Genomic DNA, 57,671 nt, shown 5'->3' with positions numbered 1-57,671 from the left:
GGTCAAGCTCTGCCATGTCCTCGAAGGTGCGTACGAAACGCCCGTCCTTGAACACCGTCACGGCATCGCAGATACGGAAAATTTCTTCCATGCGGTGGGACACGTAAAGAATCACCCTGCCCTCGTCGCGCAATTTGGCGATGATCGCCATCAAGCGGTCGATCTCACGCGCCGACAGGCTGCTGGTGGGTTCATCGAAGGCAATCACATGGGCATTGCGCGACATGGCCTTGGCGATTTCCACCAATTGCCGCAGCCCCAGCGACAAATCCCCGAGACGCATTCCCGGATCGATTTCGTCGGCAAGCCCCTTGAGCAGTTCCGTGGCCTGACGCAGCATGAGCCGGCGATTGATCATCCCGAAGCGATTGGGCATATGCCCCAGCAGCAGGTTTTCTGCCACGGTCATTTCCGGCACCAGATGCAGTTCCTGGTGAATCACTGCGACACCCGCCGCGATGCTGTCTGCGGTAGACCTGAACTGATGGGTGAGCTCACCGATCTGCAAGGTCCCGCTGTTGGGCGTATAGGAGCCACCCAGTATTTTCAGCAATGTGGACTTGCCAGCCCCGTTCTCGCCCATCAAGGCATGTACGCTGCCAGGATTGGCCTGGAAGCTGATGTCCGACAGCGCCTTGACGCCGGGAAAGACCTTGCCGATGCCGCTGAAGCGCAAGGCGCCACCGGCCGCTTGCTGTTGTTCGATTGCCTGCTGCATGAACTGTCCTCCTCACTCGCGAAGGGGCCTGAGATCAGGCCCCCTTGAACTCACTTCCACAGACCGATCTTGGTCAGGACTTCCTGGAAGTTGGCCCGCGTAATGAGCGTCACGTCGTCCATGGCGGTGTACTTGGGAGGTTCTTCGCCGGTCGTGACCCATTTGAACATCTGGTAGGCGGTGTCATAGCCTTCCTTGTCCGGGCTCGGCAGCATCGAACCGAAGAAACCGCTTTCTTTCTTTTTCAGTTCATCGATTGCGTCAGTACCATTGATGCCGATACCGATCACGTTGGCTGGCTTGAAGCCGTTGGTGGCTGTGGCACGCACGCCGCCGAGCACGGTGTTGTCGTTCATGCCACCGATGATCAGGTTCTTGGCATTACCCGGCAGTTTCGGCAGCGCCGAGTTGGTCGCATCCATACTGCCCGGCACATCGAGGGTCTTCTGGGCAGTGAAGAGGATATGGCTTTCCGGCAGACCGGCTTTTTTCAGCGCATCCACAGAGCCGTCGGTGCGCTTCTTGCCGGTATCCAGTTCGTTGTAGGTGTTGATGATGGCGTAGGTTTCTTTCCAGTCCCAATTGCGGTTTTTCGCCTCGGCCGCCATGGCCTCGCCCTGTTTCTGACCCACCTCGAAAGCGGCCATGCCCAGGTACGGCACGTCTTCCATGAAGTTGCCCTTGGCATCGACGAAACGATCATCCACCGCCATCACCTTCAAGCCCAACGCCTTGGCCTTGGCGACGATGGCCGGGCCGAGGGAAACATCGGGTGGGCAGATGACAAAACCCTTGGCGCCGTTGGCTGCCAGGCTGTCGATGGCTGCCAGGGTTTTCTCGCCATCGGGTACGGCAATCTTGAGCACCGTGAAGCCGTGCTCCTTGCCCGCCTTGTCGGCAAAGGCCCATTCGGTCTGGAACCAGGGTTCTTCGGGTTGCTTGACCAGGAAGCCGATTTTCACTTCTTCGGCAGCGTGGAGGATGCCACTCATGCCCAGGATGGCAGTGGTGACAGCGGCGCAGCATAGGGAACGAATCCCGTGACGACTCAACATAGCTAACTCCTTATTTTTATTGAATAGCTACAGCGTCCAACAAGGTGAGGCTCCAGGTTCTGTACACCCGAAACCCGTTAAATAGTCATACCATATCGCCAGGAACAGCAATGTAACCGAGTGTCACTCGTGATAAAGCACCGAGCGGCCGCCATCGATCATGATGCAACTGGCGTTGATGAACGGCGCCTCATCAGTGGCCAGGAACAGCGCAGTCATCGCAACTTCGATGGGCTGGCCGATACGTTTGGGCGGATGCAGATCGAAGGCGCGTTGCCGCTCGGCCTGTGGATCATCGAAGCCGTTCCAGTAATCGACGTTGAGCTGGGTTTCGATATAGCCCGGCGCGATGGCGTTGACCCGAATACCCTTGGGCGCGTATTCGATACCCAGGGCGCGGGTCAGGCCCAACAGGCCATGCTTGGCGACCGGATAGGGAAAGCATCCGGGAATGATGTTGCTCGAATGGGTCGAGGCGATATTGATGATGTTGCCCGCGCCCTGTTCCAGCATTTTCGGCAAGACACTGCGGCAGCCATACCAGGCGCCATCCAGATCGATGGCGAAGCAGCGCTTCCAGTCTTCGTCGCTCATTTCCAGCGGGTCGCGGAACACATTGACCCCGGCGCAGTTGATCAGCACATCGACCCGGCCAAAATGCTCGATGGCCAGGTCCACCATGCTGCGCCACTGGTCCTGTTGCGTGACATCGACCTTGAGTGCGTGAATCTCGGCCCCCTGCCCGCGCCATTTCGCCGCCACCTGCTCGACCTTTTCGCCCTGCACATCGCTGATGATCAGCCTGGCCTGCTGCGCCTGGAAACACGCCACGATGGCTTCGCCAATCCCCTGGGCAGCGCCGGTCACCAGCACCACCTTGCCTTTGAGGCGTTCACCGCGAACCGGCTCGGGAACCGGGGGTAACGACAAAGGTATCGCCATGTTCAACTCTCCTTGAATGCAATGAAAATTCAGCCTGCGAAGCGCGGGCAAAGCTGCCCGGCAACACCCACGTCGGCCTTGAGTAGCGCGCCATCGAACTGGCCATGGGCATCGGCCGGTGCAGCGCTGGTGACATAGAGCGTAGACAGGCCGGGGCCGCCAAAAACACAACTGGTGGGATGACTGACAGGCAGGTCGATCACCCGATCAACGCTGCCATCGGGGGCAAAGCGGATCAGGCAGCTCCCCCCCCAGCGGGCATTCCAGACATAGCCTTCGGCATCCATGGCCGAACCGTCCGGTACGCCGCGGGGGTGTTCGTGCGCCCACACCTGACGCTCGCCCAAGCTGTCGTCAGTCAGAATCGGGTATTGGTAGATAACGCCATCAAGGGTATCGGCGCTGTAGAGCACTGTGCCCTGGGCATTCCACAAAAGGGTGTTGACGATGCCCTGCCTGTCCAGCAAGTGCGTGACCCTTGCATCCGGGTCTACGCGAAACAGGCCACCGGAGCGGCGTACCAACGGCAAGTCGCCACCTTCGTCATCCAGATTGTTCTGCATGCTGCCCAGCCACAGGCGGCCCTGAGCGTCGCAACGGGATTCGTTGGCGCGGTTGCCCGCGACAGGATCGGCCACGCACAGCAATGAAATGGAGGTTTTAGGCGATTCGAGGCTCAGGCGGTATACGCCGCTGGCCAGAGTCACCAGGGCATCGCCCTTGTCGGTGGGAATGAATGCGGAAACCGCCTCAGGCAGACGCCATTGGCTGTATTGACCCTGGACCAGCCTGCAGGCCAGACGCCCGGCAATGTCGACCCAGTACAAGGCTTGCTGATCAAGGTCCCAGAAAGGGGCTTCAGCCAGTTTGAAACGGTGCTCGGATAGCGGCTGCCATTGCATGGACGGTGTCCTTTTTTATTTTTCTTAGGAACTGCCTCTACTAAATAGTATTACGATTTATTTTTCAAGCGGCTTTTTATCGTCTATAAATCCTTGCATCGGATTAAAACCGATCAAATAGTCTTACCAATTTGCTGTCTGACAGCAAAACCCAGAGATGCGTTGCGTCACCTTCTCCTTTCACAACAACAATAAAAGTGAGTAGAACAGATGAAAAATCACGCTCTTCTCAGCAGCCTTGGACTGTCACTGATGATCGCCACCCTGACCGCACAAGCCGCCGCACTGTCCAGCGAACATGGCCTCTTCGGCAAACTGCCCGATGGTACGCCCATCGAGAAGTACACCCTGCAAAACAGTCACGGCCTGCAGGCCAGCATCATTACCTATGGCGCAACCCTGCAATCGCTCAAGGTTCCGGACAGGAACGGCAAGGTCGAAGACGTCGTTCTGGGCTTCGATGATGTGCAGGGCTATCAGGCCAACGGCACCGTGTATTTCGGTGCAACCATCGGTCGTTTCGGCAACCGACTGGCGGGCGGCACCTTCAAGCTGGACGACAAGACCTACCGCGTCCCGCTCAACGACAAGACCAATGCGCTGCATGGCGGCAATCAGGGTTTCGACAAGCGTATCTGGAAAGCCGAAAGCATCAAGGCCAATGGCTCGGTCGGGGTGAAGCTTAGCTACCTGTCGCCCGATGGCGAGATGGGTTTTCCCGGCGCGTTGCTGACAGAAGTCACCTATAGCCTCAACGACCAGAACGAGCTGAAGATCGACTACCGCGCCACCACCGACAAGCCCACGGTGCTGAACCTGACCAACCACAGCTATTTCAATCTGGCGGGCGCGGGCAACGGCGATATTCTCCAGCAGGTGGCCACCCTGCACGCTTCCCGTTACACGCCGGTCAACGACAAGCTGATCCCTACCGGTGAGCTGGCCCCGGTGGCTGGCACGTCCATGGACTTCCTCAAGCCAACGGCCATCGGCAAGAACATCAAGGCCGACCATCAACAGCTCAAGTACGCTGAGCCCAAACAAGGCGGCTTTGACTTCAACTGGGTGCTGGACACCAAGGGTGACATCAGCAAACTTGCGGCAGAAGTCAGTGACCCGCAGTCAGGCCGTCACCTGCAACTGTTCACCACCGAGCCCGGCGTGCAGTTGTATACCGGCAATTTCCTGGATGGCAGCATTCATGGCAAGGCCGGCAAGGTCTATCCGCATTGGGGTGCCTTCACCCTGGAAACCCAGCACTACCCCGATGCGCCCAACCAGCCCGCCTTCCCCAGTACGCGACTGGACCCTGGCAAGGCTTACACCCAGACCACCATCTTCAAGTTTCTGACTCATTGAGAAGTGTGCAGACTGTGGGAGCTCCCGCAGTCTGCACACCATCATTTACCCTTCATTGCCGCCGTCAGCTTGTCGACGTTATAGCGAAACATCTGCGCATAGCTGGCCGCCGGGCCATCCGCGGGTGACAAGGCCTCGACGTATAGCTCACCCCCCGGCTGCGCGCCACTGGCATCGGCGATCTGCTTGACCAGCCGAGGATCACCGGAGTTTTCGAAGAAATAGGCCGTCACGTGCTCGCTCTTGATCTGGCGGATCAGTTTTGCGACATCTGCCGCCGACGCTTCCGACTCGGTAGAGAAACCCAAGGGTGACAGGAAGGTCACGCCATAGGCGTCACCGAAATAACCGAACGCATCGTGGGACGTGAGAATCTTGCGTTTCGACTCGGGCACCGACTGGACCTGATCACGGGCATAGAGGTCAAGCTCCTGCAATTGCACGATATAGCGTTGACCATTGGCCTCGTAGACGCTGGCACCTTCAGGGTCCGCCTTCTTGAGCGCGGTCATGATATTGCGCACATAGATCACCCCGTTGGCGGCGCTGTTCCAGGCATGGGGATCGGTGATGAGCTTGCCGTCTTCCTGCATGTAACGGGTCTTGATGCCCTCGGACAACACAACCGGCTGGCCCTTGTAGCCGGACGCCTTGATCAGGCGGTCCATCCAGCCTTCCAGATGCAGGCCGCTGACAAAGGTAAGGTCAGCGCTCTTCAGTGCCTGGGCATCACGCGGGGTGGGTTCGTAAACATGGGGGTCGCCATTGGGGCCGATCAGCGAGGTCACGTGAACCCGATCGCCGCCGACATTGCTGACCATATCGGCAATCACCGTGAACGAAGCCACCGCCTCAAGAGGCTTGGCCTGGGCAAGACTTGCAAACGCCGACAGCGCAATCGCCGCCATCGAGCTCAACATCATCAATCGTTTCATGACATGCCCTTTTCAGTTGGCCAGGTGGGGTTTTGGAAACAGTCGACGCAAGATGCCCGTGCGGCCGAACAGCAGCGAAAAGCCATAAAAGACGCTGGCGGTCAGAACGATGGCCGGCCCGGACGCCACGCCAAGGTGATAGGAAACGATCAGGCCGATCAGCCCCGAAACGGTCGCCAATACCGTCGAGATCAGCATCAGGGCACTCAATGAGCTGGCCCAGAACCGGGCAGCCGTGGCGGGCAGCATCATCATGCCCACCGCCATCAGCGTGCCGAGCGCCTGAAAACCCGCCACCAGGTTCAAAACGACCAGCAGCAGAAACAGCACGTGGTACAGCGAACCCATGCCGCCAACGGCACGCAGGAATCCCGGATCGAAACATTCGAGCACCAGCGGGCGATAGATCACGGCCAGCAGGATAAGGGTGAATGACGCAATGCCGCCGACCATATAGATCGCGCTGTCATCGATGGCCAGGATGGTGCCGAACAGCACGTGCAGCAGATCGACACTGGAGCCGTGCATGGAGACGATCAATACTCCGGCAGCCAGTGAGGTCAGGTAGAAACTGGCGAAGCTGGCGTCTTCGCGCAAGGCGGTCAGGCGGCTGACCAGCCCAGACAGCAAAGCCACGGCAAGCCCGGCGATCAGACCGCCAATGCCCATGGCCGGCAGCGACAGGCCTGCCACCATGAAACCCAGTGCCGCGCCCGGCAGGACCGCATGGCTCATGGCATCCCCCACCAGGCTCATGCGCCGCAACATCAGCAACACACCCACCGGACCGGAACCGACTCCCAACGCGAGGCAGGCCACCAAAGCCCGGCGCATGAAACCGAACTCGACAAAAGGCTCGATCAGCGTGGCATAGAGCATCATGAATGCTCACCTTCGGTATCGCAGACCTGAGCATCCGCACTCCAGAACTCGGCCATATTGCGGGCGCGCCGCAGATTGGCATCGCTCAATACTTCGGCTGTCGCTCCCCAGGCAATGGTTTCGCGGGCCATCAACAGGGTTTGCGGAAAGTGCTGACGGACCTGATCGATATCGTGCAACACCGCAATGACGGTGCGTCCCTGCCCATGCCAGACCCGGACCAGCTCCAGCAGATCGCGGGTGGTGCGGGCATCGATGGCGGTAAAAGGCTCGTCCAGCAGAATCACCGAGGCGTCCTGCAATAGCAGCCGTGCGAACAGCACCCGCTGGAACTGCCCGGAGGACAGAGATCCGATGCTGCGCGCCTCAAAGCCCTCAAGCCCGACGGTTTTCAGCGCATCCCGGGTGAGCCTGGCGTGATTGCGAGTCAGGCCGCGAAACGGGCCGATGCTGTGCCAAGCACCCATGGCCACGGTATCGGCCACGCTCAAGGGAAAACTACGATCGATCTCCGCCGCCTGTGGCAGATAACCCAACGTGCGGGTCGCCAACCGGCCTCGATCCACACGCCCCGCCGCTGGCTTCATGGTCCCGGCAATGGTCTTGATCAGCGTGGACTTGCCCGCACCATTGGGGCCGACGATGGCAGTCAGGCTACCCGCCTCGAAACGACCACTGATGTGATGCACCGCCGGACGGCGTTCGTAAGCGACGGTCAGATTGTCCAGAGCAATGGCGGCACTCATGGAATAGCCACCGACCAGACAATGGCCAGCCATAACAACAGCAAAATACCGAGAGCCAGCAGGACCCGCTTCAAAGCCGATTGAGCCAGAACGGAACCTGCAACAGAGGGAGCGCGGGGAGCTTTCACGGGAGAGTAGCCTGCAACGATTCGTTACAGTATTACACGACCATTCGGCATTTTGTTATGAAATAACATTTAGTTGAGCTGCAAGTTTTAAACTACACGCTTTTGACTTGAGGCTTGCAGCTTTCATCCTCGCCCAAACCCCCTCTGCAAATCCTCGATCAACGCTGCCACATCCTCCAGCCCGATATGCAAGCGCAACACCGGGTTGAGCAGTCGATCGGCTTCATTGTCGCGATCACTGACGTTGGCCACGGTGATCAGGCTTTCGTAGCCGCCCCATGAAGCACCGAGCCCGAACAGTTGCAACGCGCCGATAAAGCGCTCCAGCTGACCCGGGTCCGAGGACTCGAACTCGAAGGACAGCAAGCCGTTGCTGCCGGTGAAGTCGCGCTTCCACAGGGCGTGGCCGGGGTGGTCCGGCAAGGCTGGATGGAAAACACGGCGGACTTGCGGTTGTTCGTTCAGCCAGTACGCGACTTCAAGGGCCTGGCGCTCGTGGGTTTCCATGCGTGAAGCCAGGGTGCGGGCACCGCGCAGGACCAGATAGGCGTCATCGGGGCTGACCGCATTGCCGAAGGTGTCGCTCATCCTTCCCAGCGGCTGCCAGACGTCTTCACGGGTGCAGACGCTGCCCATCACCACATCGCTATGACCGCACAGGTACTTGGTCAGGGCCATGATGGAAATGTCCGCGCCCAGCTCCAGTGGCCGATAGAGGTAGGCCGAGCCCCAGGTGTTGTCCACCGCCAGCAGGATGTTTCGTGGTTTGCACAGCGCGGCAATGGCCGGCAAGTCGCAGAGTTCGTAGAGCAACGAACCCGGCACTTCGGTGTAGACCATGCGGGTATTGGCCTGCAGTTGCCCTTCCAGCCCCTGGCCGTCGGCCCTGAAATAGCTGACCTGAATGCCGAATGGCTCAAGGAAGTCACGGGCCACACGCCGCACCGGCGAATACACGGCATCGGTTATCAGGACATGATCGCCGGGGCGCAGATAGGCCAGGAAAGTCTGCGCCACTGCCGCAAGGCCGGTGCTGAACAATCGGGTGCGATAGCCGCCTTCCAGTTCAGTCACGAGGTCTTCCAGGGCAAATCCCGTTGGATTGCCCCTCGCCCCATAGCTCAACAGGCGCTCGGTATCGCGGCGCTTGCGGATATCGCGCATCTGCCCGAGGCTGTCGAACAGTACGGTGCTCATGCGCGAAACCGGTACATTCACCCCGCGCACGCCACTGCCCTTGGCCGTACGCGCGGCATGGATCAACCGGGTCTTGACCAAGGGGTTCTGTGACGGACGCTCAGGCTTTTTTGCGGATAAGGGCTTGAGGCTGGCAATTTCCTGCTCGGTCATCTGCCCCAGCAGACCGATTTCCCAGGCCAGGTACTGGCGGGCAGCGTCCTTGTTGCCGGAATGCCGGTCATGAGTGAAGAACAGAAAATCGATGCACTGCTCGTCCGCCAGGCTGGCACTGTCTTCGCGCAACGGTAGCCCGGCGGTTTGCCAGGCCTTGATCCCGCCGTCCAGCAGACGCACCTGCTGACGCTGCGCCTGTGGCAACTCTTCTACCGCCAGTTGCGCCAGAGCCGGATCATCGGCAATCAGCACCAGAGGCCGGGACTCATCAGCAACGGCGGCAGCCAGCAGCGGACGAATCGACCAGCGTGAACCTTCAATATGGCCTTTGCGAAAACCTGTGCTCGGACGCAGATCGATAAGCGCTACCGTGTTGTCTTTCAAGGCGTCGGCGAGCAGTTGCACGCTGATGCCCGGCAGGCCCGGCTGAACATACTCGCCCGCGACAGGCAGCGACAAACCACTGTTCACGCCATCAGCCAGCACATAGGCATCATGTCCCAGTTGCCTCAGCCAACTGGCGACAATCGGGGCGCGAATGCCTTCGTCGTCCACCAGCACCAGCCGCGCCTGACGCACGCCGACATATAAATCCGTCGCCTGAATCAACTGGCCGCCCGGCGTATGTTGCGCACCCGCCAATGTGCCTGCCGCAAACTCCTCGGCGGTTCGTACATCGCACAGGAACAGGCTACGCCCGCTGTCTGCGGCCCAGCCGGCAACCTGTTCGGAGCTGACCGTCTGCACCCCTGCCCGTTCGGCCAAAGCCTGGGCGGCATCCCGCTGCAGGGCCAGCGACTCGGGCGATACGGCATCCGGGTAGCGTCGGGTGCTGCCGTGCTCCAGTTGCAGATCGGCCAGATACCAACCCTGGGTTCCGTTTTCCAGGGCATAGACCGGGTTCTTCACGCCCAGGTCGATCAGCGTCTGCGCGCCGATGATGCTGCGGGTCCTCCCGGCGCAATTGACGATGATCGGCGTGTGTTCGTCGCGGACCAGCTCCGGCAGCCGATAACCCAGTTCGCCATTGGGGCAGCACACAGAACCGGGAATGGTCATCTTGCGGTATTCGTCGAATGGTCTGCCGTCCAGCACCACCAGCGACTCGCCCTGAGCCTGACGCTGCGCCAGTTCGGTGGCGCTGATATGCGGCGTATGGCGAGCCTCTTCCACCAGTTCGCCAAACGCCTTGGACGGCACATGCACACCCGCGAACAGTTGCAGACCTGCGGCCTGCCAGCCATCGGCGCCCCCTTCCAGAATATGCACCTGACGATAGCCGAGCGCTTCCAGTCGCAAGGCGGCACGCGAAGCGATATCGCCGCCATTCTGGTCATAGATCACCAGCCGCACGCCAGGGTTGGGTGCCAGGCGACGAATATCCAGCTCCAGTCGGCTATAGGGCAGCGTGACGCCATGGAACAGATGGGCTTCGCCGTACTGGCCATGTTCGCGCAGGTCGAACAGGGCAATTTCCTGCCCGTCGAACAGCCATTGTTGTAGTTGGGCCGCGGTGGTGGTCTGGCTCATGAGGTGGCTCATAAAAGTGAAAGGGGAAACCTGTGCTGGCTATCAATAAGCCTGAATCGACGGTGCCATCTGCGAGGCGTTGTAGTTCAGGACACGGCCTTCTTCATTGACACCGAAACGCCCGTTGAGCGATTCCAGCGGGCGACCATACAGGTGGAAGTGCAAGGTCGGCTCTTCGCCCGTGACCTTGATGCCATGCAAGTCTTCGCCCAGGAAACCGATGGGGGTGCCTGGCTGGACAATGACTTCCTTTTCCAGCTCCAGACGAGCGAAGGCCGGGTCGCTGCCATCGTCGGTACGCGCCCAGACGTAGTTGATCTCCTGGCCCTGCACGGCAACGATCACCGCCCAGGTTTCATGGTTGTGCGGCAAGGTGCTTTTGCCCGGCAGCAGCGAGTTCATGTACAGGGTCGGGGTCTCGCCATCATCGTTCAGGCGATAGCGGAAAGCAGTCTCGCCCTGCCCCGGTACCGGCGCAGGAAACTCGGTAAAGTTGAACAGGTCATGGCGCTTGGCCAAGTCTTCCAGCAGCGCGATGATTTCCTTCAACGCCTCGCGGTCTACGCCGCGCTGGTTGATGACACGGATCTGCTGCAGAAAACTTTCAATCACTTGGGTTCGGTTTGCGTTGCTCATCAGGTAGCTCCCGGTGGGGTTCGATTTTAGTTATACGGACAGGCTGTAACGGCTGATATTGCTCAGTGCAAACGGGTCGGAGGACACCGGCGGACGACGTCCGGAATCACCCAGAGCGTGGCGCAGAAACTCGCGGGTTCGCTCACTGGTCGGACGCTGGAATATCTGCTCGGCGCTGCCGTGCTCGACGATCAGGCCGTTCTCGGTGAAATACACCACGTCGCTGATTTCTTCGGCGAAACGCATTTCGTGGGTCACCAGCACACAGGTCATGCCTTCTTCGGTCAGCTCGCGGATTACGGTCAGCACTTCACCGACAGTTTCCGGGTCCAGGGCCGAGGTCACTTCGTCGAACAGGATCAGTTCCGGGCGCATGGTCAAGGCCCGGGCAATCGCAACTCGCTGCTGCTGGCCACCGGACAATTGCCCAGGATAAGCATCGGCCTTGTGTTCCATACGCACCTTGGCGAGCAAGGCACGCGCCTGTTTCTCAGCTTCGGCGCGCTCGATCCCCAGCACCTTGCGCGGGGCGATTACCAGGTTTTCCAGCACCGACAGATGCGGAAACAGGTTGTACTGCTGGAACACAAAACCCACGCGTTTGCGCAGTTCGATACGCTCCGCTTCGCGGGTCAGGGCATGAACGTCGGTATTGCCCACGCGGATGGTGCCGCGCTGGGTCTGCAACAGCCCGGTGATGCAGCGCAGGATGGTTGACTTGCCCGAACCGGACGGGCCGATGATCGACACTGCCTGACCGCGCTGCACATCCAGATCGATGCCCTTGAGCACCAGGTTGCTGCCAAATGACAGGTGCAGGTCGCGCAGACTGACCAGAGGCTCGGCGCCAGAATCAATAGAAGGCATAACGTCGCTCCAGGCGTTGGGTCAGACGGGAAATCGGGTAGCAATAGGCAAAGAACAGCACCAGCAGGCTGCAATAAATGATCACGGTGAAACCGGTCTGATTGACGGTGTTGCTGGCAATCTGCGCGGTGTCGATCACGTCATGCACACCCACCAGCGAAGCCAGTGCCGTGCCCATGGTGATAACCGCGTAGAGGTTCATCCACGGCGGCAGCATGCGTTTGAAGCACTGCGGCAGGATGATCGAGGTGAATATCTGCCCACGGGTGAACGCCAGCGAACGTGCGGCTTCCCATTGGGTGCTGGGGATCGACGCCACGGCTCCCCTGAAGATTTCCGCGACATTGGCACTGGCCGGCAAAGCCAGGCCGATGGTGACCTTCACCCAGTCGGGAAACGAGATATAGGTGCTGCCGATCTTGATCTCGAACGGGAACACATAAGTGGTGAAATAGATCAGCACCAGCCAGGGCGCATTGCGAAAGATCTGTATCCAGATTCGCGCAGGCAGGCGCAGCAGCCTGAAAGGCGACATTCCCAGAGCGCCGACCAGCAGTCCGAACACCGTCCCCAGACCGATGGCAACCAGACTGATCAGGATGTTCTGGCCAAAACCCACCGCCAAAGCAGGCGACCACTGCATCAATGCCAGGAACACCGGGCTGTTCGGCGCACCGAAAATCAGCCAGGCAACCGTCAGAACAACCAGTGTCAGCGCCAGTAAATGGCGACGCGGCCACGCGACAGGCGTGGCAACCGATGAATCAATGGCCATAGCCGGGCATCCTCAGGCGTGATTCCAGGGCGCGCCCTGCACAGTTGACGATAAAGCTGAGCAAGCCGAAAAAGCTCAGGATCAGGATCATCAGTTCCAGCACGTTATCGCTCTGGGTCCAAATCATGATCGCCGCATAGGTGATGTCCCCCACCGCGATGGCCGAAGCCACGGCAGTCATCTTCACCAGATCGATCAGGTTATTGATCAGCGATGGCAAGGCAAAACGCACAGCCAGTGGCAACTGCACGTTCCACAGCAACTGGCGACTGTTGAAAGCCAGAGAGCTGGCGGCTTCCAGGGTCACGGAAGGAACCGCTTCGATACCGGCCCGCAAGGCTTCAGCATGGAAAGCCCCCTTGTGCAGAGAAATCACGATCACCACCCAGGCGAAAGGTGTCAGCGGATTGGCTGCACCGACGGCCTGGGTCAACAGCATGTTCAACACCAGAAAGGCGCAATACAGTTGCACCAGCGTCGGCGTATTGCGGGTGACTTCAATGAATACTCTGGCTGGCGAACGCAGCCATGGCTTGCCCGAAGTGAGCATGGCCGCCAGGGCGACACCCACCAGCAGGCTGCCAACGATGGTGAGCAGGCACAGCAGCAAGGTGGTCAACGCCCCGTCGACCATCGTGCCGCGCTGATAGGCATCCAGCAGAAAGGCGTAGTTCAGGCCAAATCCGGCCGTCCACTGTACGAACGACTCCAGCAAGTGACTCATGGCGCCTCCCCCACACTCAACTGCGCACAGGCACTGGCAATACGCTGCCCGGCTTCGATCACGGTTTCGGTGGCCGTGGCAATCGACAGGCGAAACCACGGCGACAAACCATAAGCACTGCCTGCGACACCGGCCACGCCGGACTCCAGCAGCCAGGCGACCACATCGGCATCGTTTTCCAGTTGCAGGCCGTCCGGGCGATAGCGACCCAGCAACCCGGCGCACCGCACGAAAACAAAGAAGCCGCCCTGGGGCACCAGCACTTCAAGGCCATCGACGGCACTCAGGGTTTCAACCAGCAAGTCCCGGCGCAGGTGGTAGGCCGCCACGTGTTGCGGCAGAAACTCCAGCCCGCCCTCAAACGCTGCCAATGCCGCAGCCTGCCCCACCGATGAAGCGCCGGAGGTCGACTGCGATTGCACCACGGTCATGGCCGTGGTGAGTTCATGCGGTCCGGCCCCGAAGCCGACCCGCCAGCCGGTCATGGCGTAAGTCTTGGACACGCCGCCCACCAGCAGGCAGCGCGGCTGCAAGTCCGGCGCGACATTGAGCAAGCTCTGGGCAGGTTGCCCGTCGAAACGAATGTGCTCGTACAACTCGTCCAGCAACACCAGCACGTGCGGATGACGACGCAGCACGTCAGCCAGCGCCAACAGCTCCGCCTCGCTATACACCGCGCCACTGGGGTTGCCCGGCCCGTTGAGGATCAGCCAGCGCGTTCGCTCACCGATATGGCGTTCCAGTTGCGTCGGGGTCAGCTTGCAGCCTTGCTCCAGGCCGCACTCGATAAACACCGGCTCACCGCCATTGAAACGCACACTGTCCGGGAATGACGGCCAGTACGGCACTGGCACCAGCACTTCGTCGCCGTCATTCAGGGTCGCGGCGAATGCATTGAAGATGATCTGCTTGGCACCGTTGGCTATCACGATGGAAGCCAATGGATAATCCAGAGCGTTTTCGCGCTGCAACTTGCCTTGCACCGCTTCGCGCAAGGCCCGCACACCGGGGGTCGGTGTGTATTTGGTGGCACCCGCGGCAATGGCCTTGAAGGCTGCCTGCTTGATGTGTTCAGGGGTGTCGAAATCCGGCTCGCCGGTGGTCAGGTCGAGAATATCCACCCCGGCATCGCGCAAGGCGGTAGCCCGGGATTTGGCGGCGGCGTTGGCCGAAAGCGAGACGCGCTGTACGCGTTTTGACAAGCCGATGCTCATGCTCGGGCCTCCAGTACCTTGCCCGGATTGAGCAGGTTGTTCGGGTCCAGTGCCTGCTTGATGCGGCGCATCAGATCCAGTTCCACAGGGCTTTTGTAACGGGACAGCATGTCCAGCTTGCGCTGGCCGATGCCGTGTTCGGCGCTGATCGAGCCGCCATGGGCATGGGCGCTGTCGTGCACCCGCTCGCTCAGTTCGGCGTAACGAGCCATGTGCGCCTCGACCGTGGAGCCCAGCGGATGCGCGACGTTGTAATGCAGGTTGCCATCACCCAGGTGACCAAACGTGAAGTTGCGTACACCGGGAAAGTGCTCTTGCAACAAGGCATCGGTCCGGGTCACGAACTCAACGACACGGGAAATCGGCACCGAGATATCGTGCTTCATATTGCGCCCGGCACGCCGCTGGGCATCGCTCATGTTCTCGCGCAACTGCCACAGCGCCTGGCTCTGGGCCAGGCTTTCGGCAATCAGGGCATCGCTGAGCAGATCGACTTCAAATGCATCGCCTAACACGGCTTCAAAACTCTGCCGCGCATGGCTTTCGCTGTGGTTATCGGACAGTTCCAGCAAGGCGAACCAAGGGTACGCAGCATGGCTGAAGGGTTGCGGCCCTTGTGGAAACTGTTCACGCAGCAAGGTCAGGCAGTCAGCCGAAAGCAGCTCGAAAGCGGTCAGGCTTGCTCCAAACCCGGCACGGGCGTGGGACAGGAAACGCACCGCCTGGGCCAGCGACTCAAACGCCAGAAATGCCGTGAGTTGCGCCTTGGGCAGTGGGAACAGTTTCAAGGTCGCTGCGGTGATAATGCCCAGCGTACCTTCGCTGCCGATGAACAGGTCCCGCAGGTCATAGCCGGTATTGTCCTTGCGCAGACCGCGCAGCCCTTCCCAGATTTCACCCTGGGCCGTGACCACTTCAAGCCCCAGCGTCAGTTCGCGGGCATTACCATAACGCAATACGGCGTTGCCACCGGCATTGGTGCCCAGGTTGCCACCAATGGTGCAACTGCCTTGCGCGCCCAGGCTGAGCGGGAACAGGCGGTCAGCCTTGCGAGCGATGTCCTGCAGATGTTGCAGGATGCAGCCGGCTTCGACCGTCAGGGTGTCGTTATCGGTGTCGATCTCACGCACACGGTTCATGCGCTCCAGCAGCAACAACACGGCCTTGCCGCTGGCATCCGGCGTTGCAGCGCCCATCAGGCCCGTGTTGCCGCCCTGCACCACCACGGGTGCAGCATGGGCGACACACAAACGCACCACGGCGGCGACCTGTTCGGTGTCCGCAGGACGCACCGCCGCGACCACTTGCCCGACATAGCGCCCCTGCTTGTCAGTCAAGCGCTCACGGGCCTGTTCGCCAGTCTGCACATGACTGGCGCCCAACAGTTGCTGCAATGCCTGGAACAGTCCATCACTCATGGCGTGGCAGCCAGCGGCGCTGCATTGCGGTATTGCTCATGCAGATCATGCAAGGCCTGGGACGGCGCCATACCGGTGCGATGACCCAGTTCGATCAACCAGCCGCTGCGATGCCAGTCACGAACAATGGCGTCCAGACGGGCCTGAATGTCTTTCTCGCCCTTGCGCAGCCAGATCACCGATTTGGAGGGAATCAGGTCCGTGGCCAAGGGAATCTCGAAGCCGGACCATTCCGCATCGGCCAACAAGGTATGCATGGTCGGGCTGACATGCACCGCGGCCACACAACCATTGCCACGCAACGACAGCAGCGATTCGGACTGGCTGCGAAATGCCTTGATTTGCGCGCCATAGACTTCCTGCAACGGCTTGATGAAATTGCTGCCCTGGGACACGCACACCGGCTTGTCCTTGAGGTCTTCCCATTTGCTGATCCCCGCGCCCTTGCGGATCAGCGCCGCCCCGCCGACTTCCTCGTAAGGCGTGGGCACGTAATCGAGAATCTGCGCACGCTCTTCAGTCAGTTGCATGTTGGCGATCAACAGATCGACCTTGCCTTGCTGCAAGAACTGCACGCGGTTGGGGGCCAGCACCGAAACGGTTTCCAGCTCCACGTTCAGACGCTTGGCGATTTCCTTCGACAGCTCGACGTTGTAGCCCAGATGCTCGCCGGTCTTGGGATCAATGGTGCCGAACGGAGGACCGCTGAGGATCACACCGATGCTGATCTTGTGGCGCTCCTGAATCTTGTCCAGGGTCGCGTCGGCACTGGCCAGCCCGGCGCAAAGGACCAGCCCCAGCGCGGTCAGCGTCTTGGCTGTAAAAAATCTGCTCATGGGAGCCTTCCTTGAATGGCCGACGCTAGGCGCGTCGGCAGGGAAATGGGAGAACGATCAGGCACCCTTGGCCTTGAACTGCTCATGCAGCTCCACCAGTGCCGGGGAGGCTGGCGTGATGTTGTGGCGTTTTTCGACTTCGATCAGCCAGCCGGTGCGATGCCAGTCCTTGACGATGCTGTCCAGACGCGCCTGAGTGTCGGTTTCGCCCAGGCGAGTCCAGATCACCGAAGGTGCCGGGTTCAGTTCCGGGATAATGGCGCGATAGCCCTTCCACTCCTCGTTGCTGGCCAGTAGCGGATTGATCAGCGTGGCGTCATGCACAGCCGCGACACAATTATTGCCGCGCAGCGCCAGCAAGGATTCGGCGGAGCTTTTGAACGCCTTGAGTTCGGCACCGAACCCGGTCAACGGTTTGATGTAGCTGCTGCCCTGAGACGTGCAGACAGGTTGGCCCTTGAGATCCTCCCAACGGGTGATCTTGCTGTCCTTGAGCACAACGGCTGTGCCACCGACCTTGTAAAAAGGTGTCGGTACCGAACCGAGAATCTGCCCGCGCTCCGGGGTCCACTCCATATTGGCGATCAACAGATCGACCTTGCCTTGTTGCAGGAATTGCACGCGATTGGCCGTCAATACCGACACCAGCTCCACCTCGACGCCCAGACGGCGTCCCAGGTCTTCAGCCAGATCCACGTTCGCGCCTTTAGGCTTCTGGGTCGCCGGATCGATGGAGCCAAAAGGCCCGCCGGACAACAACACGCCCACCACCAGGCGATGACGCTCCTGGATCTTGTCCAGGGTGGCATCGGCCAGTGCCGAACCACTGACCGCAAGACCGGCAAACAGCCCCAGCATGGCCGGGAAGAAACATGAAACGGATGAGCGAGTCGGCATGTAAATTCCCCAGGCAAATGATCGGAGTTCCCCGAACTGATGCCGGGACATTACGGATCGTTGCCTGTTAACGGAAATTCAAATATCAAATATGGTTATAACTTTCCATGCAGAGCCTGCTCAACCGCCAACAAAAATCCAGCATTCATTGGACAAAACTAAAAATCGCAGAAAAAACACCACACCAAACATAAAATTACGTAATGTATTTGCCTGAACCCCTGATATGAATTCAGCACAAATCACCATGACTGCCCCATCAAGCCCGACCTCGACGCTCGATCTGGAACTGCTGCGCACCTTTGTCGCGGTGGTCGATCATCACAGCTTTGCCGAAGCCGGCCTGCAGCTGTCGCGCACCCAGTCTTCGGTCACTCAGCACATGCAGCGTCTGGAACAACAAGTGGGTGTCAGCCTGTTCCAGAAACAAGGTCGCCAGAAGCAACTGACCGAGCCAGGCCGGCAACTGCTGCGCCACGCACGGCAGATGCTGTCGCTCAATGACGATGCCCTGAACTCGTTGCGCGAGAGCAGCCTGAGCGGCGTGCTGCGCATCGGCTCGCCCCATGACATCGCCGACACCATCCTGCCGCCCTTGCTGAGCCATATCGCCCGCTCGGCTCCGCGTCTGCGCCTGGAAATCGATGTGGGCCGCAGCCCGTTCCTGATGGAAGACCTGCATCGCGGCAAGGTGGACATGGTGATTTCCACCCGCGAAGATCCGACCCTGGAAGGTTTTGCCTTGCGTACTTCGCCTGTGTGGTGGATCTGTTCCGCGCAATACATCCATGTACCGGACGAACCGCTGCCGCTGATTCTGGTGGATGAACCGAGTATCTACCGACGCTATGCCCTGCAAGCCCTGGAAGCGGCCAATATTCCATGGCGACAGGCGTACCTGGCGTCCAATCTGATCGGCATCAAGGCCGCCACTCGCGCAGGCCTTGGCGTGACGCCGCGCAGCATGGAAATGCTCGGGCCGGACATGCGCGTACTGGGTGAAAACGATGGCCTGCCGCGCCTGCCCGACGTGACCTATCACCTGTGGATCAGGCCCAATACCGTGAATCCTCTGGCTCGCAAGGCCTATGAATTGATACGGGCCAGTCAAGGGTTGTAGGCAAAATCCGAGCTTGTAGTAAGGCGCCCAACCGGATACTGTATATAAAAACAGTATTGGTATTTTTCATGCAGCTCATCGACAAGCTCAGCATTCTGGCAGACGCTGCCAAATACGATGCGTCGTGCGCCAGCAGTGGCGCGCCCAAGCGCAGCTCACAAGGCAAGACCGGGCTGGGCTCGACCACCGGCATGGGCATTTGTCACAGCTTCACGCCGGATGGCCGCTGTGTCTCGCTATTGAAAATCCTGCTGACCAACTTCTGCCTGTATGACTGCCAGTACTGCGTCAACCGTCGCTCAAGCGATGTGCCTCGCGCCCGCTTCAACCCGGAAGAAGTCGTTACCCTGACCCTGGATTTCTATCGACGCAACTGCGTCAGCGGGTTGTTCCTGAGTTCCGGCATCATCCGCTCCGCCGACTACACCATGGAGCAACTGATACAGGTCGCCCGCCTGCTGCGGGAAAAACACGAGTTTCGCGGCTACATCCATCTCAAGACCATCCCGGATGCCGACCCGGCGCTGATTGAACAGGCCGGTCGCTATGCCGATCGCCTGAGCGTGAATATCGAGCTGCCCACCGATGCCAGCCTGCAAACCCTGGCGCCGGAAAAGGACGTGAAGTCCATCAATCAGGCCATGAAGACCATCCATACCGGCGAGCAGACCGTACTCAACGAACCCCGCGCCCCGCGTTTTGCGCCCGCCGGGCAAAGTACACAGATGATCGTGGGTGCCGACGCCACCGATGACAGCACCATCCTGCACAGCGCCCAGTCGCTCTACAGCAACTTCAAGTTGCGCCGGGTCTATTACTCGGCGTTCAGCCCGATCCCCAACAGCCCGAACAGCGTACCCCTGGCCGCACCGCCCCTGCTGCGCGAGCATCGCCTGTATCAGGCGGACTTCCTGTTGCGCGGCTATGGCTTTACGGCCAACGAACTGCTGAGCGGACCGGGCGATCTGGCTCTGGACATCGACCCCAAGCTGGCCTGGGCCTTGAATAACCGGTCGGTTTTCCCGCTGGACCTGAACAATGCCGAACCGGCCTTGATCGCCCGCATCCCCGGCATCGGCATTCGTACCACCCAGCGGCTGGTCGAACTGCGCAGGCAACGGCGCATTCGCTACGAAGACCTGACTCGCCTGCGTTGCGTACTGGCCAAGGCCAAGCCGTTCATCATCACCAGCGATTACCATCCGTCCCAGGCCGAGAGCAGCAGCGAGCAATTGCATTATCAATTGCGTGACAGGCCACAACCTCAACAACTGGGGCTCTGGGGATGATCTGCCTGGATTGCGATGACCTGTTCGACACCTGGCGTCAGCAGGCCCGCTGGCTGTTGAGCCATGAAATAGATCCCAGCCGGGTGAGCTGGAAGGCTGTCGACGATGCCGACCTGTTCTCCAGCGACGAAGATGTACCGCAGGAACACGGGCCTTTTCAGGCGCGAGTGCCGCTGGAGTTGCTGAAACTGCTGCAAAGCGCCGCCTGCTATCGAGGCGATCAACGCTGGAGTCTGTTGTATGAAGTACTCTGGCGGGTCAGCCATGGCGACCGCACCGCCATGCTGGCAGGCGACAGACTGGGCAGTGAGTTGCATCGACGCCTCAAGACCATCGGCCGCGAAGCCCATCACCTGCATGCCTTCCTGCGTTTTGTGGCGCTTCCCGCCCCAAGTGAAACACCTGAACTGCTGCAACCTGAATACGTCGCGTGGCATGAACCGGCCCACGACATTCTGCAAAGCGCCAGCCAGCACTTCATCGGGCGCATGGGCCAGCATCGCTGGATGATCGCCACCCCACAGGACGGGGTTTATTACGATGGCACGCAACTGATCCACGAACGGCGCTGCCCCGAAGTGTGGCAAAAAATGGCCCGTCAGGCAGAAGATCCCCATGGCAACCTGTGGCTGACCTATTACAGCCATATCTTCAACCCTGCACGCCTGAACCCCAAAGTCATGCAAGGCCATATGCCTTCCCGCTTCTGGAAAACCCTGCCCGAAGGCCCCCTGATCCCCGCCCTCATCACCCAGGCCAGAACCGGCAAACAAAAGGATGGCCAGGCCAGTGATATTGGAACAAGACCCGGTAAAAGGATTGGCCGGTAGGCGAATCCATTCGCGAGACGGTATTCCAGACGATACATTTTCTTGGGATGTACCGGCACCTCGCGAATGACTTCGCCCCCACGCGATCGGTGTTAATGTCTCGACCTGGACCCTCCGTTAGAGGTGCGACGATGCTGGACAACCAAATCCACGATCTGCTTCAGGCCCTGACCGACAAACCGCTCCTTGTCCTGACCGGCGCGGGCATCAGCACCGCGTCGGGCATTCCCGACTATCGCGACAAGGACGGTGTGCGGCGTGGCAAGCAGCCGATGATGTATCAGGAATTCCTCAAGGCACCCAGCGCACGCCAGCGTTACTGGGCGCGAGCGATGCTCGGCTGGCCGCGTATCCGCCAGGCCGAACCCAATACCGCGCACCGGGCATTGGCCAGTTTGCAGGCGGGTGGGCATATCAGCGGGCTTATCACCCAGAATGTCGACGCGCTCCATGATCAGGCGGGCAGCCATGACGTGATCGAGCTGCATGGCAGCCTGCATCGCGTGTACTGCCTGGACTGCCATCAGCGCAGCGACCGGGCTGCAATCCAGGACATCATGGTTGCGCAGAACCCTTATCTCTCGGGGGTCGACGCCATACAGGCGCCTGATGGCGACACCCTGCTGGACTCGTCTTTCGAGACAGACTTTCAAGTACCCCATTGCCCACATTGCGATGGCCAGCGACTGAAACCGGACGTGGTGTTCTTTGGTGAAAACGTTGCAACCGACACCGCCGCCAAAGCCACCCAAAGTGTCGAACAGGCAGAAGGGCTGCTGGTGGTCGGCACTTCATTGATGGCCTGGTCGGCCTTTCGCTTGTGCAAGGCGATGGTCGAGAAAGGCAAGCCCGTCATAGCCATCAATCAGGGCAAGACCCGTGCAGACGATTTGCTGGACATGAAGATCGAGGCTTCGTGCGAACAGGTGTTGCCGATGCTGGTGGAGCGTTTGCTTTAGTTGTGATCAGCGGGCCGTGCGCAACAACGACATAACGTCTTGCGACCCTGACGGACGAGAAACTGCTGGAGAAACGCCTGTATTCGGAACGTCCGCCACGGGAAGAATATGTCTTGACCGAGGCTGGGCGTGACTACTTGCCGGTGCTGTTCATGATCGGAGCCTGGGGCAAGAAGCATCGCGGCGAAGGCAATCTGACGCGCTTTCTGGATGCCGAGACGGGCATCGATATCAAGCCCATTGCAATTGATACGGTGAACGGTTCAGAAATCGGAACCCGTGCAATCCGCATTGAAATCCCGGAATGAGCCAGCCGTGATCAGAAGTCAAAGCTGAGCTGATCCAGGCTCTGCAAGTCAATGGTGTGCGACAGCACAAACGGCAGGATGGCATCAGCCAAGGGTTGTAGCTGTCTGGTGATGTAGTGGTCGTAGTCGATGGGCGCGGTGCGAATCTCCAGAGGCTCAGGCCCGGCAATGGTTATCACATAACTGATCCAGCCTCCGCTCTGGTACTGACGCGGTCGCCCCTGGCTGTCGTTGTACTCATCGGCAAGGCGCGCCGCGCGCACATGGGGCGGTACGTTGCGCTGGTAGTCGTCCAGCTTGCGCCGCAGCCGCTTGCGATAGATCAGCAAGTCATCGAGTTCGCCTGCCAGGGTACGCCGCACATACTCGCGCACATAATCCTGATAAGGCTGGCGCTTGAAGATCCGCAGGTACAGTTCCTGCTGGAATTGCTGCGCCAGCGGTGACCAGTCGGTACGTACGGTTTCCAGCCCCTTGTAGACCATTTCCTCGCTGCCGTCGGCGCGGGTTACCAGGCCGGCGTAACGCTTCTTGCTGCCCTCCTCTGCGCCCCGGATGGTCGGCATCAGAAAGCGGCGGAAATGCGTTTCAAACTGCAGCTCAAGTGCACTGTGCAATCCGTACTCGTTGTGCAGATGCTCGCGCCACCACTGGTTGACGTGCTGGACCAGCGAGCGACCGATATCCGTCGCCTCTTCCTGCCCATGGGCGCGTCCTAGCCAGACAAAGGTCGAATCGGTGTCGCCGTAGATCACCGTGTAGCCCTGAGCCTGGATCAGTTCACGGGTCTTGAGCATGATTTCGTGGCCACGCATGGTGATCGACGACGCCAGGCGCGGGTCGAAAAAGCGGCAACCACTCGACCCCAGCACGCCATAGAAGGCATTCATGATGATCTTCAACGCCTGGGACAGCGGCGCATTGTGTTCACGCTTGGCGGTTTCCCGGCCACGCCAGACCCGCTCGACGATGGAAGGCAGGCTATGCCGGGTGCGGGAAAAGCGTGCGCCACGAAAGCCCGGCACGGAATATTCGTCATCCGGCTGGCGCATGCCTTCGATCAAACCAACAGGATCGATCAGGAATGAGCGGATAATCGACGGGTACAGACTCTTGTAGTCCAGCACCAGCACGGACTCATACAGGCCGGGCTGGGAGTCCATGACAAAGCCGCCGGGGCTGGCTTCCGGCAGGCGCTCGCCGAGATTGGGCGCGACAAAGCCCTGACGATGCATCAGCGGAATATACAGATGACAGAAAGCGGCAACCGAACCTCCGCTGCGATCGGCAGGCAGCCCCGTGACCGTTGCACGCTCCAGCAGGAAAGTCAGTAATTCGGTTTTGGCAAAGATCCGCGTGACCAGTTCGCAGTCCTTGATGTTGTAGCGGGCCAGCGCCGGCTTGTCCTCGGCGAACATGCGGTTGATTTCGTCCATGCGCTGATAGGGCGTATCAATGGCCTTGCCTTCGCCCAGCAGAGTCTGCGACACGTTTTCAAGGCTGAACGAAGGGAAACTCCACGTTGCCGAACGCAAGGCTTCGATACCGTCGATAACCAGACGCCCGCTGATATCGGCAAAGTAATGGTTGTCACGGTTGCCATGCTCGCGCCAGCCCATGGGCTGGTTATCGCGCCCCAATATCAAAGGGACCTGCAAGCGCTTGGCATGCTCATGCAGAACCCGCAGGTCGAACTGCACCACATTCCAGCCGATGATTGCATCCGGGTCATGCAGGGCCAGCCACTGGTTCAGTCTTTCCAGCAACTGCGCACGGGTGTCGCAATATTCGAGCTGGAAATCCAGTGTTTCATTGCCGCCGTTGGCAGGTCCCAGCATGTAGACCTGACGCTGCCCGCAGCCTTCCAGGGCAATCGAATACAACTCGCCACGGGAGGTGGTTTCGATATCCAGCGAAACCAGTTTCAGTTGTGGCCGATAATCGGGGTCAGGCTTGATCTGGGCATTGCACAGCACACCCTGCGCATCGGGCGTACCGCCGAACAGCACCGGTGCGGTAATGAAACGCTCCATCAGATAGCGTTCAGGGGGGCGGATATCGGCTTCGTAGACATCCACATTGCCCTTGCGCAACAGTTTCTCGATGTTCATCAACTGCCGATGCTGTTGGCAATAGACACCCAGCACCGGGCGGTGACGAAAATCACAGAGCGCCAGCGGACGCAGCTCTAAACCACGCTCACCGCGCAGCAATTCCCTTGCTCGCTCGCCCTGCTCGGCGGGCACAAAAGCGACGGAAGGCTGGCAAGGCAGGCGGATATGTCTGGGGCCATGATCGGTGGCTAACCAGAAGTCGACTTCAGTCCCGGCTGGCGTATCACGCCAGTGTCGGCTCAGGATAAAGCCCTGCTGTAAATCCAACGCGCTGACCTCAAGAAAGTGTTTCAGGTGCTGATTCTACCCTTCGAGCCCCCGGCATGAGCGAATTCATTCCTTCAGGCTTTGAATCAGTACGCTTCACAAAACAGAATAAAAATATTTCCCATCTGCTGTCTGTTTTTTCCCGGTGTGCGTCAGGGCTAAGGAAACCCTCCATTTGCACCAAGGATCTTTCATGTCTCGCCCTGCCAGTTCGCTGCATCCCTTGGCACTTGCCATTTTCATGGCCTGCGCTGCGGTGCCTCTGCAAGCCGCCGAATCATCCGTGCCTGAGCAACAGGCCAGCGTTGTCAGCCCTTTCTCGATCCCGGCCGGGGAGTTGAGTGAAGCGCTCAATACGCTTGCGGAGCAAGCGCAACTGGTACTGGCATTCGACCCGGCACTGACCCGAGGCAAACGCAGCAACGGGCTACAGGGTCAATTCAGTACCCAGGAGGCCATCAGCCGGTTGCTCAGCGGTACTGGCTTGCAAGCCCTGGCGTTATCGGCCAATCGTTATCGCATCGAGCCAGCGCCCGAACCAACGGAAGGAACAATGGAGCTGCAAGCCACCAGCATCATCGGCGCGACCCAGGCCGAGAGCGCCAGTGGTCCGGTGTCGGGTTATGTCGCAACCCGTGGACGTACCGGAACCAAGACCGACACCGCGCTGATCGAAACGCCACAGTCGATTTCAGTGGTCACCAAGGACCAGATGAAAGCCCAGGGCGCATCGAGCCTCAATCAGATCCTGCGCTACAGCGCGGCGGTGGTACCGGAAACCCGTGGTTCTACAGCCTCGCGACTCGACCAGATGAGTATTCGCGGTTTCTCCCCGGCGACCTATCTGGACGGCCTGCGCATGCCGGGCAACCGGGATGCGTCACCGCAGAAGGATGCCTTCGATCTGGAACGTGTCGAAGTGCTGCGCGGCCCCTCTTCCGTGCTGTACGGCCAGGCCAGCCCCAGCGGCGTGGTGAACATGGTCAGCAAGTTGCCGACCGAGACGCCTTTTCGCGAAATCGGGCTCACGTACGGCAACTTCAACAAGAAGCGCACGACCTTCGACTTTGGCGGGCCGATTGACGATCAGGGTGTCTACTCCTATCGCGTGTCCGGGCTGTATGACGATGCGGACGGCCAGATCAAACACACCGAAACCCGTCGCCAGTCCATTGCGACAGCGTTCACCTGGCGCCCGAATGAAGACACTTCGCTGACTTTTCTGGCGAATTATCAAAGCGATCCCAAAGGCGCGTCCTATGGGTCGATCCCGGCTTACGGCTCATTGCTGAACAGCCCGACCGGACGCGATATCGATGTGGACTTCTACGACGGCGAGAAGGATTTCGAGAAAAGCGACCGTGAATATCACGCTGTCGGTTACCTGTTCGAGCATCACTTGAACGATGTCTGGACCTTTCGCCAGAACACCCGCTACCTGCGCAGCGAAGGTATCTATCAGAGCATCTACAACGGCACCGATGCCTTGCAGCCCGATTACCGCACCATGGGCCGCTACACCATCGGCAGCGATGTAAATATGGACTCCTACACCCTCGATAATCAGTTGCAGGCCAAATTCGACACAGGCCCTGTGCAGCACACAGTACTGTTTGGTGCCGATTATCAGAACATCAGCACCGACACCGAATCCGGGAATGGCAATGGCCCGTCCCTGGATCTGTTCGATCCGGTCTATGGCCGCCCGGTAGCGCCCATCACCTACACCACTGACGCGACCGCTCGCAGTCAGCAGAAAGGCCTGTACCTGCAAGAGCAGTTGAAGTGGGACAAATGGGTCTTGCTGATGGGGGGCCGTTACGACTGGGCTGACAGCACTAACAGCTCTAAGCGAATCGCGACCGGCGTGAAAACCAAAAGCTCGGTGGAAAGTGAAGCCTTCACCGGACGCCTGGGCCTGGTCTATCTGTTCGATAACGGGCTGGCACCTTACATCAGCTATTCCGAATCCTTCGAGCCGCAATCGGGTACGGGCCTGGGCAACAAGCCTTTCGAGCCGACCGAGGGCAAGCAGTACGAACTGGGCATCAAATACCAGCCACCGGGTAGCAACAGTTTCATCAGCGCCGCCATCTTCGATTTGCGACGCACCAATGTGCTGACCCCGGACCCGATCGCGACGAATATCTGCAATGGTGCCCGCTGCCAGGTCCAGACCGGCGAAGTCCAGTCACGCGGCTTCGAGCTTGAAGGCAAGGCCAGCCTGAGCGACAACCTGGATATCACGGCGGCTTATGCCTATCTGGACAACCAGATCAGCAAGTCAAACAGCACCGTGCGGGTCCAGCCGGGCATCGTCGGCCAGGCCAATGGCCCGGCGCTGCCGGCTGAAGGCACAACCCCGCCAGCCATTCCCCGCCACACTGCCTCGGCCTGGGTCGATTACACCTTTCGCGAAGGCAAGCTGGACGGCTTTGGTGTCGGCGCGGGTGCGCGCTATATCGGCTCGACCTGGGGTGATGAAGCCAACAGCCTGAAAGTACCGGGCTACACCCTGTTCGACGCCGCGGCGCACTATGACATTCCAAACCTCTACAACCCGATGGACAACCTGCGCCTGGCGTTGAATGTCTCCAACCTGGCCAACAAGGAATACGTCGCGTCCTGCTATTACTATTCATGGTGCTGGTACGGCGCACAACGCACCGTGCAGGCCAGTGCGACCTATCGCTGGTAAATCATGCAATCGGGGGCTTGGCATCCCCCTTTCATAAACACTTGCCTGAACTCTCCGATCCCGTGATTCTGTAGTGCCCTCAGCAGAGGGCTACAATCATTCAGGTCCTCACCCACGGAGAGCCCCCATGAAAACCGTTGCCCAATTGCTGAAGCTCAAATCCGAACACAACCAGCAAGTGCATACCATCGGTCCCGATCAGATGGTGCTCGATGCACTCAGGCTGATGGCCGACAAGAATATCGGGGCATTGCCGGTCGTTGCAGGCGGTGTGGTTGTCGGGGTGGTCAGCGAGCGTGACTACGCACGCAAGATGATTCTCAAGGGACGCTCGTCTGTCGGCACGCCGGTCAGCGCCATCATGAGCAGCAAGGTCATCACGGTCGATTCACAGCAGAGCGTGGAAACCTGCATGGGCATCATGACCGACAATCATCTTCGTCATCTGCCGGTCGTGGAACACGGGCAGTTGCTGGGGCTGTTGTCCATCGGTGACCTCGTCAAGGAAGCCATCGCGGAACAGTCCAGCCTTATCCAGCAGCTTGAGCAGTACATTCGCGGCGATTGAGTTTCAGCACAAACAAGGGGGAGCTGGCAACACAGCTCCACCCTGCTCTCTCATCAATCGTCCAGCGTCTTGCCTTGGGTCGCCTTGCCGGGTTTCGCAGCCTTTTCGGCAGGGGCCGGTTTGGCTTCCGGTTCGGGTGGCGGCACGGCAGCTTCTTTTTCGCGCATCGGCATCTGATCGATGGTGGCGAAGATTTCCTTGGGATCGATTGCGCCGGATTTCTCGATCTTCTTCTCGCCATCCTTGCCCACAAGAATGACCTTGGTCTGCACACCCGCACCCAGCTTGAGTTCGCGTATCAAGGCCATGGTGGACTGGGCATCCATGGTCTTGCCGTTACGTTCACCGATGGTGTTGACCACGGTATACAAGACCATGTTGCGCTGGGCGAATGCCTCGCGATTGGCGGGTTCATCAAGGGCCTTTTTCAGGCTGATCAGGGTGGGGTCGACCGTGCTGGGAGCAATGATGATCAACGGACGTGTCTTGCCGCGCTCCTGCGCCAGCGGTGCATCGCCGTCAGCCGCAAAGGACGGGCCGGCAGCGATCAGCAAGGTGGCGAGGGTCAGGGACCGGATAAGCATGATGGGCTCCTTTCAAATCCATGGGGGTAAGCATTACGCGTAGAGACTCGTAATTCCCAGCGTTGTTCTACCGCATCTGCATCATCACGGTATAGCCCAGGATTTGTCTTTCCCTCGATCCATTGCTTCAGGCACAGCCCTGAACAGCCCTGCGAGTGACGCTATCCAGTGTCCTGACGATGCCTTGCACAATCATCTCGACCTCTGCGCCATCAAGGATCAACGGCGGCAAGAGACGAATGGTCTTGCTTCTCGTCACATTGATCAACAAGCCCTGCTGACTGGCTGCAACGGAGGTCAGATCAGCAATGGCTTGTTGCAATTCGATGCCGATCATCAAACCCGAACCACGGATTGCTACCACCTCGGGATGACTGCCCAGCTCTTCACGCAACCGCTCCAACAGATGCTGCCCTTGCAGGCGAGCGTTTTGCACAAGATCCTGCTGTTCAATGATGTCGATGACGGTACAGGCAGCGCGACAGGCCAGCGGATTACCGCCAAACGTACTGCCATGGCTGCCTGGGGTAAACAGCCGGGCAGCCGCACCTTTCGCCAGACAGGCACCGATGGGGATGCCGTTGCCCAGGCCTTTGGCAAGGGTCATGACATCAGGCACGATACCTTCGTGCTGAAAGGCAAACCATTGCCCGGTACGGCCCATGCCCGTCTGGATTTCATCAAGCATCAGCAACCAGTTGCGCCGCGTGCAACGTTCACGCAAGGCTTTCAGATAGCCCTCAGGGGCGACCTGCACGCCGCCCTCGCCCTGCACAGGTTCGACCAGCACTGCGGCGATGCGATGGCCATGGCTTTCACATACCCGGTCGAAGGCCTTCAGATCCCCGAACGCGACCTTGATGAAGTCGCCTGGCAAGTTGCTGAAACCCAGCCGCACGGCAGGCCCGTCGCTGGCAGACAAGGTGCCCAGCGTACGTCCGTGAAAGGCGTTGTCCATGACCACCACCAATGGCTGGTCAATACCTTTGTGCCAGCCATGCAGCCGGGCGAGCTTGAGTGCCGTTTCGTTAGCCTCCGCACCGGAGTTGTTGAAAAACGCACGCTCCAGACCCGATAGCCGGGTCAGCTTATGCGCCAATCGTTGCTGCCAATCAATGCTGTACAGATTGGAGGTATGCAACAGTAACCCGGCCTGCTCGGTGATGGCCGCGACCAGCAAGGGATGGGAATGCCCGACATTGGTCACCGCAACACCCGCCACGGCATCCAGATACTCGCGGCCTGCCTGATCCCACAGACGGGTGCCAAGGCCACGGACAAGATTCAGGTCCAGAGGCTTGTAAGTAGTCATCAGGCAATCGGCGGTCATGGCGTAAAGCTCCAGGGTGGTCAGACAGTTTTTGCAGTATCGTTAGCCACCAAAGCTGGATAAACAGTACAACCCTTCAATCATTTTAAACTTGGACTTGATAATGGATTTGCTCCAGGCAATGTCGGTGTACGTAAAAGTCGTGGAAGCCGGCAGCATGACCGGCGCAGCGCAGCAGTGCTCGATCTCCACGACCATGGTCGGCAATCATCTGCGGGCCCTGGAACAACGCCTCGGGGTGAGCCTGCTCAAGCGCACCACCCGGCGTCAGCGCCTGACAGAGTTCGGTGCTGCCTATTACGAACGCTGCCTGGAAGTGCTGGGGCTGGTGGCCGCGTCCGAACGGCTGGCCGAGCAGGCTCAGGGCGAACCCACCGGTACGCTGCGCATCACCGCGCCCCTAACGTTCGGCTCGGAAGTGCTGGCTCCGTCCCTGTGCGAGTTCTCTCTGCAGTTCCCCAAGGTCAAGCTGGACCTGGTCTTGACCAACCAGCGCCTGGACTTGCTCGATAACGGCTTCGACGCGGCGATCCGCATGGGCAACGTGCCGGAAAACTCCCGCCTGATTGCACGCCCCTTGCAGGACTACACCCTGACCATTTGCGCTGCGCCGGATTACCTGGCCCGTCGCGGCATTCCACAGCGTCCGGAAGATCTGCAACTGCATGACTGCCTGGCATTCGCCTACCCGGCCGGGGATGACTGGAGCGGCGTGGAGAAAAACTGGCGCCTGACCGGGCCGGAAGGTGAAGTCACGGTGGAGATAAGCGGCCCGATGGTGATGAACAGTTCATCAGGCCTGTACCGGACCGCCAGGGTTGGAGCGGGGATTGTCATGCTGCCCGATGCTTATGTGGAACAGGACCTGCGTGATGGCCGGCTGGTTGCGCTATTGCCCGACTATCACTTGCCCAGCAGGCCCATGCATCTGATCTACTCCCCGGATCGCTATCAGTTGCCCAAGTTGCGCAGCTTTGTCGATTTCACCATTGACCGCTGGGGCAAGCAGGCGCCGGAATAAGACCCTGCTTCAAAGCTGTGCCGGCATCCGGAATCTGCGCAATACCGCAACATCGAAGGGGTTGGCCGCTCGCTGGGCGAGCAACAGGTAATTGGCCCTCAGCCCTCCTACATCGGCCTTGAGCACCAGCACATCCCGGCCCTGGAGGGATTCGGTCTGCATCAAATCCAGCAGGCGGAACAGTGACCATGGCCCGGTAGTTTTCTCGATACCGATGGGCCGTTCTGCCATTCGCTCCAGCACCAGGCTGGCGCGACCGTCATCCGCATCGGTCGGCCATCTGAACGAAACCGGCACAACAGGACCATGGCGATACTCCATCATCTGATCGCCCAGACGAAACTCGGCACGGCTCACGGCCGGGTCCAGCGTGTAGGGTTCCAGCTTGAACTGCACCAGCGGCTCCTCGGGATTTTCTGCAAAGAAGCTTTTGCGAATGGTGTGCACGCGCCCCATCTGGTCGAGGTAGGCACGGCTGGCTGGCAAGCCTGAGCCATCAATGGTGCGCAGGCGATAATGCCCCGGATCACCGCTGACAAAAGGCTTCATGTAGCTGTCGAAAAAGCGCTCGGCAAGGCCTTGAGCCTTGAAGAACTCCCGAAAATCGTTGATGGCCACATCGCTGCTGCTATGGGCATGAAACGGATAACGTTTATCGAGCGACTGTTCATAAAAGCTGTACAGCTCATTCCTGTAACGCTGGTTGATGTGTTGATAGGCCTCACCCAGAACCCATGACCAAGTGTCTTCGGCCAGTCCGTTGAACCATCCGCCAACAGGTTGGGGCAACCGGGCGGATGCATTGCGAAGGTTGCTCAGCGCATCCCGCTGACCCGTCATGCGGACTCTGGCCATCTCGAAAGCCAGTAGCTCAGGCTGACCGGACCGCCCAAGGCTGGCCAGTTGCTGTTGCACGTCGTTCAAGGCCTGCATGACCGCCAGCAGTTCTGCAGCAGGGCCGTTGTGTTCATCCAGCAAACGATGCAAGGGCTCGAAACGGCGCTGCAATGACTTCTTCGCCGTATCCGGCAGTTTGGGAGCCAGAGCCGCTGCCTGATCGGCTGCCGCAGACGCCACGGCATTCAGCACACCTGAAGGCGCGCCCTCAGCTACCTGCTCCAGGTTTTCGGCAATAGTCGGAAACAGCGTGTTATCGCGTACTTGCGTCAGCAGTTGCACCAACGGCGAATTGGCAGCTGTCATGCCGGCTGCTTGAACTGCCCCATGCAAGGGGCCTTCAAAGGGCTGCAATGCAACCTGAGCGACCGCTTCGCTCCAGTGATTGGCGTAATCACGAAAATACAGCTGCTCCAGCTCGACCATCAGGCTGCGCATTTCCATGCCGCTCAGGCCTGAACCCTCGCCCAGCACCCAGTTGTCACGCAGGATGTCATTGACCGCGACAACGCCCTGAGTCACAAAGAACTGTTGATAGCCTTGGCGGGTATAGAAACCGGGAATCGGGTATTGCGTACCGACCAACAGACTGGCCTGGGTGCCGATATGATGACCCAGGCGATAATCCGCAAGGCTGCGTGCCTGCTCGCGCAGGAGCCGATAGACGATAGTGGCCAGGGATTCACTGCGAAGCGCCTGACGAGCCTGTGCCACCAATGCATCGTTGATCGGGTACTTGAACGGTTGCCGAAGCAGGCGCTCCAGATGGCCATTTAGCTCGCTCTGTTCCCTGGGCAGACCTGCATAACGCAGCGTCCAGTCAGCCGCCATCCAGTCTTGCAGCCAGGCCTGGTCGCGGCGCTCGGGCAAGTAGAGCATCAAGTAAGCCCGCAAGCTGCTCAGCAGTTGTTCACGATCCTTCATGCTGGCCTGTATCTGTGCTTCCAGTGTGCGGGCTACACGGGGTAACAACTGGCTTTGCAGTTCAGCCTGATAGGCACCCGAAAGCACCTGATTGCTCGTGACGCCTTGATAAAGGCCGCTGCGCTCATGCAGCGCGACCTCTTCCCTGCCAGGAAAGACCCGGGTGGCTTCATGACTGAGGTTCAGGGACTTGAGTATCGCCAGGGTATCGGTCTGGGCATTCATGCCCGAACGTTGCTGGGTCCATTGCTGAGCCAGATGGCGAATACGCTCCAGACGATCATGATTGGCGCTGAAACCGTTCGCCCATAGCGCGCCGAACAACACCAAGACCATCAGGGCCGCACAATACGCTGTGCGTCGAATCCAGCTCATCCGCTGACGCTCGCCCTTGTCCATCATGGCCAGAGCCGCCTCGGGAAAGATCACCCGACTCAAGAGCTGACGAATGAAGCGTGGCCGCCCGGCGTGCATGCCTGGCAATGCTCTGGTGTTGATCGGGGCATGTTCACCCTCCTCTGCACCGTTCTCTTGAACGCTTGGGAGTAAGTGAGGCGCACGGGTCAAATAAAATCCCCGTAACTGAGTGGCACGCTGATAGCGACTGCCCGCAAAAGCCATCTCGGCAAACAGACACAATCGATGCCCGATCCCACCCAGCTGATCGGGAAACCCAAGCATTCGCCCACGACGCTGCGGGTCATACTCCTGGTGAATGCGCATGATGACCTGGCTGCCAATACGTCGCAGCAGCGCTTCAAATTCCTGTCTGAGCACATCGGGGTCACTGCCCCGCTGATCCTGGCCGAACGTTGCGCCAAGCACCTGCTCACCCTCTTCCTTGGACAGAGGGTCGAAAAACTCATCGAACCCCGTCAGCGAGTCGGCCTTGGTCAGCACCAGATACACCGGCACGTCGACACGCAACTGGCGGTGCAACTCATCCAGACGGCTGCGCACCGCTTCCGCCATCATTTCCAGACGGACTTCGTCGTTACCGGACAGGATCTCGACGGGCAATGTCACCAGCACCCCATTCACAGGGCAGGTACGCCGACGATTGCGCAGCAGCCCCAAAAGCATCAGCCAGGCACTGGCATCGATCAGTGGCTGACGCTGCTCCAGATAACGGCCCGGCGTATCGATGATCACCGCCTGATCGGCAAAGTACCAATCGCTGCCGGCAGTACCCCGAGTATCGCGGGTCAACTTGCGCTCGACCTTGTTGAGCGGGAAGTCCAGGCCGGAAAAGTCCAGCAGGCTGGTCTTGCCACTCCCGGCCGGCCCGATCAACAAGTACCAGGGCAAGTGCTTACCCTCACCACCATACAGGCTGGAGAGTCTGATGACGCGCAGGGCGTCCTTGAAGCGACCGGATAATTCCTTGTGTTCCTTTTCAATCAGGGCCTGCTGACGAAGCTGTTCCTGACCTGTGGTGTCGGCTTCTTTCTGCTTCCTGTCTGCTGCGCTGCGCCAACTGACGAAAACCATGCCCAGCCCCCACAGCAGAAACAACAGGCTTACGGACAAGAGCCGGGATGTCGGACTTTCCCAGAACTTGTGATCGGCCACGGCCAGCAACGGTCCCGTGAACCAGATGCACAGCACCACAAACAATACCGACAGCAGCGTCCAGACCCATGTCTTGCACAACAGGGCTGCCAGTTTCTTCAAGAGGTTTTTCATTGCATGTCTCTGTTTACGACCGAGGACTTGAGTACTTCGGAATGGACTTGCCGATAGGGTTTGAGCACCGTTTCGCGCTGTTCGGCCAACACCCAGGCGAACCCCGAATACATGGCGGCCAGGCTCACGAAAGTGAACAAGCCGATCAGCCACCAGGGCGCAGTGCGAACGGTCGAGCCCTGCTGTGTCTGTAACCCATGCCAGTGTGGCGACAGTTCTGCGCAGACATCCCCACGCAATTGCCGGATCTGCCGGTAAAGGCCGTCACGAATGCCTTCCAGCTCGATATTGCCGCGCTTCATCACGCGGTATTTGCCTTCAAATCCTAATGACAGGCACAGATACATCAACTCAAGCATGGATAAATGCCGGGCCGGATTGCTCGACAAGCGCTCCAGCAACTGGAAGAACTTTTCGCCGCCAAAGGTTTCCTGATGGAAATGGCTCAACAGGCTCATCGTCGACCACTCACCGCCCCACGGAGTGGTCAGGACGGTTTCATCAAGCACCGTACACAGCACATAGCGGGCAGCCAGCAATTGATCGTTCTCTATCCCGTCCTGCCGGGCTCGAGCCTCGAAGAGCTTGATGTACCGGACAAGCCTGCGGTTCACTGCGTGAAGCTCCCCCGCTTCTGCACTTGCACTGCCTGCCAGCTCGACGACTTGTACCAGCAGATCACTCGCTGCCGCGACCAGAGGATTGATGTTGATGCTGAACGTTTGCGCCGGTGCCAGGCGTGCGGTGTAAGTCAGGCGCTCTTCGAGCTGCTCGAAACCTGGTGGCCGGGTGAAATCGGTCAGGCCTCCATGGGCAGTATTCTGTTGATGAACCACGTTGGCGTCGTGGTCGTTCTCCCTGTCAAAGCGCATGTTCATGAGTTCCTGATGGCCCAGAATTGCAAATCAAGCCCGTCAAACTCACCTGAAACATGGAAAGCAAAGCCTCCGGAGTTTTCTACCAGGGCCTGTTCCTGAGCATTGAGTTCGAGAATGAAATAGGTCTTGTTCGAGTGAAACGGAATCTGTCGGGGCGCAACCGGCAGCGGTCTGAGCCTGATTCCCGGCAGATGCAGGTTGACCAGCTCGCGAATGCTCTCCACGGACCCGACCTTGAGATGTGAAGGCAGCCGATGGCGCAACTCTTCGGTATCGCAATGCGCACTGGCAGCCAGAACGAACGACGCCGAACCCAGCAATTGCTGATCGACACGCGGGGACACCAGAACGCCATACTGACGAGCCTGCAGCTCCAGTTCAGTTGCATGCTGTTCGAGCACCATCGACAACACTTGCCGGATCTCGGCCATCAAGGCGCTGAACGTCGCCTCTTGATCACTGTGCCGATAACCACTGCTCAGCACAGGGCGCCGGGTGTCGCCGCCGAATGTGGCCAGATCACCCAGCATGACCAGCAACACGCGGTACAACTCTTCCGGATGAACCTCTTCGATGTTCAGGTAATGCCTGAGCAGCAACTCGGTACGGTTGATCAGTTGCAGCATCATGAAATCACCGACTTGCCCGCCACCGACCTTGCCGCTTGCACGAACGCGCCTGGCAATGACATCGCCGCGATACTCCAGCAAGCCCACCACTTCCTTGAGGCATGACGTCAGATAGGTCGAGCGACGGGCATTGATGAATGTCGGGGTAAAGCCAGGGGCCAGCGTGATTGCCTTGTCAGGTGAAGCCGACAGGACATGGCACACCTTGAGCCTCACATACGTCTGCTCGCCCTGCTGCTCACCCGGCAGCAGGTGAAAGTCCGGGCGCGCGCAAATGATCTCCGTGGAGTTTCCTTCCCCGGCATTGGAGTCCGATATCTTGCGTGTATAGGAGGTGTATCGGGCCAGCACATCGGGCTGTTCCGGTCCCCGCGCCTCAATGCAATTCCCGGTCACCAGTGGCAATGCCAGATAGACCGGCGTGTCCATGGTATTGGGCGGTATATCCAGAGCCAGGGGTTTATCACGATCCCCAAGGTCGAAAATGCTGCCATCGGGAAGAACCCCCGACGCCTGAGCGATCACGATCTGCCCGGAAGTCAGAAACTGCGGGTCTATCACCAACTCTGTGAAGCCCCACACATAGGCACCGGCCAACCGGGTACGGACTCTCATCTGATGATCGTAATAACGGTCGTTATGCTGAAAGTGCTGCGGACGCAATAACATGCCTTCACGCCAGATGACTTTATGCTCACTCATGGCTGGTCATTCGCCCTGGCTGATGTTCATCGCTACGGTGAATACCGGCGTCATCGAGCGACAGTTCGGTACGGGTATGCCCCTCGACCGTCAACGGAATGACATAGCGCCACCGGGTTTCAGGCAGGTTTCGATAAGCAGCCAGAACTCCGACATACTGACTGTCTTTCCCGGTCTTCAATTTGAGAACGATGCTTTGCCCCGGCAGTAATTCCAGCTCCTCGCTTGCGACGAGGTCCGTACTCAGGGACTCTTTGGAGCGTCCATACAGACTGAAAAAATCCATGTTCTCGAAAGCAACCGGATGCTTCAGCTCAAGCAGGCGCAACACGATAGGAGAGGATCGACCGTTGATATCGGGGTTAAGGCCGTCACTGGCTATCAGTTGCAGACTCAAGCGGGTCTGGGTCGAGTAAGGCGACAATGCCGAACAACTGCTCAGTGCCAGCAGCACGGGCAGCATGATCGAACTCTTGAGGCAAAACATAGTTATCATCCTTGGGTGTCCAGGTAGAGGGTGTTTATCAGGCGAATCTGTTCTTCATAGGCATGGGCAAAGTTGCTGACCAACAGACGTTTTTCCCATTCACCCTCCTGCTCCAGAGAGTGGTAATGACGCACATAGGCGCGCCAACGCTTTCCCGCCGTTTGCAATAACGAGAGACCGCCATCCTGTTCAAACTTCCAGGTCAGTTGTTGCGGTGAAAACTGCTCCAGCGTGAGACGCGCCATGGTGCGACTGGCATCCAGCATGGCAACTTGATGAGCCTGTAATGCTCGAAAGTCCTGCACAAGCGAAGACACTGGAAACTTGCCATTCAATACGCCATCAACCGCCGCACTGACATCGGTCGCCCGTTCAATTGGCCCCATGCCCTCCGGCGCCAACTGCAACTCGCTTTTCAACTCACGGCGGGTACGCAAATTATCTTTTATACCGCTAATACAGTGCCTGAATAACCGTGCAGTATTTAACGCCAGCACCTGACGAGCCGACGGTTCAAGATGATCGATATTAATACCCAACGCGTCGCCAAATGCTTTCCAGAAATCGCCAGTGAGGGTTTGTGATTCGCCCTGACAAGGCTCGGCGAACGGACAATCAATCAGAGCAGGCAGCAACAGGCTTTCACTGTCCACGGGAGCATGATCTATCCCATACCCCGCTTGAAGGGGCGCTCCCGGTAAGGCCTTCATGTCCATGGCGGCAAGTGGGTCCAACGAGGTATTCATCCCTTCAAAGAAATTTTCCATGATTCTTTCTCTTGCCACTACTTGCCACGATTTATTGAGTCGGGGTCGCCCAACGTACGATATTCGTCATCATCAAATTTGAAGTGGCCACCACACCCCGCCAGAAAATTTAAAACGACAAAAACAAAAACAGCAGGCAGCCAATAACGAACACTCATAAAATGCCTCTATGAAAATGGGTGAAACAAACAATAAAAGTTACTTATCGATCAGGCATGCAGCTCATCACGTTTGATATTCAAATGAGACATGCGATAAAGCAGAGTACGACGTGCCAATCCCAACTCACGTGCGGCAAGACTGCGATTGCCGCCACTTTTCCTCAAGGAATCAAGCAGTACACAACGTTCGACTTGTTCAAGGCGCTCTCGAAGATTAAGTGTCGTATCACGCACCAACAGCTTTACATCAAAAGAAAAGTGTTCAGGCAACAGTTCGTCCCCTTCACATAACAGAACAGCGCGCTCCACCAGCCCTTTCAGTTCGCGGACATTGCCGGGAAAACTACGTCGGCACAGCAGCAGAAGCGCCACTTCAGACCATCGAACAGGCGCACGCCCAAGAAAGTTACAAGCCTTGTCGGCAAAATGTCGTGCCAGCTCCGCAATGTCCCCTTCACGGTGACGCAATGGCGGCAACTCGATGGGAAACTGGGCAAGCCGATAGTAAAGGTCTTCCCTGAACAACCCTTCGGCCACCAGTGCCAGGAGATTGCGGTGAGTTGCAGCGATGATTCGCACATCGACCTTGCGGGTCTCGCTTGACCCCAGCGGGCGAATCTCCCCTTCCTGCAAGACCCGCAAGAGCTTTGCCTGCAAGGACAGCGGCATATCGCCAATCTCGTCCAGCAATAACGTGCCACCATTGGCTGTATCGAACAGGCCTGCCCGATCACGATCAGCCCCGGTAAATGCACCTCTGCAATAACCGAACAACTCGCTTTCCAGAAGCCCTTCAGGGAAAGCCGTGCAGTTCTGCACGACAAAAGGCCTGGAGCGGCGAGGCCCGTGATCGTGAATGGCACGAGCCACCACTTCCTTGCCTGTCCCCGTTTCACCGGTCAGCAAGACCGTGTATGAGCTTTGCAGCACCTTGCCGATCAAGTGGCAGGTCTGGTGCATGATCTCGCTCTGGCCGATCAGGCCGTACCGCTTGCGGGAAGGCTTCACGTCAAGAGGACTGACAGAAGGTCGCAGACGCTGCAGCAGTTGCAATTGCGAAAGTACAAATGCTCCGAGTTCGCCCAGAGACTCGGCAAAGCCATCGAGCACCCTGCGATTCAGGCCGGCGCACAATAGCAGCCCGGCAACTCTCTGCTGCTGATCCACCAGTGGCATACACAACAACGATTTCCAGGCTTGCTCATGGGTCGGCAAGAAGCCGGTGTCATAGATCCCGATACTGAGTTCACTCACACTGACAACCTGGTTCTGGCAGAGACAGAACTGCAATAGCTGCTCCCCCTTGCAATCCACTTCAAGGCTTGCAGGGCTTATCGGAATGATCAGGCCTTCCCGGGCTTCTGCACACAACTGCAGACGGGTCTGGGTAGCATCGAGCAGATATAAGCGGCCCAGTTCGCAATCAGTCAGCTCTGCGGCAGCAAGCGCAAACGCCTGCAACAGGCTCTCGCTGTCGCAGAGATGCGAAAGACGGGTGTATTGGGCACAGAGTTTCTGGACATAGCCGAAAGGCTCTTCAATTGAATTGAACATCATGCGCACTCGCAAATGACGGTGCCTGCAGCGTCGAGCGTGGCATGCACTGTTTCCAGCCTTTCGCCTCGGGCCATGGCATCCAGCACCCGGTCTGCGATCAGGGGCAGCACGTGCAGATCCAGCAGCGAGTCCACCAGCCGTGCGCCACTGTCACTTTGCGCGCAACGCTCGGTCAGGTAAGTGACCAGCGCCTGACAATGACTGAATACCAGTTGCCGGGATGACAGACGCTCACCCAGGCGACGAAGTTTGAGTTCGATCAACTCGCGCATCAGCGGCTCGCTGATCGGGTAGTAAGGCACCACTTGCATCCGTGCCAGCAACGCCGGCTTGAAGTGGGCACTGAGTAGCGGACGAATGATCTTGTCCAGTTCATCCGCTTCGGGCAGCTGACCGTTCTGACACAGCGCCGTAATGGCGTCGCTGCCCAGATTGGAGGTCATGAGGATCAAGGTGTTGCGGAAGTTGATCTCCCTTCCCTCGCCATCATTGACCACACCCTTGTCGAAGATCTGATAGAAAAGATTCAAAACATCGGGATCGGCTTTTTCCACTTCATCCAGCAGAACCACCGAATACGGCTTTTGCCGGACAGCTTCGGTCAGCATTCCACCTTCGCCGTAACCGACGTAACCGGGTGGCGAGCCGATCAACCGGGAAACCGTATGTTTCTCCTGGAATTCCGACATGTTGATCGTGATCAGAAAACGCTCGCCGCCGTACAGCAGGTCAGCAAGTGCCAGAGCGGTTTCGGTTTTGCCGACGCCACTGGGACCTGTCAGCAGAAAGACTCCAACAGGCGCATCGGACTTGTTCAGCCCCGCTGCAACGGCACGCATGGAACGATCCAGTGCCCCGATGGCCTGCTCCTGTCCACGGATCCAGAAACGCAAGCCCGAAGCAAAGTCGGCAACCTTGTCGCAGTATTCGCCAGCCAGTTGGGAAAGCGGAATACCTGTCCAGGCGCTGATCACCTCGGCGACCAGCCGAGGACAAACCTCGAAACTGACCAGCCGATGGCTTGCCTGACTCAGGACCAGGCGCTGATGGATGATCTGTAGCTCATGCTCGATTGACTCAGGCACGCCTTCACGATCCTGCTGGTTGCGCGCATCAGCCAGTTGCTGTCGCAACAGGAGCAAATGTTCAGCGTCCTCTCGTTGTTCATGCCAAAGCTGCTCAAGCCCGGCCTCTTCCTCGCCTGCCTGCGCCATCCGGGCTTGCAGCGTATACAACAGGCACGCATCGACCGGTAATCCCGCATCGGCATCGCGCCTCAAGGCATCGATCTGACGCTGCCCTTCAGCCCGACCGGCACGCAAAAGCTCCAGGCTTTCGGGAGGCGCTGCGAGGCTGATCCGGACACGGGCACAGGCCGTGTCCAGAACATCGACAGCCTTGTCCGGCAACTGTCGTCCGGACAGGTAACGTGCCGATAACCGGGCAGCCGCAACGACCGCATCGTCACGCAGATAAACGCCGTGACTCTTTTCATAGACCGGGGCCAGACCACGCAGGATGGTAATGGCCTCGTCCACAGAAGGCTCATGCACTTGCACGGGTTGAAAGCGTCGCGACAATGCCGGGTCTTTCTCGAAATACTTCTTGTACTCTGCCCATGTGGTCGCCGCGATGGTTCGCAGCTCACCTCGCGCCAAGGCAGGTTTCAGCAGATTCGCCGCATCGGAGCTCCCGGCCTGGGCTCCGGCACCAATCAGGGTATGGGCCTCGTCGATAAAAAGAATGATCGGCTCGGGAGAAGACTTCACCTCATCGATGATGCCTTTGAGGCGACGTTCAAACTCACCCTTCAGGCTTGCTCCAGCCTGCAGCAAGCCCATGTCCAGCGACAGCAGCTCGACACCCTGCAAGGGCTGCGGGACATCACCCTGGGCAATTCGCAGTGCCAGCCCTTCCACAATCGCGGTCTTCCCGACACCCGCCTCGCCGATCACGATCGGGTTGTTCTTGCGACGACGGGCCAGGATGTCGACCATCTGCCGGATCTCGGGATCACGGCACAGAACCGGATCGAGCTTGCCGTCCCTGGCTTGGCGGGTCAGGTTCTGGGTGAAACGGGCCAGCAGGGACTCGCCTGTTGGTGAGGGGGCATCGGCAGATGCAACCTGCTCGCCAAGCGCGAAATCACGCAAGCGGTCGATATTTATCTTCGCCAGCAATGGCTGATAACGGCTACCGGCGTAGCGGACGGGATTGCGCAGCAAGGCCAGGATCAAGGCCGCCTGCCCGATCTGGCTCTGACCCAGCTCCAGATTGGCGACAAGCAAAGCATCCTGAAGCCACTGGACCAGTTCCGGAGCGAATACCGGGTTGCAGGAAGAACGGTGCTCCATGGTCATTTGCAAGGTCACGGCCAGAGATCCTGGTTCTACATCCGCGTCCTGCAAGGCACGGGACAGCATCCCGTCAGGGCGTTCGAGCAGGGCCAGCAGCAGATCCTCCACGAGAATCTTGCTGCCACCTCTTGCCACACAGCGTTCTGCAGTTCCCTCAAGGTCTTTGCGAGTAACTGCATCCAGTGCATTCACCAGTTGTTGCAGGTCTACATTGATCATCGATATCTGTCCTTAATGACTGTTCAGAGTGACCAGGCCATCAGCCCGCTCACATCCGAGCCAACTGCTCCAACCCAGATGGCAACTGTTGGAGTCGCCAATACGCAGCTCTCTGATTTCGTCCTGGCGTAATTCCAGGCGAATGTCGTAATCCAGTTGGTCGCGCAGGGTGAAGCGCACCAATGCTGCAAGAGATCCAAAGCCGGAACCTATGGGCAGGAATTCGTGAAAGCGCTCCCAGCCAAGTTGTTTGATGTGAATACGAAACTTGCCACCTCGATCACAGACACGCGTGCCCAACACTGCATCCTCACCAAGGCGGCTATTGACGATCCCCAAACGGTTGCGTTGCCGCTCTACAACATCAACAGAACGCTCCATACATTGCTCAATGAACAAGCTGGCATGCTTGAAGTAGTAGCGCAGTACAGACTCTATCAATGCTGCTGAATGAGCCCTCAAACTCAGCAAGCCGAGATAGGGAAACAAACGTTTCCAGTTGAGTTCTTCAGTACGGCGAACGTCCTCTCCTGCCAGACCTATCAGGGCAAAGAGTTGCCCTGAAAAAGAATCCTTCGCGCCATGTGTAAAGCTGGCTTCATAACGATATTTACGCCAGACCGGAAAAATAAGCCGATGCAAACGATGATGAAAAACATCGAGGAACGAACGCGTCGTTTGCGATGACTCGCTATCGCCTGACGCTTGCTCACTATAAAAAGCAGGTAACGGCGAGTTGCCTCCACACAAACCCAGCAAGTTGAGCGTAAGTCGTGCCCGCTGCTGTCCGTGCTCTTCAAAAAAAACCAGGCCATCAATATCGCTTCCGGGAAATCCCAGGCCAGGATTGGCTTGAAACTCCAGCAAGTCCTGAACATCCTCTTCATCGACATCCGGGTTGACTTCCAGTAGTTGCTCTACAATCAAGGGTATTGCCTGAAACAGCGAGTATCTACGTATCGTCTGACTCAATCGTTTCAGATCAGAGGTTGAAGTCCCATGCGTGGTGTCCATTCGTATACTTCTCCCTGGGTGCTCCTGACATGCAATTCATGGAAAGAGTTGAGACTGGCGTAAAGAGCGAAAAACTCGTTAAGTACCGAAGCGAAAACAAACAACCCTCCTTCACCGGCACAGCCTTGCGTATCGATCAGCAACTCCGTTTTCAACCCTCGAACAGGGAGACCTCGATATAAATGATCGACAGGTTCATGCCGAATGGACTTGAGTCCGTTCAAAAGCTGCTTGCTGACCCGTTCAGCCTGCTGGTCGTAATAACGCGGAAAGTCATACGTTTCCAGAATGCACTTCAACGCCGAGACGTTATTCAACGATAGGTAATTCAAGGACATGTTACTGATCACCCGCCACAGAAACTCCTTGTGTAGCGGCGGAGCAAAACTTCGCGTAGCCGGTGTAATATTTCTGAACTTCAGAAAATCAGGTGTTTCTTCGCAAGGCCTGCAAATGCCACCTGCCGCTATCTGCAAGGGAAGGTCCTGATGGGTACAGGTCAACTCCACAGAGAGGGTTTCATGCTGACGGGTCTGACGACCATCGAAACTCAAATACGTGTCCAGCCCCTCGTGCAGCGGTGAAGGATGCTGACGAATGCTGTAATAAGGCCTTGGATGTTGCACGTCGAAACTGGGGTCGTGCTCGAATGACTCAAACAGCACAAACTCCTGATAACCCAGACCTCCCGGCTGCCAGCCGGTCACCTTGTCGACCGAAAAGATCCCGCACTTTTTTGAGTCATGTCCGCCAGGCAGCAACCGGTATTCATCCTGCGTACCCTCAAGACGAACAGGCAGTGCATCCTGTTCGAACAGGTTCACGATAGGCGTGCAATACAGTTTGATATTCTGCAGTGTCGGTCGCAGGCGCTGAATTTCATTTTTCGCGATATCAAACGATAGCTCTATACTCCTTGATTTTTCCAGAATCTGCGGCGCCAGTGAATTGATGACCTCAAGCCCCGACACATCAACAAACAGGTATTTCTCTTTAAATACAAAGTATTCCTGCAGATAACGATACCCTCGAAAAGTATTCAATGGATAAGGAACAAGGGCTTCCTCTTCTGCAAAACCCACTGCTTTTATTCTGTCGACAGGTATATTGAAAGATACTGTTTCGTCGCCTGCAACAGCAAAAGGATTACCTTCCGCATCCAGGGGCGTCAAACTGATTTTTTCGAGATTGCGCATCAACCCCAGGTATAACGTCTGGCTGACATAAGGCTCTCCGGCAAAATGCAGTCGCAAATCATTCAGCTCCAGAGAACCGATATGCCCGTCACCGTTCATATCAAGACGCAAGCCAAGCAATACACCGTTGCCATTTGCGGAGTAATTGACTGCACTCAGCCTCAACGGTAATACAGCCGTTTCGTAGCAGGTACGAAAATGACAAACGGTGTCCTCAACCGGAATGCTTTCCACGGGAGTTCCTCGGGCAACTACAATCCCCGCTCCCGAATGCTCCAGAGGCTCGAACTGCAACATGCTGACCGCGGGAAACGGACGCATGTAATTCGGCCACAACAACTGCATCAAGGAGTGAGTAAGTTCGGGTAACTCGTCATCCAGCTTCTGTCGCAGCCGGCCTGTCAGAAATGCGAAACCCTCCAGTAGTCGCTCGACATCAGGATCCTGCCCGGCCTGCCCCAAAAAAGGCGCCAATGCAGGATTACGCTCGGCAAAGCGACTTCCCAATTGACGCAAGGCCGTCAATTCACTTTGATAATAGTTATTAAAAGACAAGCGTTATCCACCTGAGTCATGCCTGAAAAGCAAGAACATACAAAACGAAATACTTGAATCCGACAGTACATGTTCCATCTGCCTGCGTAAAAATACGCGCACACCAAACTTGAAACTTACGGACACTTAATTTATATCGACTTTCCCGCAACCATCCAGACGTGCAGTAAAACTGACGGCACACTTCGCACCTTCCACCGTTAAAAAGCCCTCAATGGAAAATCGCAACTTCAATTTGTCCTCATCGGGCGACAGGGGCATCACACGCACGTCGGACAATCGAGGCTCACAGGTTCTGATGAAAGCCTCGATAGCCGAGCGGGACAGGGCAAGAGTGTCATGCAGGCTCATGCGCATATCATTCAGATCCGGCAGCCCGTACTCGGGTTGTGTCTGCACACTCCCCGCCCGGGTACCGAGCATCTTCGCAAGATGGGCAGCCACCGAAGCGATGACACACTCTTCGCGACTCAAACCTTTACGGCGCCTGGTTTCACCGCCAAGGCGCTCGAAAAGGCTACCGTAAGGATTCATGTCCGAGCGCCTTCAGCCTGCATACGGTTATTCCTTGTCCAGCTTGCCGACCAGAGAAAGCGTAAAGTCCGCCCCCATGTATTTGAAGTGAGGCCGCACGCTCAGGTTGACCCGGTACCAACCCGGCTCGCCTTCAACATTACTGACGGTGATCTGCGCAGCACGTAATGGACGACTGCCGCGCACATCAACGCTCGGATTTTCCTGATCGGCCACGTACTGACCGATCCACTTGTTCAGTTCAAGCTCAAGATCGGCACGCTCCTTCCAGGAACCAAGCTGTTCACGCTGCAGCACTTTGAGATAATGCGCCAGCCGGTTGACGATCATCATGTAGGGAAGCTGAGTGCCCAGTCTGTAGTTCAACTCAGCCGCTTTACTCTCAGCGCTGATGCCGAAGAACTTGGGTTTCTGCACGGAGCTGGCCGAGAAAAAGGCTGCGTTATCACTGCCCTTGCGCATGGTCAGAGCGATGAAGCCCTCTTCGGCAAGCTCGTACTCACGACGATCGGAAACCAGGACCTCGGTAGGTATTTTGGTCTCTATTTCACCCATGCTATGGAAATGGTGCAGCGGCAGATCCTCGACAGCACCACCACTCTGAGGGCCGATAATATTCGGACACCAGCGGAACCTGGCAAAACTGTCGGTCAGGCGGGTAGCAAATGCATAGGCCGTATTGCCCCATAAGTAGTGCTCATGACTACCGGAAACGTTTTCTCTGTAGACAAACGTCTTGACCGGGTTCTCTTGCGGATCATAGGGGGTACGCAGCAGAAAACGTGGCACCGTCAAGGCACAGTAACGAGCGTCTTCCTGCTGGCGAAAACTTTGCCATTTGGCGAATTGCGGACCATCGAAGTGATCTTTCAGGTCCTTGAGGTCAGGTAACCCTGTGAACTGCTCAAGACCAAAAAAGCCGGGACCGGCAGCGGCGATAAATGGCGCATGGGCCATGCAGGCAACACTCGATACATACTGCAGGGTTTTCACGTCAGGCGAACTTGGCGAAAAAAAGTAGTTGGCGATGATCGCGCCAACCGGCTTACCACCGAACTGACCATATTCAGCGGTATAGACATGCTTATAAAGGCCTGACTGCATGACTTCTGGTGAATCTTCAAAATCATCCAGCAAGTCTTGCCGGGAGACGTTCAATACTTCGATCTTTATATTTTCACGAAAGTCAGTACGGTCCACCAGCAATTGAAGACCACGCCATGAAGCTTCCAGCGCCTGAAAGTCCTTGTGATGCAGGATCTCATCCATTTGCTGACTGAGCCGGGTATCGATTTCGGCGATCATGCGATCAACCAGTGCCTTTTTTACAGGCTCCTTGCTGTTGTGTGGCTTCAGCAGTTCCTCAATGAACGCTGCAACTCCGCGCCTGGCGATATCATATGCTTCGTCGCCGGGAGTCAGTTTTGTTTCAGCAATGATCTGATCAAGAACCCCATACTCTACAGCGTTGTCATTTTCTGACCGTAGCGCTTTAGCACTCATTAGATTGATTTCCTTATGCGTATAACTCAGGCGTTTTCCGATGCAGCAATACCCAGACCCAACTCACCCAGTACACGGTTGCGGGATTCGGTATCGGCAAGCACGCTTTCAATCGCTTTACGAAAAGCAGGCGCGTTCCCCAAAGGTCCCTTGAGCGCCATAAGGGCATTGCGCAATTCCATAAGACTTTTCAGCTCGGGAACCTGCTCTACCAGACTGACCGGATTGAAATCCTTGAGTGAACGGATACGGATATTGATGCCTAACTCTTCATTGCCATCAGTCTCTTGAAGACGGTTGTGTACATTCAACGCCAGCGTCAACTCCTGCTTCTCCAGTACAGCATCAAAATTGTTTTTATCGATGCTTATCGCTTTACGATCTTCAAGCTTGCGCTCATCGGCGCGCTGCGTGAAATCTCCCAGCACCAGCAACTTCAAGGGAAGTTCAATCTCTTCCTTTGCCCCTCCAATAGCAGGTCTGAAGGTGACATTGATACGCTCTTTAGGTGCAACAGAACCTTTTTTTGCCATACGTTTCTCCCTTACCGTTCCAGCCTTCAAGGCTTACCCAAGTAACACCTCAAGATCGAGGTGACAAAGCCTGCGATATATTTCATCCTTGCGTTCCCTTACCACATTGCTCTGCGGCAAGCATTCATAACAGCTATTCAATGTGTGCAGCACTTTCAGGGATAGCTCTGGTTCCCATGTATGAAACCCTGAGTCCTGTAAATATTGATCCAGTATTTCCAGCTGACTCTTGGCGAGCTCATATTTCTTGGCGGTATAACAAAGCTGGGCCAGAGCAAACTGCCAATAAAAACGGTCTCGCTGACTCTGGGCAATCTGTAATTTCTGTTTAAGTATCTGAACAGCCGCTTTGAGCCCCTCACTGCGCAAAACAGATAGAGCCTCTTGTAACGCTACTTCCCATTCAGGCTGTGCAACGGTTTCCTCAAGGCTTTCAACAGGACTATCAATCTGGACATGAGGCATGACCTGCTCATTGATCCAGCGGTGAGTATCATCATCGGCAAAAGGCGACCCATCCTGAAACTTCAGCTCACAGATGCCCGGAAGGCGCTGCAGGAAAAGGGCAAAAAGGATTTCCACCTCCCGCATTGCCAGGTCGGCCTTCAACGCACGCAAGCACTCCCATACCAGTCGCTGTCCATCAAACCAGAAGGGGGTCAGTGCAAGACTGGCCTCAACATCAACCACCAGATCCGCGTAATGCCCTTGCTGAAAACGCTCGCCATAACTGCGCAACTTATCCGCTGGCAAAGCATGCAATGCTGTTATTTGCCTGACATTGCACTCAGGTAATTTATCGATACCTAACCACGACACCGTACGACTCAGGTACAGGGCTCGCACATCGGTCGATTTTTGACGCAACCACCAGGCACACAATTTCTGCGCACTTTCCTGCTGTCCTTTTAAGGCCTTCTGTGCGTCCCTTTCATTTTCAATGGTGACATCACTTTTAAAAATCCTGGCGGCAGCCTGCTTTACCTGAACAACCAGGTTCTCTGTATCGGCTTTGCTTTCGACAGCATGCTTGACCATCGCCGCAAGCCTGCGACGAACAGGTAAAAGCAGTGGGGCTTCATCGCCCAGATAACTCGACAGCAACGTGTCCAGCGCTTCAAGTGCTTCAACCAGTTTTTGAAACAACGGTAACTGTGCAGTAACGGATACATCATCGACAAGCACCTGCTCAAGCCGAGGCACTAACCAGTTAAGTGAAGCCGTTCGGGTTCGCAGTTTACGAGGATGAAGAACCTGCCAGCGATGACTGCAGAGATGATGAAGCAGGTTCACGCCCGCCAACAAGCCGGGAAATGATTCACATTGATACAAGGACCACGTTAACCACACTGCAACGCGAAGATCTTTCGAGCATTCACGCAGGATAAGTTCACTGACCTCACGCACTCTCAACCAGTCGATCTGAACACTCCCATGCAAGGAGTACACTTTACCCAGCTCACCCTCAAGGGTTTCGAACTCGGCTGAAAAACGAACATCCTCACCTTCTGGACACTCTTCGGAAACAGGGTGTTCGACAAGTTCAAGGTAACGACTGGAAAGCTTGTCCGAGTAAGTCATTAATCAATCTTCATCCCTGAAACCGTTTGTCTATCACACAGACAACATGTAAAAACCAGAAAGTGCCTTGCACCCATCACGATGCGCACACTAGCTTTGAAAAAACTCTTTAACAAGCACGAAAGGGATACACCATAAACTTTCGGAATATTCCTACAGTCAAATATAGAAAAGATTTACAACAGCCCTCGAAATTTCAGGATCGTCAACCTAGATAGCAACAACCTTGCGTCAGCAACATATGACAACACGGCAAAAAGGCCATCATGCGCAAAACCCTGCACAACATAGTGCGAATATAATTGCGAATAAAGCCCCGGACCGCCCATAAACAGGCACGTAAGATTCCGCATGCAAAAAATTGCGCAGATGCGCAATAACTTGCGCAGTTCGACTATTAAAAACCACTCACCTTAAAACTAGCAAAAAGCCAACTTTATGTTTTAAAAGGAAAAACAAAAACTGGCATACTTCTTGGTATTACCCCTATCGATCCCCAGGCGAATTACGCTGCCGGACGCTTATTTTTTTGCAAGGAGAGTATCGATGGCCACACCTGTTTACATGTCTATAAAAGGTTCCAGACAAGGCCTGATCACTGAAAAGGCCTTAACTTTTGAATCGGTTGGAAACACTTATAAGAAGGAGCATGAAGATCAGTTCATGATCCAGGCTGTCAGCCATGTGATCACCGTTCCTTGTGATTTACAGTCAAGCCAGCCTGCCACCACACGCATTCACAAACCCCTCTGCATTACCAAGATATTCGACAGAGCTTCACCGATGCTGCAGGCAGCACTGGCCTCCAACGAACGCCTGCCTCTGGTCGAAATACACTGGTATCGCATTGCGGATGGCGTGCTGGAGCACTATTACACCACCTCCCTGGAAGACGCCGTCATTGTGGAAATCAAAGACTACATGCTTAGCAGCCAGGATCCAGCCAACGCGCATTCCAGCCACTTGCAAGACGTTCATATCGCCTACAGCAAAATAACCTGGACCCATCTGATGGCCAAGAGCTCAGGGTCTGACGACTTGCGCTTTCCAATAAGAGCCTAAGCCTGAATAACAGCCCTATCGATTCAGCAGAATCGATAGGGCTCAGGTTGTCGCTCATTCAGATATGGAGAAGCAGGTAATGCCCGCACCCGCCCATCAAGCGCATTTCAGCCTGCACCTGCAAGACGTCAAACACGACTTCAAGGTAGTGGCCTTTACCGGCACAGAGGCCATCAGCCAGCCCTTTGCCTTTGAGCTGGAACTAGTCAGCGAAGATCCCGCGCTGGCCCTGGACAACCTCCTGCACCGTCCGGCCTTTCTGCAGTTCGGCCCCAACGACATTGGCGTGCATGGTTTGATCGACCGCATCGCCCAGGGCGATTCCCGCAAACGTCTGACCCACTACGCAATGACCCTGCGACCTCAACTGTCGTACCTGGGCCATCGCATCAATCAGCGCATCTTCCAGCAGCAGTCCGTGCCCGACATCATTGCCCGGGTTCTACAGGACCACGGCATCCTTGCCGACCGCTATCACTTCCAGCTCGGTCTGCCCTACCCAAAGCGCGAATACTGTGTGCAGTACGACGAATCGGACCTGCATTTCATCCAGCGTCTCTGTGAAGAAGAAGGCCTGCACTATCACTTCCAGCACAGCCCAAGCATGCACCGGCTGGTATTCGGCGATGACCAGACGGTCTTTCCCAGGCTAGCGCCTCTGAGCTATCGACAGGACAGCGGAATGCCGCCCGACGGGCCAGTGGTCAAACGTTTCAATGTCCGCCTGAAAACCCGCAGCACTCGCACCACGCGGCGGGATTATGACTTTCAGAAACCACGAGCGCCTCTTGAAAGCACAGTCGATCACCAGACCCTACCGGATCTTGAGGATTACGATTACCCGGCCCGTTTCACCGACCGTGAGCGCGGCAACATGCTGACCAAGCGGGCACTGGAACGTCATCGTCATGATTACCGCCTCGCCGAAGGCCATAGCGATCAACCACGGCTGGTTAGCGGCCACTTTCTGGACCTGAACAGGCATCCACAGAAAGACTGGAATCAGCTCTGGCTGCTGACCGAAGTGCACCACGAAGGTCATCAGCCTCAGGTGCTGGAAGAAACGGCAGGTCAAAGACAGCAACCAGCCAGACAGGGCTATCGCAATACCTTCCGGGGCACGCCTTGGGACGCTTTCTACCGCCCGCCTCTTCGTCACCCCAAACCCCGTATTTCGGGCAGCCAGACGGCAATAGTCACCGGCCCACAGGATCAGGAAATCCATTGCGACAAACATGGCCGGATCAAGGTGCAGTTCCACTGGGACCGCGAGGGCCAGCAGGATGCCAGAAGCAGTTGCTGGCTGCGGGTGTCGTCCGGTTGGGCGGGCAATCGCTATGGTGCTGTCGTGTTGCCACGGGTCGGCATGGAAGTGTTGGTGACTTTTCTGGAAGGCGACCCCGATCAACCACTGGTCACCGGATGCCTCTACCACGCCGAAAACACACCGCCCTACAGCCTGCCCGAACACCGCACCCGCAGCGTCTTCAAGACCCTGAGCAGCCCCGGTGGCGGTGGCTCCAACGAGCTGCGCATCGAGGACCGCAAGGATCAGGAACAGATCTTCATCCACGCCCAGCGCAACTGGGACCAGAGCATTGGTCACGACCAGAAGATCCAGGTCGGCAATGAGCGCCACGACCGGGTCGAGGCCAACAGCTACAGCGAATTCAGGGCCGAGCAACACTGCACCGTCGATGCTGACCGCAAGGTGGAAATCCGGGCGAACGATCATTTGAGCATCGCTCAGGTTCAACACATCAAGGTGGGCGTGGCACAACTGGTCGAAGCCGGACAGGAAATACATATCAAGTCCGGCGACAAGCTGGTGATCGATGCAGGCATGGAACTGACCCTCAGGTCGGTGGCAGCTTTATCAAGATCGATCACAGCGGGGTGATGATGAACGGGCCGCTGGTCAGGACCAATGAAGCCGTCAGCCCCGGTATTGGAACCACGGCAATGCCTTTGCTACCAGGCCTGTCAGAACGGGCAGCGACGGAAAAGCCGGGGCAACTGCTGATGCAGAGCCTGAGAGGTCACGCCCCCATCGTCGAGCGGTGTCAGAACCATAAAAGCGGTACGCCATTAAATTGCCTGGTCAACGATTGCGGTTACCGCAAAATATTGCTGGCGGGAGAAAAACAATGACAGTCGATGTCTGGGGCAATCTCGATCATGGCAGCCAGTTGATCCTGACAGGGCCGGAGCAGCAGCCATGAGCACGTTCAACGACAAGCCCATCACCCAGGGCACACGCAAGAAAACCGAGTACCTGAATGACCAGAATGCGCGGCTGGCGCTGCAGATTCCCCGCACCGACGGCGGCCTGCTGCAAATCCCCCTGCTCCCCGATGCTCAAAGCACCCGGGAAGAGGAAACCATTCAGCGCAATACACTGCTCTCCGTCCTGCCCCTGGCTCGCCTTCCGGGTTATGACAAGCCCACTGAATACCCTCGGGGCGGCCTGCCACGTCGGGGCCGCATTTATGTGTTCTGGCGCAACGTTTTATGGCGAGAGCTGGAAACCGATGGCCAGGGCCAGTTGTTCGAGGTGGATGTCGCGCACTGGCGCACGATCGCGCAACAACTCGGCAATGCCGACCAGCGCGACCCGGTGGCCGTCAAACAGCAGGTGATTCTGCTGCCGATGCTATTGCAGGGCCGCTTCGTCGCCGATCAGTTGCGCATGGCCTACAGCGAACTGCCCTGGAGCTGGGAATACATCCAATGGCTTGAAAGCGACGCCAGCCGGATCAAGGTTCGCTGTCAGCATATTGCGCGAATCTGGGACACCGCTGTAGTGGGTTCGGAGCACTGGAAAACCACACAGGACAACCCGAGCCTGCCAGTCAGCCGTATCCGCAAAGGCTTGCGGGCCAGGGATTTCAATAGTGAAAGCGCCCTGCAGGACCCGCTGGAATTTACCCCTGCGCTTTGCTCGTTCGGCGACGAAAACCTGCTCAAGTGCCTGCAAACGCGCCAGGAGCAGTTGGCGCAACACCTTCAGCAGCCACCACCCCCGCCACTTCCGGATATCGAAGCCGGGGTGGATCTGCTGGATCAGTACCAGCTTCGGGACAACAGCCATCTGGTTGCCCTGATTCTCGAAGACCCGTTGTTTGCCGTCCGCCATGCCTCCGCGCAGATACGTCACTGCGTGGCCTACCTGCAAACCCTGAATGCCCTGATTGCCCATCAGCCCAACGGGCGTTATGCCCAGGTGCTATATAGCGCTGTCGGCGGCAATCACGCCTACCTGAAAAACAAGATCGACCTGCCGAAATTTCATGCGACGGTGTTCGAGCAGGAGCGCAGGTTCGGTCGCCAATCACTGGCGATGCATCTCAGGCGACTGGTCGACGTGCTCGACCGAAAACTGCCCGCCGTCCTCCAGGACTGGATTCATCGCCACGACCAGGCCTTGCTGGAACCCTACAGCCTGATGGCAGATGCTCTGGGCGCACTTGAATACACACCGGCGCAGGCAGATGCGCTGCTGACCGGCATGGACATTAGCGAACTGGAAACCTCCATCAGGACCCTGGCCAGAAGCGTGCTGCAAGCTGAGCATCCATTGGGCGCAATGCTGCTGGCCAGGGAATCAGACCGACCTCCCGAACTGCTCAAGCGCCTGATTGACCTGCGCGACAGTGGCCAGCCACCCGAACCACAAGCCATGGGCCTGAGCACCCTGATGCTCAGCGCCTCCTTTGTCGACAAACTGGACGGCGCCGGGATAGCCAAAAGCTTCGCTTTCTTCATGGGCGATCTGCTGGATATTTTCGGGGCCAGCGTCGTGGCCCAAATCAGTCGACAGGCGAACAGCGCCTCGAAAATAAAGCTCGACCGACTCTTCGCTCCTACCTTCACCACCCTCGCGGCCCTGTCGACAAAAATGACCGGCATACGCCTGATGCCCATGGACGAAGCACTGGACAGGGATTACGTGGTAATCGGCGTTCAGGGCGCGGGCTTACGCAGAGGTCTGACCCACAGCGAACGCGCCGAACTGACCCGCAAGAACTACCGCTACGCCACCCTGCACAGCCAGTCCGGCGAAACCCTGGGCAGTACCAGCGCCAAAGGCAGCAGCAAGCATGATCCGCTGTTGCGCAATGTGACGGTTGTCGCACTTCCCAAGGAACATCCGGAACTGGAGCACTACAGCAACTTTCGGGTGAAGTTTGGTGCGCTGACCCAGTTTTTGGAAAAGCCCAAAGTGGTGCCGACGATGATGCTGGAGTTGGCGATTTATAACTTGGTGGTGCAGACGGATGCGCTGGAAAGTTTTAAAGCTGAGGGGGAGTCCGCTCGAGGACACTTGGGGATATTGAGTGCTTTAGTCGACTTGATAGCAGCTCTTGTTAACCACAGCAGATTTCTATTTGGGGCAACCACAGCAAAGTATCTGACTACCCCTCGTATCAACGTAGCGAAAATCTCACTCCACTGGGCAAGAAATCTCGAGAAACAAACAGGCAGTCCTAAGCTGCCGCTTCTTCGCGCCATTGGGGGCGGGGCTACATTGCTTGGCGCAGTCATAAGCGCTTGGGAAAGTCGTCGAGCCTATCTAGCCGGCGATTACGCACTCTCGGCCAGTCACGCCGTTATTACAGCCGGAAGTCTCCTGTGGGGGCTCTATACCCTTGGCCTCATTACCCATCCCATTGCACTCCTGATCGGCGCAATCATGGTCATTGGCGGTATAGTAAGTGCCAATCTGCTGAACGACAACGAAGCCGAACTTGCCGTACGTTACGGGCCTTTCGGTATAGACGCCCTGGTCGGACAGATCTCAGATAGCCAGCAATCTGTCATGCACTTGAAAGACCCGCTGATTGCCTATCAGCAACTGACAGGCATTCTGGGCAAGCCAAAGATCACCGTACAACGGCTCGCCGACTGGCGCAGGCAAGCATCAGCCCCCCAGCTTCAAGCCCTGCAGGCCGCCGAGCGACAACGCAAACTCCCGACCAACAGCCATACCCAAACCCTCAGACCCGATCAAACAGCTCTGACCGATCAGGATTGGGTGGTGATCATGAGCACGCCCTTGCTGGGGATGCTCGGTAATGACGCAAACCATCTTCAGCTATTGGGCCTTGAATTTCGCTCTGCTCTGGACACCGGCCAGGCCTATGCCTCCCGGCACTATCACTGGCAACCCTGCGGTACACCAAAACTGTCCGCCGTGCCGCTGGATGCCCATAGCGTGCTGTATGTGCTGCCTTCACTGATTGAATCGCCGCTCTCCGGCGCACGTTTCAAACGAACCGAAGGGCTGAAAATCAGTGCCCAGGTCGAACTTCGCGCCGAACCGGACACTCCGCCACTGGTACTTCCACAACCCCACCCGAAAAAGTGGAAACCCTTCGCCCCTGAGCATCGTCGAGTGCCGTCCGGCCAACCCACTCCAGACAACGCGCCCTTGTATTGGCAAATAGAAACCATCGAGTTAACTGTATGAACGCAGATAAAGATACGCCCTATAGCCTTGGTGCCTACCAAGGCGACAGCCAGGCACCTCTGCCGCCACCAAGGTGGTATGTCCATCTCAACCGTAATGGCCTGTTCAACACCCACCTTGCCTTTGGCAATTACGCCAGACTGGACCCAGCTACGGAAATCACTCTACAACTGGAATGCGAAGAGCATCGGGCCTATCAAAAGCAGGAAGAACGTGGTGAAAAACAGGAAGTGTACTGCGATGCGAAGCGCTGGCGGTTTCAGAATGCCAGCAATATTCCACATACGCTATTTATAGCCAAGCTAATGAGTTTTTTCTTTATATGGGTCCCATGGAGTACGTGGATTTTTTTTCCAATAAAGGCAGAGTTTGGATATGGCTACCCCGATACGGGACTTACATTGCTAATAGCTTTTTTATCGGTCGCATTAATGATAGGGGCTTTAACTCTATACATGACCGAAAACAAGTACCTCCACCACGTCCAAATTTCCGGCTTCGTTATCTGTGCAGCCATCGTCCTCTGGCTAAAAGGCACCCTCTGGGGCAACAGCGAAATGCATATCGCCTTCTGGTTCGGCACTTTCCTGTACTTCATGGGTGCCATCGGTTTCGATTGCCTGCTCTGGCTGCACAGCACCCTCAGCCGTCACGACGGCAGCGAGTTCAATCGGGTAGACGGCATGCTGCGTTTCAAGCGGCGTTTTCGGCGCCTGTTTGTCGCACCTTTTGAAGAGTTCGACCCGGTACTGACCACGCTGCCCAGCGGTTATGGCTCCCGTGACTATGCGATCACGTTGTATCACCGCTACACCAATACCCGAATCTGTCTCGCCACCAAAGTGCATAGCCTGGGACTGGACAAGGCCAATGCCCTGGCCTTCTGGGATTGCCTGCAACGCTATATGGACGTGACCCAACCTCTGCCCGACCTTCCAGTACTGGAACAAAGCCGTCATCTGGACCCGGTCACCGCCGCCCACGACACCCGCACCGGCCGCAACCCTCGCCGCTGGCGCGATCAAGCACTAACCGGCTGGAAAACCTCGGGAGAAAAGAAGCTCAACGAGCAATTGCAGCGCTATCCCTGGCAGCAACAACCCTGCGTCATCAAGTCTCGCCTGAGCGAAGAACTCACCATTGAAGCCTGGTACCGCGCTCAGGAAGCCAAGGGCATTCAGGCAACACCCAAGGCTGAGGACTTTGCGCCGCGCGCTGATTACGACGAGTCACAGATATGAACGCCTACGCCAATAGCGCTTACCGCAGCGACAGTCAGGACCCACTGCCACCACCAGGATCGTATGCCCATCTCAACCGTAATGGCCTGTTCGCCACCCACCTTGCCTTTGGTCATTACGCAGAACTGGACTCGGCTACGGAAATCACTCTGCAACTGGAGTGCGAAGAGCATTGGGTCTATCAAACGCAAGAAGAAGCGGGCAAAAAACAGGAGGTGTATTGCGATGCAAAACGCTGGCGCTTTCAGAACTCCAGCAAGATTCCATACCTTCTATTTATTTTTAAAATAATGAGCTTTTTCTTTATATGGGTTCCATGGAGCACATGGATTTTTCTTCCAATAAAACTCGAACTTGGCTACAAAACTGTCGGTACCGAGCTCGCAGCACTAACAGCTTTTTTAGCGATTACCTTAGCTACTACATCTCTTATTCTATTCATGACAGAAAAAAAAGCAGTTCATTACATTCAAATTGCTGGCTTCTTTATCTGCGCAGCCATCGTCCTCTGGCTAAAAGGCACCCTCTGGGGCAACAGCGAAATGCATATCGCCTTCTGGTTCGGCACTTTCCTGTACTTCATGGGTGCCATCGGTTTCGATTGCCTGCTCTGGCTGCACAGCACCCTCAGCCGTCACGACGGCAGCGAGTTCAATCGGGTAGACGGCATGCTGCGTTTCAAGCGGCGTTTTCGGCGCCTGTTTGTCGCGCCC

Annotated in this window: 45 protein-coding genes and 2 pseudogenes (1 of these 47 only partly in view); 14 read left to right on the top strand and 33 right to left on the bottom strand. The window is 57.4% G+C overall.

The annotated features are described in order from the left end of the window. The 4 genes from araG to CKW23_RS17125 all read right to left on the bottom strand — a co-directional run. Positions 1–718, bottom strand: the start of a protein-coding gene (gene araG / locus CKW23_RS17140; protein ID WP_025260056.1) for an L-arabinose ABC transporter ATP-binding protein AraG. 809 nt of this gene lie to the left of the window's left edge; 718 of the gene's 1,527 nt are visible here — the first part of the coding sequence; it begins with the start codon at positions 716–718; the stop codon falls past the left edge of the window. Between the two features lie 50 nt (positions 719–768). Further along, the gene (locus CKW23_RS17135) at positions 769–1,773 is read right to left on the bottom strand and encodes a substrate-binding domain-containing protein (RefSeq protein WP_025260055.1); all 1,005 of its coding nucleotides are present in this window, start codon (positions 1,771–1,773) and stop codon (positions 769–771) included. A gap of 123 nt (positions 1,774–1,896) precedes the next feature. Beyond that, entirely contained in the window at positions 1,897–2,715 is an 819-nt protein-coding gene (locus CKW23_RS17130) for an SDR family oxidoreductase (protein WP_025260054.1), read from the bottom strand. Between the two features lie 29 nt (positions 2,716–2,744). Then, the gene (locus CKW23_RS17125) at positions 2,745–3,617 is read right to left on the bottom strand and encodes an SMP-30/gluconolactonase/LRE family protein (RefSeq protein WP_025260053.1); all 873 of its coding nucleotides are present in this window, start codon (positions 3,615–3,617) and stop codon (positions 2,745–2,747) included. Between the two features lie 210 nt (positions 3,618–3,827). Between CKW23_RS17125 and CKW23_RS17120 the strand changes: the two genes are divergently transcribed. Further along, the gene (locus CKW23_RS17120) at positions 3,828–4,976 is read left to right on the top strand and encodes an aldose epimerase family protein (RefSeq protein ID WP_025260052.1); all 1,149 of its coding nucleotides are present in this window, start codon (positions 3,828–3,830) and stop codon (positions 4,974–4,976) included. 41 nt (positions 4,977–5,017) lie between these two features. Here CKW23_RS17120 and CKW23_RS17115 read toward each other — a convergent pair whose 3' ends face one another. The 12 genes from CKW23_RS17115 to CKW23_RS17060 all read right to left on the bottom strand — a co-directional run bounded on the left by CKW23_RS17115 (position 5,018) and on the right by CKW23_RS17060 (position 17,917). Further along, positions 5,018–5,911, bottom strand: a complete 894-nt coding sequence (locus tag CKW23_RS17115; protein WP_025260051.1) for a metal ABC transporter substrate-binding protein — start codon at positions 5,909–5,911, stop codon at positions 5,018–5,020. Positions 5,912–5,923: 12 nt separating this feature from the next. Continuing rightward, positions 5,924–6,793, bottom strand: a complete 870-nt coding sequence (locus tag CKW23_RS17110; RefSeq protein WP_025260050.1) for a metal ABC transporter permease — start codon at positions 6,791–6,793, stop codon at positions 5,924–5,926. Beyond that, positions 6,790–7,539, bottom strand: a complete 750-nt coding sequence (gene aztA, locus CKW23_RS17105) for a zinc ABC transporter ATP-binding protein AztA (RefSeq protein WP_025260049.1) — start codon at positions 7,537–7,539, stop codon at positions 6,790–6,792. Before aztA ends, CKW23_RS17110 begins: the two co-directional genes overlap by 4 nt. A 251-nt stretch (positions 7,540–7,790) precedes the next feature. After that, positions 7,791–10,550 (bottom strand): cystathionine beta-lyase, encoded by a 2,760-nt coding sequence (gene metC, locus CKW23_RS17100; RefSeq protein ID WP_095068036.1) that lies wholly within the window; start codon positions 10,548–10,550, stop codon positions 7,791–7,793. Positions 10,551–10,592: 42 nt separating this feature from the next. Continuing rightward, positions 10,593–11,186 (bottom strand): cysteine dioxygenase family protein, encoded by a 594-nt coding sequence (locus CKW23_RS17095; protein ID WP_095068035.1) that lies wholly within the window; start codon positions 11,184–11,186, stop codon positions 10,593–10,595. Between the two features lie 30 nt (positions 11,187–11,216). Then, complete coding sequence (locus CKW23_RS17090) at positions 11,217–12,053, bottom strand: amino acid ABC transporter ATP-binding protein (protein WP_025260047.1); 837 nt, start codon at positions 12,051–12,053, stop codon at positions 11,217–11,219. After that, positions 12,040–12,828, bottom strand: coding sequence for an amino acid ABC transporter permease (locus tag CKW23_RS17085; RefSeq protein WP_095068034.1), 789 nt, complete (start codon positions 12,826–12,828; stop codon positions 12,040–12,042). Before CKW23_RS17085 ends, CKW23_RS17090 begins: the two co-directional genes overlap by 14 nt. Further along, positions 12,818–13,552: an amino acid ABC transporter permease gene (locus tag CKW23_RS17080; protein WP_025260045.1), complete on the bottom strand. Its 735-nt coding sequence runs from the start codon at positions 13,550–13,552 to the stop codon at positions 12,818–12,820. Before CKW23_RS17080 ends, CKW23_RS17085 begins: the two co-directional genes overlap by 11 nt. Beyond that, the gene (locus tag CKW23_RS17075) at positions 13,549–14,766 is read right to left on the bottom strand and encodes an aminotransferase class I/II-fold pyridoxal phosphate-dependent enzyme (RefSeq protein WP_095068033.1); all 1,218 of its coding nucleotides are present in this window, start codon (positions 14,764–14,766) and stop codon (positions 13,549–13,551) included. The genes CKW23_RS17080 and CKW23_RS17075 overlap by 4 nt, the downstream gene beginning before the upstream one ends. After that, the gene (locus CKW23_RS17070) at positions 14,763–16,184 is read right to left on the bottom strand and encodes an FAD-binding oxidoreductase (protein ID WP_095068032.1); all 1,422 of its coding nucleotides are present in this window, start codon (positions 16,182–16,184) and stop codon (positions 14,763–14,765) included. Before CKW23_RS17070 ends, CKW23_RS17075 begins: the two co-directional genes overlap by 4 nt. After that, a complete protein-coding gene (locus CKW23_RS17065; protein WP_025260042.1) occupies positions 16,181–17,020 on the bottom strand; it encodes a transporter substrate-binding domain-containing protein in 840 nt (279 codons plus the stop codon). Before CKW23_RS17065 ends, CKW23_RS17070 begins: the two co-directional genes overlap by 4 nt. A gap of 57 nt (positions 17,021–17,077) precedes the next feature. Next, positions 17,078–17,917, bottom strand: coding sequence for a transporter substrate-binding domain-containing protein (locus tag CKW23_RS17060; protein WP_095068031.1), 840 nt, complete (start codon positions 17,915–17,917; stop codon positions 17,078–17,080). A 247-nt stretch (positions 17,918–18,164) separates the two neighbouring features. On the opposite strand from CKW23_RS17060, the gene CKW23_RS17055 reads away from it, so the two are divergent. The 5 genes from CKW23_RS17055 to CKW23_RS17035 all read left to right on the top strand — a co-directional run bounded on the left by CKW23_RS17055 (position 18,165) and on the right by CKW23_RS17035 (position 22,423). Further along, positions 18,165–19,037, top strand: coding sequence for a LysR substrate-binding domain-containing protein (locus tag CKW23_RS17055; RefSeq protein WP_038400372.1), 873 nt, complete (start codon positions 18,165–18,167; stop codon positions 19,035–19,037). Positions 19,038–19,105: 68 nt separating this feature from the next. After that, a complete protein-coding gene (locus CKW23_RS17050) occupies positions 19,106–20,326 on the top strand; it encodes a putative DNA modification/repair radical SAM protein (RefSeq protein WP_095068030.1) in 1,221 nt (406 codons plus the stop codon). Beyond that, positions 20,323–21,156: a TIGR03915 family putative DNA repair protein gene (locus CKW23_RS17045; RefSeq protein ID WP_025260038.1), complete on the top strand. Its 834-nt coding sequence runs from the start codon at positions 20,323–20,325 to the stop codon at positions 21,154–21,156. The genes CKW23_RS17050 and CKW23_RS17045 overlap by 4 nt, the downstream gene beginning before the upstream one ends. 131 nt (positions 21,157–21,287) lie before the next feature. After that, positions 21,288–22,115 carry an NAD-dependent protein deacetylase gene (locus CKW23_RS17040; protein ID WP_025260037.1) on the top strand — a complete coding sequence of 276 codons (828 nt, stop codon included), beginning with the start codon at positions 21,288–21,290 and terminating at the stop codon, positions 22,113–22,115. 47 nt (positions 22,116–22,162) lie between these two features. Continuing rightward, the gene (locus CKW23_RS17035; RefSeq protein WP_081741932.1) at positions 22,163–22,423 is read left to right on the top strand and encodes a helix-turn-helix domain-containing protein; all 261 of its coding nucleotides are present in this window, start codon (positions 22,163–22,165) and stop codon (positions 22,421–22,423) included. 11 nt (positions 22,424–22,434) lie between these two features. Here the strand turns inward: CKW23_RS17035 and CKW23_RS17030 are convergent, their stop codons facing one another. Then, the gene (locus CKW23_RS17030) at positions 22,435–24,804 is read right to left on the bottom strand and encodes a DNA polymerase II (protein WP_025260036.1); all 2,370 of its coding nucleotides are present in this window, start codon (positions 24,802–24,804) and stop codon (positions 22,435–22,437) included. 193 nt (positions 24,805–24,997) lie between these two features. Here CKW23_RS17030 and CKW23_RS17025 point away from each other — a divergent pair, with 193 nt between their 5' ends. Both CKW23_RS17025 and CKW23_RS17020 read left to right on the top strand, forming a co-directional pair. Beyond that, positions 24,998–27,502 (top strand): TonB-dependent siderophore receptor, encoded by a 2,505-nt coding sequence (locus CKW23_RS17025; RefSeq protein WP_025260035.1) that lies wholly within the window; start codon positions 24,998–25,000, stop codon positions 27,500–27,502. A gap of 127 nt (positions 27,503–27,629) precedes the next feature. After that, positions 27,630–28,070 carry a CBS domain-containing protein gene (locus CKW23_RS17020; RefSeq protein WP_025260034.1) on the top strand — a complete coding sequence of 147 codons (441 nt, stop codon included), beginning with the start codon at positions 27,630–27,632 and terminating at the stop codon, positions 28,068–28,070. Positions 28,071–28,123: 53 nt separating this feature from the next. Here the strand turns inward: CKW23_RS17020 and CKW23_RS17015 are convergent, their stop codons facing one another. Both CKW23_RS17015 and CKW23_RS17010 read right to left on the bottom strand, forming a co-directional pair. Then, positions 28,124–28,654, bottom strand: coding sequence for a DUF4174 domain-containing protein (locus CKW23_RS17015; RefSeq protein ID WP_025260033.1), 531 nt, complete (start codon positions 28,652–28,654; stop codon positions 28,124–28,126). A gap of 127 nt (positions 28,655–28,781) precedes the next feature. Then, positions 28,782–29,984, bottom strand: a complete 1,203-nt coding sequence (locus CKW23_RS17010) for an aspartate aminotransferase family protein (RefSeq protein WP_025260032.1) — start codon at positions 29,982–29,984, stop codon at positions 28,782–28,784. A gap of 103 nt (positions 29,985–30,087) precedes the next feature. On the opposite strand from CKW23_RS17010, the gene CKW23_RS17005 reads away from it, so the two are divergent. Beyond that, positions 30,088–31,005 carry a LysR family transcriptional regulator gene (locus CKW23_RS17005; protein WP_025260031.1) on the top strand — a complete coding sequence of 306 codons (918 nt, stop codon included), beginning with the start codon at positions 30,088–30,090 and terminating at the stop codon, positions 31,003–31,005. Between the two features lie 9 nt (positions 31,006–31,014). On the opposite strand, the gene tssM is transcribed toward CKW23_RS17005, so the two are convergent. From tssM to tssA, 14 genes are all read right to left on the bottom strand, one after another. Continuing rightward, positions 31,015–34,512, bottom strand: a complete 3,498-nt coding sequence (gene tssM, locus CKW23_RS17000) for a type VI secretion system membrane subunit TssM (RefSeq protein WP_095068029.1) — start codon at positions 34,510–34,512, stop codon at positions 31,015–31,017. Next, a complete protein-coding gene (gene icmH, locus CKW23_RS16995; RefSeq protein WP_256590472.1) occupies positions 34,509–35,384 on the bottom strand; it encodes a type IVB secretion system protein IcmH/DotU in 876 nt (291 codons plus the stop codon). Before icmH ends, tssM begins: the two co-directional genes overlap by 4 nt. Positions 35,385–35,386: 2 nt before the next feature. After that, positions 35,387–36,721 carry a type VI secretion system baseplate subunit TssK gene (tssK, locus tag CKW23_RS16990; protein ID WP_025260028.1) on the bottom strand — a complete coding sequence of 445 codons (1,335 nt, stop codon included), beginning with the start codon at positions 36,719–36,721 and terminating at the stop codon, positions 35,387–35,389. Then, entirely contained in the window at positions 36,714–37,208 is a 495-nt protein-coding gene (gene tssJ, locus CKW23_RS16985; RefSeq protein ID WP_025260027.1) for a type VI secretion system lipoprotein TssJ, read from the bottom strand. Before tssJ ends, tssK begins: the two co-directional genes overlap by 8 nt. Positions 37,209–37,213: 5 nt before the next feature. Continuing rightward, the gene (locus CKW23_RS16980; protein ID WP_051427728.1) at positions 37,214–37,975 is read right to left on the bottom strand and encodes a type VI secretion system-associated FHA domain protein; all 762 of its coding nucleotides are present in this window, start codon (positions 37,973–37,975) and stop codon (positions 37,214–37,216) included. A 17-nt stretch (positions 37,976–37,992) separates the two neighbouring features. Next, the gene (locus tag CKW23_RS26795; RefSeq protein WP_074569124.1) at positions 37,993–38,133 is read right to left on the bottom strand and encodes a type VI secretion protein; all 141 of its coding nucleotides are present in this window, start codon (positions 38,131–38,133) and stop codon (positions 37,993–37,995) included. A 51-nt stretch (positions 38,134–38,184) separates the two neighbouring features. Next, positions 38,185–39,690: a sigma-54-dependent Fis family transcriptional regulator gene (locus CKW23_RS16970; protein ID WP_095068064.1), complete on the bottom strand. Its 1,506-nt coding sequence runs from the start codon at positions 39,688–39,690 to the stop codon at positions 38,185–38,187. After that, entirely contained in the window at positions 39,690–42,275 is a 2,586-nt protein-coding gene (tssH, locus tag CKW23_RS16965; RefSeq protein ID WP_162883706.1) for a type VI secretion system ATPase TssH, read from the bottom strand. The genes CKW23_RS16970 and tssH overlap by 1 nt, the downstream gene beginning before the upstream one ends. A 6-nt stretch (positions 42,276–42,281) precedes the next feature. Beyond that, on the bottom strand, positions 42,282–43,283 hold the full coding sequence (gene tssG / locus CKW23_RS16960) for a type VI secretion system baseplate subunit TssG (protein WP_038400359.1): 1,002 nt from the start codon (positions 43,281–43,283) through the stop codon (positions 42,282–42,284). Next, complete coding sequence (gene tssF, locus CKW23_RS16955) at positions 43,247–45,034, bottom strand: type VI secretion system baseplate subunit TssF (protein ID WP_025260024.1); 1,788 nt, start codon at positions 45,032–45,034, stop codon at positions 43,247–43,249. Before tssF ends, tssG begins: the two co-directional genes overlap by 37 nt. Positions 45,035–45,160: 126 nt before the next feature. Beyond that, the gene (tssE, locus tag CKW23_RS16950) at positions 45,161–45,568 is read right to left on the bottom strand and encodes a type VI secretion system baseplate subunit TssE (RefSeq protein ID WP_025260023.1); all 408 of its coding nucleotides are present in this window, start codon (positions 45,566–45,568) and stop codon (positions 45,161–45,163) included. A 27-nt stretch (positions 45,569–45,595) separates the two neighbouring features. Continuing rightward, entirely contained in the window at positions 45,596–47,071 is a 1,476-nt protein-coding gene (gene tssC, locus CKW23_RS16945) for a type VI secretion system contractile sheath large subunit (RefSeq protein WP_025260022.1), read from the bottom strand. 26 nt (positions 47,072–47,097) lie between these two features. Beyond that, positions 47,098–47,604: a type VI secretion system contractile sheath small subunit gene (gene tssB, locus CKW23_RS16940; RefSeq protein WP_025260021.1), complete on the bottom strand. Its 507-nt coding sequence runs from the start codon at positions 47,602–47,604 to the stop codon at positions 47,098–47,100. Between the two features lie 33 nt (positions 47,605–47,637). Continuing rightward, on the bottom strand, positions 47,638–49,185 hold the full coding sequence (tssA, locus tag CKW23_RS16935) for a type VI secretion system protein TssA (protein WP_025260020.1): 1,548 nt from the start codon (positions 49,183–49,185) through the stop codon (positions 47,638–47,640). A 546-nt stretch (positions 49,186–49,731) separates the two neighbouring features. Between tssA and CKW23_RS16930 the strand changes: the two genes are divergently transcribed. The 5 genes and pseudogenes from CKW23_RS16930 to CKW23_RS26270 all read left to right on the top strand — a co-directional run. After that, positions 49,732–50,247, top strand: a complete 516-nt coding sequence (locus CKW23_RS16930; protein WP_025260019.1) for an Hcp family type VI secretion system effector — start codon at positions 49,732–49,734, stop codon at positions 50,245–50,247. Between the two features lie 79 nt (positions 50,248–50,326). Continuing rightward, positions 50,327–52,398: pseudogene (locus CKW23_RS16925) on the top strand (type VI secretion system tip protein VgrG). Between the two features lie 67 nt (positions 52,399–52,465). After that, positions 52,466–55,717, top strand: coding sequence for a hypothetical protein (locus tag CKW23_RS16920; protein ID WP_095068027.1), 3,252 nt, complete (start codon positions 52,466–52,468; stop codon positions 55,715–55,717). Continuing rightward, on the top strand, positions 55,714–56,958 hold the full coding sequence (locus tag CKW23_RS26980) for a hypothetical protein (RefSeq protein ID WP_236249435.1): 1,245 nt from the start codon (positions 55,714–55,716) through the stop codon (positions 56,956–56,958). Before CKW23_RS16920 ends, CKW23_RS26980 begins: the two co-directional genes overlap by 4 nt. Beyond that, positions 56,955–57,671, top strand: a pseudogene (locus tag CKW23_RS26270) (hypothetical protein); the annotation flags it as partial. The gene CKW23_RS26980 and the pseudogene CKW23_RS26270, both read left to right, overlap by 4 nt.

It is taken from the genome of Pseudomonas sp. Irchel 3A18, from assembly GCF_900187465.1.
Lineage (GTDB): Bacteria > Pseudomonadota > Gammaproteobacteria > Pseudomonadales > Pseudomonadaceae > Aquipseudomonas > Aquipseudomonas cichorii.
The sequence above is the reverse complement of the archived record's forward strand: the minus strand, read 5'-3'. Positions and strand labels throughout refer to the sequence as shown.

Excerpts from the sequence above, each read along its gene's own strand:
- CKW23_RS17135 (WP_025260055.1), bottom strand. The coding sequence starts at position 1,773 with ATGTTGAGTCGTCACGGGATTCGTTCCCTATGCTGCGCCGCTGTCACC.
- CKW23_RS17130 (WP_025260054.1), bottom strand. The coding sequence starts at position 2,715 with ATGGCGATACCTTTGTCGTTACCCCCGGTTCCCGAGCCGGTTCGCGGT.
- CKW23_RS17125 (WP_025260053.1), bottom strand. The coding sequence starts at position 3,617 with ATGCAATGGCAGCCGCTATCCGAGCACCGTTTCAAACTGGCTGAAGCC.
- CKW23_RS17120 (WP_025260052.1), top strand. The coding sequence starts at position 3,828 with ATGAAAAATCACGCTCTTCTCAGCAGCCTTGGACTGTCACTGATGATC.
- CKW23_RS17115 (WP_025260051.1), bottom strand. The coding sequence starts at position 5,911 with ATGAAACGATTGATGATGTTGAGCTCGATGGCGGCGATTGCGCTGTCG.
- CKW23_RS17110 (WP_025260050.1), bottom strand. The coding sequence starts at position 6,793 with ATGATGCTCTATGCCACGCTGATCGAGCCTTTTGTCGAGTTCGGTTTC.
- aztA (WP_025260049.1), bottom strand. The coding sequence starts at position 7,539 with ATGAGTGCCGCCATTGCTCTGGACAATCTGACCGTCGCTTACGAACGC.
- metC (WP_095068036.1), bottom strand. The coding sequence starts at position 10,550 with ATGAGCCAGACCACCACCGCGGCCCAACTACAACAATGGCTGTTCGAC.
- CKW23_RS17095 (WP_095068035.1), bottom strand. The coding sequence starts at position 11,186 with ATGAGCAACGCAAACCGAACCCAAGTGATTGAAAGTTTTCTGCAGCAG.
- CKW23_RS17090 (WP_025260047.1), bottom strand. The coding sequence starts at position 12,053 with ATGCCTTCTATTGATTCTGGCGCCGAGCCTCTGGTCAGTCTGCGCGAC.
- CKW23_RS17085 (WP_095068034.1), bottom strand. The coding sequence starts at position 12,828 with ATGGCCATTGATTCATCGGTTGCCACGCCTGTCGCGTGGCCGCGTCGC.
- CKW23_RS17080 (WP_025260045.1), bottom strand. The coding sequence starts at position 13,552 with ATGAGTCACTTGCTGGAGTCGTTCGTACAGTGGACGGCCGGATTTGGC.
- CKW23_RS17075 (WP_095068033.1), bottom strand. The coding sequence starts at position 14,766 with ATGAGCATCGGCTTGTCAAAACGCGTACAGCGCGTCTCGCTTTCGGCC.
- CKW23_RS17070 (WP_095068032.1), bottom strand. The coding sequence starts at position 16,184 with ATGAGTGATGGACTGTTCCAGGCATTGCAGCAACTGTTGGGCGCCAGT.
- CKW23_RS17065 (WP_025260042.1), bottom strand. The coding sequence starts at position 17,020 with ATGAGCAGATTTTTTACAGCCAAGACGCTGACCGCGCTGGGGCTGGTC.
- CKW23_RS17060 (WP_095068031.1), bottom strand. The coding sequence starts at position 17,917 with ATGCCGACTCGCTCATCCGTTTCATGTTTCTTCCCGGCCATGCTGGGG.
- CKW23_RS17055 (WP_038400372.1), top strand. The coding sequence starts at position 18,165 with ATGACTGCCCCATCAAGCCCGACCTCGACGCTCGATCTGGAACTGCTG.
- CKW23_RS17050 (WP_095068030.1), top strand. The coding sequence starts at position 19,106 with ATGCAGCTCATCGACAAGCTCAGCATTCTGGCAGACGCTGCCAAATAC.
- CKW23_RS17045 (WP_025260038.1), top strand. The coding sequence starts at position 20,323 with ATGATCTGCCTGGATTGCGATGACCTGTTCGACACCTGGCGTCAGCAG.
- CKW23_RS17040 (WP_025260037.1), top strand. The coding sequence starts at position 21,288 with ATGCTGGACAACCAAATCCACGATCTGCTTCAGGCCCTGACCGACAAA.
- CKW23_RS17025 (WP_025260035.1), top strand. The coding sequence starts at position 24,998 with ATGTCTCGCCCTGCCAGTTCGCTGCATCCCTTGGCACTTGCCATTTTC.
- CKW23_RS17020 (WP_025260034.1), top strand. The coding sequence starts at position 27,630 with ATGAAAACCGTTGCCCAATTGCTGAAGCTCAAATCCGAACACAACCAG.
- CKW23_RS17015 (WP_025260033.1), bottom strand. The coding sequence starts at position 28,654 with ATGCTTATCCGGTCCCTGACCCTCGCCACCTTGCTGATCGCTGCCGGC.
- CKW23_RS17010 (WP_025260032.1), bottom strand. The coding sequence starts at position 29,984 with ATGACCGCCGATTGCCTGATGACTACTTACAAGCCTCTGGACCTGAAT.
- CKW23_RS17005 (WP_025260031.1), top strand. The coding sequence starts at position 30,088 with ATGGATTTGCTCCAGGCAATGTCGGTGTACGTAAAAGTCGTGGAAGCC.
- tssM (WP_095068029.1), bottom strand. The coding sequence starts at position 34,512 with ATGAAAAACCTCTTGAAGAAACTGGCAGCCCTGTTGTGCAAGACATGG.
- icmH (WP_256590472.1), bottom strand. The coding sequence starts at position 35,384 with ATGCGCTTTGACAGGGAGAACGACCACGACGCCAACGTGGTTCATCAA.
- tssK (WP_025260028.1), bottom strand. The coding sequence starts at position 36,721 with ATGAGTGAGCATAAAGTCATCTGGCGTGAAGGCATGTTATTGCGTCCG.
- tssJ (WP_025260027.1), bottom strand. The coding sequence starts at position 37,208 with ATGTTTTGCCTCAAGAGTTCGATCATGCTGCCCGTGCTGCTGGCACTG.
- CKW23_RS16980 (WP_051427728.1), bottom strand. The coding sequence starts at position 37,975 with ATGGAAAATTTCTTTGAAGGGATGAATACCTCGTTGGACCCACTTGCC.
- CKW23_RS26795 (WP_074569124.1), bottom strand. The coding sequence starts at position 38,133 with ATGAGTGTTCGTTATTGGCTGCCTGCTGTTTTTGTTTTTGTCGTTTTA.
- CKW23_RS16970 (WP_095068064.1), bottom strand. The coding sequence starts at position 39,690 with ATGTTCAATTCAATTGAAGAGCCTTTCGGCTATGTCCAGAAACTCTGT.
- tssG (WP_038400359.1), bottom strand. The coding sequence starts at position 43,283 with ATGGACACCACGCATGGGACTTCAACCTCTGATCTGAAACGATTGAGT.
- tssE (WP_025260023.1), bottom strand. The coding sequence starts at position 45,568 with ATGAATCCTTACGGTAGCCTTTTCGAGCGCCTTGGCGGTGAAACCAGG.
- tssC (WP_025260022.1), bottom strand. The coding sequence starts at position 47,071 with ATGAGTGCTAAAGCGCTACGGTCAGAAAATGACAACGCTGTAGAGTAT.
- tssB (WP_025260021.1), bottom strand. The coding sequence starts at position 47,604 with ATGGCAAAAAAAGGTTCTGTTGCACCTAAAGAGCGTATCAATGTCACC.
- tssA (WP_025260020.1), bottom strand. The coding sequence starts at position 49,185 with ATGACTTACTCGGACAAGCTTTCCAGTCGTTACCTTGAACTTGTCGAA.
- CKW23_RS16930 (WP_025260019.1), top strand. The coding sequence starts at position 49,732 with ATGGCCACACCTGTTTACATGTCTATAAAAGGTTCCAGACAAGGCCTG.
- CKW23_RS16920 (WP_095068027.1), top strand. The coding sequence starts at position 52,466 with ATGAGCACGTTCAACGACAAGCCCATCACCCAGGGCACACGCAAGAAA.
- CKW23_RS26980 (WP_236249435.1), top strand. The coding sequence starts at position 55,714 with ATGAACGCAGATAAAGATACGCCCTATAGCCTTGGTGCCTACCAAGGC.